This is a genomic window from Acidobacteriota bacterium (genome assembly GCA_039683095.1).
Classification (GTDB): domain Bacteria; phylum Acidobacteriota; class Aminicenantia; order Aminicenantales; family Saccharicenantaceae; genus RBG-16-66-30.
On the sequence record JBDKSB010000011.1, the window covers coordinates 1 to 57671 of the forward strand.

At 67.1% G+C, this 57671-nt stretch carries 45 protein-coding genes (1 of these 45 running past the window's edge); 27 read left to right on the forward strand and 18 right to left on the reverse strand.

Going from position 1 to position 57671, the window contains the following annotated elements; genetic code table 11:
- Both ABFD52_06845 and ABFD52_06850 read left to right on the forward strand, forming a co-directional pair.
- Positions 1 to 530: hypothetical protein (locus ABFD52_06845; protein MEN6560472.1), on the forward strand; the 530-nt coding region annotated here is incomplete at its 5' end.
- 119 nt (positions 531 to 649) lie between these two features.
- Entirely contained in the window at positions 650 to 2041 is a 1392-nt protein-coding gene (locus tag ABFD52_06850; GenBank protein ID MEN6560473.1) for a hypothetical protein, read from the forward strand.
- Positions 2042 to 2145: 104 nt separating this feature from the next.
- On the opposite strand, the gene ABFD52_06855 is transcribed toward ABFD52_06850, so the two are convergent.
- Entirely contained in the window at positions 2146 to 2463 is a 318-nt protein-coding gene (locus ABFD52_06855; protein ID MEN6560474.1) for a hypothetical protein, read from the reverse strand.
- Positions 2464 to 2773: 310 nt separating this feature from the next.
- Here ABFD52_06855 and ABFD52_06860 point away from each other — a divergent pair, with 310 nt between their 5' ends.
- From ABFD52_06860 to ABFD52_06875, 4 genes are all read left to right on the forward strand, one after another.
- A complete protein-coding gene (locus ABFD52_06860) occupies positions 2774 to 3448 on the forward strand; it encodes a helix-turn-helix domain-containing protein (GenBank protein ID MEN6560475.1) in 675 nt (224 codons plus the stop codon).
- A complete protein-coding gene (locus ABFD52_06865) occupies positions 3438 to 4700 on the forward strand; it encodes a site-specific integrase (protein MEN6560476.1) in 1263 nt (420 codons plus the stop codon). The genes ABFD52_06860 and ABFD52_06865 overlap by 11 nt, the downstream gene beginning before the upstream one ends.
- Positions 4701 to 4965: 265 nt before the next feature.
- Positions 4966 to 7380, forward strand: coding sequence for a serine/threonine-protein kinase (locus tag ABFD52_06870; GenBank protein ID MEN6560477.1), 2415 nt, complete (start codon positions 4966 to 4968; stop codon positions 7378 to 7380).
- Positions 7381 to 7452: 72 nt separating this feature from the next.
- Complete coding sequence (locus ABFD52_06875; GenBank protein ID MEN6560478.1) at positions 7453 to 9804, forward strand: hypothetical protein; 2352 nt, start codon at positions 7453 to 7455, stop codon at positions 9802 to 9804.
- 91 nt (positions 9805 to 9895) lie between these two features.
- Here ABFD52_06875 and ABFD52_06880 read toward each other — a convergent pair whose 3' ends face one another.
- Both ABFD52_06880 and ABFD52_06885 read right to left on the reverse strand, forming a co-directional pair.
- Positions 9896 to 12973 carry a TonB-dependent receptor gene (locus ABFD52_06880; protein ID MEN6560479.1) on the reverse strand — a complete coding sequence of 1026 codons (3078 nt, stop codon included), beginning with the start codon at positions 12971 to 12973 and terminating at the stop codon, positions 9896 to 9898.
- 193 nt (positions 12974 to 13166) lie between these two features.
- On the reverse strand, positions 13167 to 13337 hold the full coding sequence (locus ABFD52_06885; GenBank protein MEN6560480.1) for a hypothetical protein: 171 nt from the start codon (positions 13335 to 13337) through the stop codon (positions 13167 to 13169).
- A gap of 267 nt (positions 13338 to 13604) precedes the next feature.
- Here ABFD52_06885 and ABFD52_06890 point away from each other — a divergent pair, with 267 nt between their 5' ends.
- From ABFD52_06890 to ABFD52_06915, 6 genes are all read left to right on the forward strand, one after another.
- Positions 13605 to 15044: an OmpA family protein gene (locus tag ABFD52_06890; GenBank protein ID MEN6560481.1), complete on the forward strand. Its 1440-nt coding sequence runs from the start codon at positions 13605 to 13607 to the stop codon at positions 15042 to 15044.
- 120 nt (positions 15045 to 15164) lie between these two features.
- The gene (locus ABFD52_06895) at positions 15165 to 16244 is read left to right on the forward strand and encodes an efflux RND transporter periplasmic adaptor subunit (protein ID MEN6560482.1); all 1080 of its coding nucleotides are present in this window, start codon (positions 15165 to 15167) and stop codon (positions 16242 to 16244) included.
- Positions 16241 to 17491, forward strand: coding sequence for an ABC transporter permease (locus ABFD52_06900; protein ID MEN6560483.1), 1251 nt, complete (start codon positions 16241 to 16243; stop codon positions 17489 to 17491). Before ABFD52_06895 ends, ABFD52_06900 begins: the two co-directional genes overlap by 4 nt.
- 9 nt (positions 17492 to 17500) lie before the next feature.
- On the forward strand, positions 17501 to 18751 hold the full coding sequence (locus tag ABFD52_06905; GenBank protein MEN6560484.1) for an ABC transporter permease: 1251 nt from the start codon (positions 17501 to 17503) through the stop codon (positions 18749 to 18751).
- A 9-nt stretch (positions 18752 to 18760) separates the two neighbouring features.
- Positions 18761 to 19423 carry an ABC transporter ATP-binding protein gene (locus tag ABFD52_06910; GenBank protein ID MEN6560485.1) on the forward strand — a complete coding sequence of 221 codons (663 nt, stop codon included), beginning with the start codon at positions 18761 to 18763 and terminating at the stop codon, positions 19421 to 19423.
- An 87-nt stretch (positions 19424 to 19510) separates the two neighbouring features.
- Positions 19511 to 20410, forward strand: coding sequence for a class I SAM-dependent methyltransferase (locus tag ABFD52_06915; GenBank protein MEN6560486.1), 900 nt, complete (start codon positions 19511 to 19513; stop codon positions 20408 to 20410).
- Between the two features lie 16 nt (positions 20411 to 20426).
- Here ABFD52_06915 and ABFD52_06920 read toward each other — a convergent pair whose 3' ends face one another.
- The 9 genes from ABFD52_06920 to ABFD52_06960 form a co-directional block, all read right to left on the reverse strand.
- Entirely contained in the window at positions 20427 to 21743 is a 1317-nt protein-coding gene (locus ABFD52_06920) for a hypothetical protein (protein MEN6560487.1), read from the reverse strand.
- A gap of 116 nt (positions 21744 to 21859) precedes the next feature.
- On the reverse strand, positions 21860 to 22240 hold the full coding sequence (locus ABFD52_06925; protein MEN6560488.1) for a PilZ domain-containing protein: 381 nt from the start codon (positions 22238 to 22240) through the stop codon (positions 21860 to 21862).
- A gap of 130 nt (positions 22241 to 22370) precedes the next feature.
- Entirely contained in the window at positions 22371 to 23438 is a 1068-nt protein-coding gene (locus ABFD52_06930; protein ID MEN6560489.1) for a polyprenyl synthetase family protein, read from the reverse strand.
- The gene (ispH, locus tag ABFD52_06935) at positions 23435 to 24310 is read right to left on the reverse strand and encodes a 4-hydroxy-3-methylbut-2-enyl diphosphate reductase (protein ID MEN6560490.1); all 876 of its coding nucleotides are present in this window, start codon (positions 24308 to 24310) and stop codon (positions 23435 to 23437) included. The genes ABFD52_06930 and ispH overlap by 4 nt, the downstream gene beginning before the upstream one ends.
- A 71-nt stretch (positions 24311 to 24381) precedes the next feature.
- Complete coding sequence (locus ABFD52_06940; protein ID MEN6560491.1) at positions 24382 to 25380, reverse strand: NAD-dependent epimerase/dehydratase family protein; 999 nt, start codon at positions 25378 to 25380, stop codon at positions 24382 to 24384.
- On the reverse strand, positions 25377 to 26087 hold the full coding sequence (locus ABFD52_06945) for a CPBP family glutamic-type intramembrane protease (GenBank protein ID MEN6560492.1): 711 nt from the start codon (positions 26085 to 26087) through the stop codon (positions 25377 to 25379). Before ABFD52_06945 ends, ABFD52_06940 begins: the two co-directional genes overlap by 4 nt.
- A complete protein-coding gene (locus ABFD52_06950) occupies positions 26071 to 27072 on the reverse strand; it encodes an NAD-dependent epimerase/dehydratase family protein (GenBank protein MEN6560493.1) in 1002 nt (333 codons plus the stop codon). Before ABFD52_06950 ends, ABFD52_06945 begins: the two co-directional genes overlap by 17 nt.
- On the reverse strand, positions 27069 to 27983 hold the full coding sequence (locus ABFD52_06955) for a phosphatase PAP2 family protein (GenBank protein ID MEN6560494.1): 915 nt from the start codon (positions 27981 to 27983) through the stop codon (positions 27069 to 27071). Before ABFD52_06955 ends, ABFD52_06950 begins: the two co-directional genes overlap by 4 nt.
- Positions 27980 to 28999, reverse strand: a complete 1020-nt coding sequence (locus ABFD52_06960; protein ID MEN6560495.1) for an NAD-dependent epimerase/dehydratase family protein — start codon at positions 28997 to 28999, stop codon at positions 27980 to 27982. Before ABFD52_06960 ends, ABFD52_06955 begins: the two co-directional genes overlap by 4 nt.
- A 265-nt stretch (positions 29000 to 29264) precedes the next feature.
- On the opposite strand from ABFD52_06960, the gene ABFD52_06965 reads away from it, so the two are divergent.
- From ABFD52_06965 to ABFD52_06995, 7 genes are all read left to right on the forward strand, one after another.
- A complete protein-coding gene (locus tag ABFD52_06965; protein MEN6560496.1) occupies positions 29265 to 32030 on the forward strand; it encodes a TonB-dependent receptor in 2766 nt (921 codons plus the stop codon).
- Positions 32031 to 32175: 145 nt separating this feature from the next.
- The gene (locus tag ABFD52_06970; protein ID MEN6560497.1) at positions 32176 to 32481 is read left to right on the forward strand and encodes a hypothetical protein; all 306 of its coding nucleotides are present in this window, start codon (positions 32176 to 32178) and stop codon (positions 32479 to 32481) included.
- Positions 32482 to 32527: 46 nt separating this feature from the next.
- Positions 32528 to 33778: a TolC family protein gene (locus ABFD52_06975; GenBank protein ID MEN6560498.1), complete on the forward strand. Its 1251-nt coding sequence runs from the start codon at positions 32528 to 32530 to the stop codon at positions 33776 to 33778.
- Between the two features lie 11 nt (positions 33779 to 33789).
- Positions 33790 to 34911 (forward strand): efflux RND transporter periplasmic adaptor subunit, encoded by a 1122-nt coding sequence (locus tag ABFD52_06980; GenBank protein MEN6560499.1) that lies wholly within the window; start codon positions 33790 to 33792, stop codon positions 34909 to 34911.
- A gap of 1 nt (position 34912) precedes the next feature.
- Positions 34913 to 38020, forward strand: a complete 3108-nt coding sequence (locus ABFD52_06985; protein MEN6560500.1) for a CusA/CzcA family heavy metal efflux RND transporter — start codon at positions 34913 to 34915, stop codon at positions 38018 to 38020.
- A gap of 145 nt (positions 38021 to 38165) precedes the next feature.
- Positions 38166 to 39617, forward strand: coding sequence for an amino acid permease (locus ABFD52_06990; GenBank protein ID MEN6560501.1), 1452 nt, complete (start codon positions 38166 to 38168; stop codon positions 39615 to 39617).
- Positions 39614 to 41134 (forward strand): amino acid permease, encoded by a 1521-nt coding sequence (locus ABFD52_06995; GenBank protein ID MEN6560502.1) that lies wholly within the window; start codon positions 39614 to 39616, stop codon positions 41132 to 41134. The genes ABFD52_06990 and ABFD52_06995 overlap by 4 nt, the downstream gene beginning before the upstream one ends.
- 65 nt (positions 41135 to 41199) lie before the next feature.
- Here ABFD52_06995 and ABFD52_07000 read toward each other — a convergent pair whose 3' ends face one another.
- Positions 41200 to 41415, reverse strand: coding sequence for a 2-hydroxymuconate tautomerase (locus ABFD52_07000; protein ID MEN6560503.1), 216 nt, complete (start codon positions 41413 to 41415; stop codon positions 41200 to 41202).
- 120 nt (positions 41416 to 41535) lie between these two features.
- Here ABFD52_07000 and ABFD52_07005 point away from each other — a divergent pair, with 120 nt between their 5' ends.
- From ABFD52_07005 to ABFD52_07020, 4 genes are read left to right on the forward strand one after another with little or no spacing between them, the layout of a single operon-like run.
- Complete coding sequence (locus ABFD52_07005; protein ID MEN6560504.1) at positions 41536 to 41895, forward strand: STAS domain-containing protein; 360 nt, start codon at positions 41536 to 41538, stop codon at positions 41893 to 41895.
- Positions 41896 to 41923: 28 nt separating this feature from the next.
- Positions 41924 to 44479, forward strand: a complete 2556-nt coding sequence (locus tag ABFD52_07010) for an Npt1/Npt2 family nucleotide transporter (GenBank protein ID MEN6560505.1) — start codon at positions 41924 to 41926, stop codon at positions 44477 to 44479.
- Positions 44480 to 44518: 39 nt separating this feature from the next.
- Positions 44519 to 46198, forward strand: a complete 1680-nt coding sequence (locus ABFD52_07015) for a SpoIIE family protein phosphatase (protein ID MEN6560506.1) — start codon at positions 44519 to 44521, stop codon at positions 46196 to 46198.
- A gap of 23 nt (positions 46199 to 46221) precedes the next feature.
- A complete protein-coding gene (locus ABFD52_07020) occupies positions 46222 to 46641 on the forward strand; it encodes an ATP-binding protein (protein ID MEN6560507.1) in 420 nt (139 codons plus the stop codon).
- Here the strand turns inward: ABFD52_07020 and ABFD52_07025 are convergent, their stop codons facing one another.
- From ABFD52_07025 to ABFD52_07040, 4 genes are read right to left on the reverse strand one after another with little or no spacing between them, the layout of a single operon-like run.
- Positions 46642 to 47496, reverse strand: a complete 855-nt coding sequence (locus ABFD52_07025) for a hypothetical protein (GenBank protein MEN6560508.1) — start codon at positions 47494 to 47496, stop codon at positions 46642 to 46644.
- A complete protein-coding gene (locus ABFD52_07030; GenBank protein ID MEN6560509.1) occupies positions 47493 to 48326 on the reverse strand; it encodes a hypothetical protein in 834 nt (277 codons plus the stop codon). The genes ABFD52_07025 and ABFD52_07030 overlap by 4 nt, the downstream gene beginning before the upstream one ends.
- Entirely contained in the window at positions 48327 to 49823 is a 1497-nt protein-coding gene (locus ABFD52_07035) for an Npt1/Npt2 family nucleotide transporter (GenBank protein MEN6560510.1), read from the reverse strand. It lies immediately after the preceding gene.
- Between the two features lie 9 nt (positions 49824 to 49832).
- The gene (locus ABFD52_07040) at positions 49833 to 51689 is read right to left on the reverse strand and encodes a metallophosphoesterase (GenBank protein MEN6560511.1); all 1857 of its coding nucleotides are present in this window, start codon (positions 51687 to 51689) and stop codon (positions 49833 to 49835) included.
- 151 nt (positions 51690 to 51840) lie between these two features.
- Here ABFD52_07040 and ABFD52_07045 point away from each other — a divergent pair, with 151 nt between their 5' ends.
- From ABFD52_07045 to ABFD52_07055, 3 genes are all read left to right on the forward strand, one after another.
- Complete coding sequence (locus ABFD52_07045) at positions 51841 to 53184, forward strand: DUF1343 domain-containing protein (GenBank protein ID MEN6560512.1); 1344 nt, start codon at positions 51841 to 51843, stop codon at positions 53182 to 53184.
- A gap of 136 nt (positions 53185 to 53320) precedes the next feature.
- Positions 53321 to 54892, forward strand: coding sequence for a glutamine synthetase beta-grasp domain-containing protein (locus tag ABFD52_07050; protein ID MEN6560513.1), 1572 nt, complete (start codon positions 53321 to 53323; stop codon positions 54890 to 54892).
- Entirely contained in the window at positions 54889 to 55947 is a 1059-nt protein-coding gene (locus ABFD52_07055; GenBank protein ID MEN6560514.1) for a uroporphyrinogen decarboxylase family protein, read from the forward strand. The genes ABFD52_07050 and ABFD52_07055 overlap by 4 nt, the downstream gene beginning before the upstream one ends.
- 25 nt (positions 55948 to 55972) lie before the next feature.
- Here the strand turns inward: ABFD52_07055 and xylB are convergent, their stop codons facing one another.
- Positions 55973 to 57484, reverse strand: coding sequence for a xylulokinase (gene xylB, locus ABFD52_07060; protein MEN6560515.1), 1512 nt, complete (start codon positions 57482 to 57484; stop codon positions 55973 to 55975).
- Between the two features lie 130 nt (positions 57485 to 57614).
- Here xylB and ABFD52_07065 point away from each other — a divergent pair, with 130 nt between their 5' ends.
- Positions 57615 to 57671 carry the beginning of a hypothetical protein gene (locus ABFD52_07065; GenBank protein MEN6560516.1) on the forward strand. It continues 510 nt past the right edge of the window, so 57 of the gene's 567 nt are visible here — the first part of the coding sequence; its start codon is at positions 57615 to 57617; its stop codon lies off the right edge, out of view.

Sequence of the window (57671 nt, forward strand, 5' to 3'; positions counted from 1 at the left end):
TCGACCCGGAATTCATGACCCTGCCCTTCGGGGATAAGGTCGTTAAGATCCCTCGCGCCGTGGCGCTGTTGCTCGCGGACGGGCCACGGGTGGAGTCGGCTTTTGACGGAACTCTGGACCCCGGCGCCGCGTTCGCGGACATTCCCGAGCCGGTCTTGACGTTCGCTAAGCTGGTTCGACTTATAAAGCATGGCTTGCCGATCGAGCGTGCGGCGGACCTGGTGGGGCTACCTCGTGATCGGGTGAGGCCGTTCTATGGATATGGCATTAAGGTATTGATGCCGCTATCGGGAACCTCGGCGATCTTGTCGAGGCTAATGGCCGAGGATGAACTCCCCGTTTTCGAAGAGAACGCACGCGGTGACCGGGTACCCGCCGGCGTCAAGACGATCCTCATCTGCGACCTCCTGGGTGCCTTCAAGTCAGGCCATAGCGAGGACGAGCTGGCGCGGGTGTGGCATGTCGAACTCGATGCCCTCCGAGCGTACGTCGCTCGGAACACTTCGCTCATCGATGCCTTGAGACGATAGCCTGATCTCCTAGTCCGGCCGTTTCCTAATCGCGGCCCTCGGCGGGGCGCTAGACCGCGAGGGGCCTGGCTGGTCACCGGGTCCCTCCCTCGCTGAAAACATTTTACCAAAGAGGAATTATGGATATCGTACAGGCATTCGAAGACCCCAAGCTTTTTGGGTCCATGATAAAAGACCAGGCATCCTGGGCGAACTGGAAAATCTTTCTCCGCGCCCTTTTCGGTCTCGAGCTGTCGTCGGCGGACCTCATCGCGTTCGAAAGGTTCACGGGTCGGACGAAGCCGCCGGCGGGGCGCTTCAACCGGGCCCTGGCCCTCTGCGCAAGACGGGCTGGCAAGTCGCGGATGGCCGCCTTCATCGCCGTCTACTTGGCCCTGTTCTACGATTGGAAGCCGTACCTCGCGCCTGGAGAGACGGCCGTGATCGCTTGCGTCGCGGTGGATCGCGTCCAAGCCAAGGTGATCTTCCGTTATATCGCCGAGATCCTCAAGCTGCCGGCGTTCCGGTACGCTAAGGCGAAGGAGCTGTCTGATGAGATCCAACTCGCCAACGGCATCACCATCAGCGTCCGGACATGCGACTTCCGTTCGCTTCGTGGGCCGTCATACTGCGCGATAATCATGGATGAGGCCGCCTTCTTCCGTGTCGATGGCAGTAACCCGAGCGAGGAGATCCTGCGGAGCGTGGAGCCGGGCATGGCATCCCTGCCAGGGTCTCTCCTGCTTATCCTATCCTCCCCATACGGGAAGTTCGGTATCGTGTGGGAGGAGTACCGCCGATCGTTCGGAAACAACGACGCCGAGACACTCGTGTGGAAGGCCCCGACGCTCGACATGAATCCGACGATCGGCAAGGGCATCGTGGACAAGGCGCTGGCGACAGACTACGTCTCGGCCAGATCGGAGTACCTCGCGGAGTTCCGCGACGATATCGAGACGTTCCTGACGACGGAGTCTATCGAAGCCGTTATCGTCCCCGGCCGGAAGGCGCTGCCGAGACTCGACGGCGTCAGATACTTCGGCTTCTTGGATAGTTCGAGCGGGATGGCTGACGCGGCGGCGGCGGCAATCGCCCACCGCGAGACGGGCGGCAAGGTGATCCTTGATAGGCTGGAGGTTCGCCCGTCCCCGCACTCGCCGCTCGACGTGCTAAAGGGCTTTATGGGGATTTTCAAGGAGTACGGGATCTTCGAGGTCCGCGCCGACCGGTATGCGGTGGGATTCACGAGCCAGGCTATCGCGGAGTCCGGGCTAAAGTATGTCCCGTCCGACCTCGACAAGTCATCCATCTTTAGGGAGTTCGAGCCGCTTGTGACCACGGGCCAAGTAGAGCTCCTAGATCACAAACAGCTCTTCCAAGAACTGCGTGGACTCGAACGCCGGACGCGGTCAGGCGGCAAGGACATTGTCGACCACTTCCCCGGAGCCCACGACGATGCGGCCAACGCCGCGGCCGGCGCCTGTGTCCTGGCGCAGAAGCCGCCCATGCGCAGGGAGATCATATGGCTATGAGGCGGGGGAGGCGGCCTGGGCCGGAGCTCCCCGGTGGATTCGGAATGCCTTTGCGGCGGAAGATTAGCCTCTCTTGGATAGACGCTCGGAGCTGGCCCTCATTCTCACTTGGCCCGAAGCCGAAGGAGCGCCTCACGAGCGGCGACGTATTCTACCAGGACATCTTTGACGGCCCGCGCTTGGTTGAAGTCGAGGTAGAGTTCCATCGAAACGTCGTTCCCGTCGCGGAGACGGATTGCATAATTCCCGTAGACCGAGTCCTCAGGCTTGCCGCCGCGGCCGTCATGCTGTTCGTGCTCCAGGCGGAACTCCTTCGCGTCCGTGAAGAACAAGATCAGGTCCGCCCGGTGGACCTCCGTCGCCTTCTCGACCTCGATGCCGTTGCCGTTGCCGTTAAGAGCGATGCTGCCGGCGAGTTTCATAAGGGCCTCCTTAAAAAGATTTTCACCTATTCTATGAGTTAAAAATGCCCGGCCGTCAAGAGGTAAGTTGTTGCTGTATCAAGAGTTATGCAATATGACCAATATATGAAACAAAATGATTGAATCGTTGGTCTTGGCAGAATGGCGGACAATCAACACCCCGGCCCCGCCCGAGATCAAAAGCATGAGAATCAGAAACCCGCATGGATAAAAATGGTTATTTATAATCAGCGACTTATAGAAATTAGTTGACAAATAGTGATACTTCATGGTATAATTAAGATGTAAGATGAAACAAGGGGATAAAACCATGAAGGACGAATTCCTCCGGGTATCCGACATTATGAGGTTGCTGAAGGTAAGTCGGATTTCAGTCAACCGCTATTTCCAGCGCGGTCTCGTCTACCACAAGGTCGGGGGTTTGGTCCGGGTGAGTCGTGCGGACCTCTCTGCTTTCCTTGATGCCCGGCGAGTCTCGCGCCGCGGGGACAAGATCATCCATGTGGGCCGCGAGTTGGCCGAAGAGGAAAGGGCCGAGCTTGAAAGGCTCAAGAGATTCCGTACCGCCCTCGGGCATCAGATGGCCCTCCTCGCGCCGCCTGGGCCGCGTGGCGTCGACGCTCTTCGGTGGTGGATGGAGTTGCCGCTTGAGCAGTTCAAGCGCGTCATGGCGATCCAGGGCGAGGTCACCGAGGGCAAGGTTGGCAAGGAGCCCGTCACTATAGAAAATGCGGTTTATCTCGTCTATTTGGCGGAGCCTTCGATAATCTCGTTCTTCACCCGCAAACGCGACGGGCAACAATTCTTTTATTGCCGCGATTGTCCCGACCGTGAAACGAGTCCGACGATGGTCTCGGTCAAGCTCGTCGGGAGCGGGACGAAGGCGACGTGCAAACATTGCGGCACGACATGGGGTGTGTCGCGGGTCAATGGAGCGTTGTCAATCCTACGGTGGCCTCTAGAGGAGGGTAGCGATGGCAAATGAACATCTCGGGCGCGTGTATGCAAGGCCGGAAACGAAGACGGCCCTTGACCCGAAGACGCACAAGAAGACCAGGGTCCCCGTGCCGAAGGGGCGGACGTATTGGTACCTGGCCTATCGGGATCACACCGGAAAACTGATTCGGCGTCGGAGCGAGAACGCCCGGACTAAACTCGAGGCCCTGGCCGAGCTCCATGACGTTGAGACGGACATCCGGCGCGGCGTTCTGCGCTATCCCAAGAAGGTCAAGTTCGGTGCCTTCGCAGACCAGTACCTCAAGATCAAGGGGACCGAGGTCGAAGCCGGGAAGATCGAGGCATCGAGTCTCGACCGCATCAAGAGGTCGGTGGATTGGCTTCTGGTCTACTTCGCCGACTCCATGCTCCACTCTATTACACCGGCCGACATTGAAGACTACAGGACTGCCCGGCTACGCGGAAAGCTTGAGTTGCCTAAGGTCCCCGGACGCCGGCGGACCGACCACGGCGCGGTCGTTCCTCGGACGGTGAATAGGGAATTGGCTCAGATGAAAAACCTATTCAACGAGGCGGAGAAGCGGGGCGTCTTCACCGGCAAGAACCCAGTTTGCCGCGTAGATTTCGCGCCCGAGCCTCGCCGCGTCCCGCCGCCGATCGGCGTGTACCAATTCCAGCAGATCATCCAAGTCGCTCACCCCCGGCTCCGCCAACTGATAGTCGTCGCCGCCCACACCCTCAAGCGAAAGACGGAGGTCTTGACGCTTCGGTGGGAGAACGTGAACTGGGAAGAGGGCCGGATCTACATCCCGAAGACGAAGTCGGGCGAGGCCAACTGGGTCTCCATGAACGACGAGCTCCGGGCCGTCCTGTCGGAGATTCAGTCCGAGTCGCCGAAGACGAAGGACGGCAGCCTGCGGTCGCCGTGGGTTTTCTGGAGCCCGCTATCGGCCGATCGCCGCCTCAGAGGATTCACGGGTTGGATGGCCGACCTCAAGGCCAAGCTTCGCGAGGTCTCGACACCCGAGGACTACAAGCGGTATTACGAGCGCCTATGGTTCCATAACCTTCGCCACTTCGCGGCCAGTCTGTTAGAGAAGAACGGCGTCGATATACTGACTCTCTCGAAACTCCTCGGCCACAAGAGCACGCGCACGACGGAGATCTATCTGCACGGCGTGGACGAGGACCAGCGTAGGGCGACGGCCCGCCTGGGGCAACTCCTCGGGACAGGCACAAATGGCGCACACCAAGACGGGACAAGCGGCGCAAATAATTGATAAGCGAATAAATAGAACGATAGAAATCTGGACTCAAAATCCCGTGCCTAGCGATAGGCGTGTGGGTTCGATCCCCTCCACCGGCACTCTTTAATCTCTTTATAATTCAGCAATTTATGAGCAATCTTGGCGCAGCCTTCACGACTGAGCCCTTTCCCGGTTGACTTCCCGCCCCCGCGGCATTATCCATCTATTAGAGAGGGCCGCTCGAGGGAGATCCCGGCTCCTCGACAGCCCGGCCGCGATCCTCTCGGGGGGCGATCGCATGGAAAAGGACAAACCCGTCGACAGGACCAGAACCCTGACCGAGGCGGGAGCCGCCGCCCGGACCATCGGTCCCTACCATCTCTTCGAGAAGATCGGGGAGGGCGGGATGGGGGAGGTCTGGGTCGCCGAGCAGCTCAGGCCCATTCACCGGCGGGTGGCCCTGAAGCTCATCAAGCCGGGAATGGATACCAAGCGGGTCATCGCCCGGTTCGAGACCGAGCGCCAGGCCCTGGCCCTGATGGACCATCCGGCCATCGCCAAGGTCTACGACGCCGGGGAGACCGCGGACGGCCGGCCGTATTTCGTCATGGAGTACGTCCAGGGCATCCCGATCACGGCCCACTGCGACAAGAACCGCCTGACCACCCAGGAGCGCCTGGAGCTTTTCAAACAGGTCTGCGACGGCGTCCAGCACGCCCACCAGAAGGCCATCATCCATCGCGACCTCAAGCCGTCCAACATCCTCGTCGCCATCCGGGACGGCGCCGCCGTGCCCAAGATCATCGACTTCGGCGTGGCCAAGGCGACGGCCCAGAGCCTGACCGAGCGGACGCTGTACACCGAGCTCGGGATGATCATCGGCACGCCCGAGTACATGAGCCCGGAACAGGCCGAGATGTCCGGGCAGAACGTCGACACCCGGACCGACGTCTATTCGCTCGGCGCCATCCTCTACGAGCTCCTGGTCGGGGCCCTGCCCTTCGACCCCAAGGAGCTCCGCCGGGCCGGCTTCGAGGAGATCCGGCGCCGGATCCGCGAGGTGGACCCGCCCAAGCCGAGCACCAAGCTCAGCACGATGGGGGAGGCCTCGACGACCCAGGCCCTCAATCGCCGGACGGACCGCCCGGCCCTCATCCGCGCCCTCCGCGGCGATCTCGATTGGATCACGATGAAGGCGCTGGAGAAGGACCGGACGCGCCGCTACGGAACGCCGTCGGATCTCGCGGCCGACATCGATCGCTACCTCCATCACCAGCCGGTCATCGCCCGGCCCCCGAGCACCGTCTACAAGACCCGGAAGTTCGTCCGCCGGCACCGGTTCGGCGTCGGCGTGGCCTCGGCCGCCGCGCTCCTCCTCGTCGGCTTCTCCGTGACCACGGCGTTCCAGGCCCGGCGCATCGCCCGCGAGCGCGACCGGGCCAACCAGGAAGCCGAGGCCTCGCGCCGGGTCTCCGATTTCCTGACCGGGCTGTTCAAGGTCTCCGACCCGGGCGAAGCCCGGGGCAACAGCGTCACGGCCCGCGAGATCCTGGACAAGGGCGCGGCCAGGATCGCCGCCGACCTCCAGGGCCAGCCGCTCGTCCAGGGCAGGCTGATGAGCACGATGGGAACGGTCTACGACAGTCTCGGTCTCTATGCGCCCGCCCGGACCCTCTTGGAGCAGGCATTGGAGACGCGGCGGAAGGCCCTCGGGCCGGACGATCCGGACGTGGCCGGCACCTTGAGCCAGCTCGGCACCGTCCTCTGGCACAAGGGCGACTTCGCCAGGGCGGAGACCTTCATGAAGCAGGCCCTGGCCATCAACGAGAAGCGCTTCGGGCCGGGGGCCGTCGAGACCGCCGCCAGCCTCCACAACCTGGGGAATGTCTATTGGCGATGGGCGAGATACGACGACGCCCGCCGGGCCATCGAGCGCTCCCTGGCCATCCGCGAGAAAGTCCTCGGTCCTGATCACGCCGATGTCGCCGACACGCTCAACTCGCTGGGCGCGATTTTTTATAAGGAAGGCGATCTCGGCCGGGCCGGCGAGATCTGGGAACGGGCGCTGGCGATCCGGGAGAAGTCCCTCGGCCCGGACCACCCCTACCTGGCCCAGACGCTCAACAATATCGCCATCTGCTATACCTATACGGGGGACCCCCGGCGGGCCGTGCCCCTGCTCCGGCGCGTGATCCAGATCCAGGAAAAGGTGCTGGGTCCCAAGCACCCCGACTTGGCCGCGGGCCTGATGAACTTGGGCGACGCCCTTTATCGGACCGGCCGGACCGCCGAGGCCAGACCCTGCTACGAGCGGGCCATCGAGATCATGGAAGCCGCCAGCCCGGACAATCCGGAGCTGGGCCGCTTCCTCGACCGGAAAGCCGTCATCCTGCTCGAGGAAAACGATATCCCCGGGGCCCGGCGGCTTTATGAGCGGTCCCTGGCGCTTCGTCAAAAGGCCCTCGGCCCGAAGAATCCCGAGGTGGCGGAGAGCCTGGGCGGCTTGGCGAATTGCGACTTCCGGAGCGGGCGGATCCGGGAGGCGGAATCCCTGTATGAGCGGGGACTGGCCCTCGTCCGCAAGCCGGACGGGACGTACTTCCCCGGGGCGTACGATCTTCTCAAGGGATTCGCGGCGCTCCTCCGGGCCACGCACAGGGACGCCCGGGCCGCCGAGATGGAAGCCCGGGTCAAGGCTTTGGAATCGAGGTGACGCCTGGATTCCGTCGCCCTGGAGGTGATAACATAGGCTCGAACAGCGGGAAACCGGATAAAAAGCCGAACGATGGCGTCCGTGGTGGTCGGCCTATTCCTGGTGTCGTTCTCCCTTCTCTCGCTGGAGATCGTCTTTACCCGGGTCCTTTCGGTCCTGCTGTCGTACCATTATGTCTTCCTCGCCGTCTCTCTCGCTTTGATGGGATTGGGGCTGGGGGGCCTTTGGGCTCACTTCGCCAGGCCGCGGACGGCGGGCCAGGACGGAGGCCCGAGGTCCCTTTCTCTCCACGCCAGTCTCTATGCCTTCTGCGTCGCCGCCGCGCCGCTCCTGATCATCTTCGTCAGCCGGCAGGAGAGGATCCGGGACAATGTCCTAATATTCAGCCTGATCCTCTTCTTGCCCTTTCTTCTGGCCGGCCGGGTCCTGGCCGAGGTTTTCCGCGCCTTTTCCGCCATGAGCGCCCGGCTGTACGGAGCCGATCTGGCCGGGGCGGCCGCCGCCGCGGTCGGGGCCGTCCTGACCCTGAACGCGTTCGGCGGAATGACCGCCATTTTCTTTCTGGCCGTGATCGCTTCGGTGGCGGCCCTTCTCTTCGCCCTCGCCGGCCGTGACGGGAAGAACGGGCCCGTCTTGCCGCCCCTCGCGGCCCTGGCGCTCTCCGTCGTTCTCCTTGGCGCGGGCTTGACCGGCCGTTTGGCGGCCGGGCTGGCGGGCGGGGCCAACCCGGCCAAGGAGATCCATGACGTCCTCTCCAGGCCTGAGTTCAGGGGGAAGATCGTCGAGTCCAGGTGGAGCGCTTTCGGGCGGACCGATCTCGTCGAGTTCGAAGGCTACCCCGATCAGATGGAGATCTATCTGGACGGCACCGCCGGGACGCCGATGTACAGGTTCTCGGGGGCGGTGGATGATCCGGAGCCGGCGGTCCGCAGTCTCAGGACCTCGTTTTCGGGATACTTCCCCTTCCTTTTCCTGAAGGAGAACGAGCGGGATGACGCCCTGATCATCGGGCCGGGCGGCGGCCGGGATATCCTCGTGATGCTCCTGGGGGGAGTGAAAAGGATCACGGCCGTCGAGGTGAACAAGGATCTCGTGGATATCGTCCGCGGCCATGCCCGGTATAACGGCGGCATTTATTCCGGGTTCGCGAACGTCCGGATCGTCGTCGACGATGGAAGGAATTTCCTGAAGCGCCAGAAAAGCCGATACGACCTGATCATGCTGAGCCTTCCCGTCACCGCCACCAGCAGGAGCCTCGAAGGGTTCGCCCTGACCGAGAACTATCTCTTCACCGCGGATTCCATCAAGGACTATGTCGGCCATTTGACCGACGAAGGGCGCCTGATCGTCGTCTGCCACGGCGACGCCGAGGTCTCGCGGCTCCTGATCCTCTCGCTCTCCGCGCTCAAGGACATGGCGATCGGTCAGGCGGAAGCGATGACGCGCATCTGCGTCCTGGGCTCGGAAAAGTACCCCGTCTTCGTCCTGAAGAAGACGCCCTTCGACCCGGAGGTCGCGTCTTCCATGGCCGATTCCCTCGGGCATTTCGGGGTCCGCCCGGACGCGTCCTATTTTCCCTATGTCAGAAAAGGCGAGACGCGGAGATCCATGCTCACGGCCCTGGGCGACGGCCGGCTGAGCCCGGAGGGTTTCGAGCGGAGGATCCGGGCGCTCGGCTATGACGTCGGCCCCGTGTCGGACGACCGGCCTTTCTTCTACAAGCTCGAGCCGGGCCTGCCGAAAGCCGTCGCGCGGGGGCTCTGGATCTCCGCTCTCCTGGCGTTGATCGCTCTGGCCGCGCCTCTCCTGGACCGCGGGACACGGAAAGGCCCTTCGCCGCGGGATCCCCGGTTGATCGTCCTGTTCCCGCTGCTCGGCCTGGGGTTCATGCTGGTCGAGATCTCCCTGATCCAAAAGTTCGTGCTTTTTCTCGGGCAGCCCGTCCTCGCGATGTCGGTCATCCTGTTCTCGCTCCTGGCGGGCGCCGCGGGAGGCAGCCTGAGCAGCGGCAGGATCGCGACAGGCCGTTTGACCGGAAGCCTGGCCCGGGCGTCGCTCGCCGTCTTCGCGGTCGTCCTGGTCTACAGCGCCGTTCTGCCTCCGGCCCTCGGGCGCATCCTGGGCTTGAGCCCGCCCCTTCGCCTGATCATGGCCGGCATCCTTCTCGTCCCCCTGGGTTTCTTCATGGGTTTCCCCTTTCCCTTGGCCCTCAGGGCTCTGGATGCGAGGAAGGCCGGGGATCTCATCCCCTGGATGTGGGGATTGAACGGCGCCTGCTCCGTCCTCGGCTCGACGGCGGCCGTCGCCATCGGCATCCTTGCGGGATTCAGCCGGGCCTTCCTCGCCGGGGGATTCTGCTATCTCGCGGCCTTCGCGCTGTTCGTCGGATCCGGGCCGGCGCGCGCCCGACACGGCCGGGGGTGATATTCCTCGCCGCAGCGAGCGGGCTGCCCGGAGATCGGAGCAGGACAAAAAAGAGGGAGGGGCCGCCCCCTCCCTCGGTTCCCGGGCCGGTCTAGAAGCTGTAGCGGAAGGACAGCCGGATGCGCCGGGTTAGCTGGGTGATGCCGTAGATCTTCTTGTAAGTCCCGCTGATGGTGTACGTTCCCGTGCTGACGTTGTTATCCGTCGGCTGCCATGTTCCGGCAGGGTCCTGGTAGAGATCGTAGTAGTGATTGCCGAGCAGGTTGAAGACATCGGCGAAAAAGGCGATGGTGCCGTAGTGCTTCAGGGTGAACGTCTTCTCCAGCCGGACGTCCATGTTCTGCCAGGCGTAATATCTTCGGGCGCCGTTGACTTCGAGCGCGACGGTCTGCTCGCCTCCCGAGACGAGGACGTTGTTGGCCTCCGCCCAATCCGCGGGCGGCACGACGGTCACGCTCCTGGCCCAGGGGGTTCCGCTGGCGTACTGGTAGTTGAAGGAGGCCAGGATCCCCAGGGGGATGTCGAACGAGCCGAAGAGCTTGATGACCACCGGCCTGTCCTCGCCCGTCCGCCCGCCCCAATTGACGAACCAGTTGGCATTGTTCCCGACGGAGGTCGTCGCGTGGATATCCCCATAGCCGCCCTGGATGTTGCCCCACGTCTTGGATAGATTGAGGGAACCGCCCAGTTCCCAACCCTTGGCCCGGCGCTTCTCGAAGGTCAGCTCGACCCCGGAGTATTTCCTGAAGGCCTCGGGCACATTGGCGACCCGCAGGATCCAATTGCCGGGAGAATCGTTGCTCAGGAAGTACATGTTGACCGTCGTCGCCGGGAAGGTCGTCCCGACCGCGGGGACCGTGGTCGTGAAGGGGACCCAGTAGTTTTCGCCGGGCGACGTGGTCGGATTGTACCAGTACTTTCCGGTATCGAGGTCGTACAGGACGTCATCGATGATGTTCTTTTTGCATTTGTAGATGTAGTTCAGCCCGACCTTGAAGTCCTTGAACAGCTCGTGGTCGATCCCGGCGGAGAACTGGTTGTCATAAGGGGACTTGATACCCGGGGCGACGCCCGTGATCCAGCTGTCCCTCAGCATGCCTCCGGGATTGCCCCAACTCCAGTACATCTCATATTGGTCTCCGCCTTCGCCCGGGGCGCTGGGGAGCCTGTCCCCGTTGTCGTCCCACCAGGCGAAATAGTACGTATTCCAGCGAAGAGGGTGGATCCGCTCGAAGATGGACACCCAGATGTTGTCGCTGTACATCCCGTAATGCAGCTTGAGGGCCGTCTTCCCGTTGCCGAAAAGGTCGTAGGTCAGCCCGATCCTCGGCGTGAGGATGTCCCACTTGATGATGTTCTTGACGCCTTCCATGTCGAACGCGGCGTAGGGATTGAAGCCGTCCAGGTACGGCGCGATGTACGTCTCTCCGAGCGCATAGGCGATGCCGCCGGTCTGATCATGATGGATATCCGGGAGCCAGCCGCGGACGTTGTCATAGCGGGCCCCGAAATTGACGGTCAGCCTTTTCCTGATGGTGAAGGAATCCTGGATATAGCCCCCGACCCTCAGGAAATTCCCCTGCGCCATGTAGCCCTTCTTTTCGGGCGTGTACATGTTCACGCCGATGAAGCTGTCGCCCCATTCGTTCGTGCCGTACACCTCGTCATAATAATAGGGGCTGCCGTTGTACCAGTACATCTCGACCGGCTGGCTCTTCCAGACCGCCCAACTGTCGGCTCCGCCCTGGACTTCGATCCCCGCCTTGGCCTCGTGATCGCCGCCGAGGACATTGTCCAGGAAGCGGATCACATGGGCCGAGGCCTGCCACGAGGGCCGTCCGGTCCACTCGTTGGCCCCGCGGTAGCCGGTCCCGAAATATTCCCCCGTGTAATAATCGTAATTGTAATAGGAATTGGTCAGCTCCGGACGGGTCAGGAGGATCGTGGCGTCGACGTCCGTGTATCCCCCTCTCAATTCCAGGATCGTATTCTTGTCGATGAGCCAGTTCATCGCTCCCGTGAAGGCGTAGTTGGCCCAGGGGTCGTCCTTCTGGCTGACATCAAAGGGGATATTCCAGCCCAGGCTTCCGTTCGCTCCGGCGTTGTCGAAGGCCTTTTGGATGTTCCCCATCAGCGCGAACCGCAGGGATTTTGACAGCTGGAACGTGAGTTTCAGGAAGGTCGCCCAGTTCCAGTTCTTTTGATCGTAGGTATCATAGAACGTCCCGTAGGGGTCGGTGAAAGGGACGAATGCCGTGCCGTACTTGTTGCGGGCATAGCGGCCGCTGGCATAGAACCACAGCTTGTCCTTCAGGATCGGTCCGCCGAGGCCCAGGATGCCCTGCCAATCAAAGACCGGGGCGCTCGGTTTCGCCAGCCCCAACGCCGAGAGCTGATCCAGGGGCAGCACGGATCGGGTCATGTTCTTATCGGTATAGAAACCCTGGAAGATGCCGGAAAACGTGTTCCCGCCCGACTTGGTGATGACGTTGATGAAGCCTCCGGAGGTCGTGCCGACCTCGGCCGGCATCCCTCCGGTCATGATCTCCACTTCTTCCATCAGGTTGAATTCGATGGGGATGTTCAATTGCTGCTGGCAGGGGTCGTTGGCATTGAGGCCGTCGATCTGATAGGTGTTGCCGCCCGCGGTGGAGCCCTTCACATTGGTCGAGTCGACCGTGCCGGGCGTCAGGGCGATGATGCTCGCCAGGTTGCGGCCGATGGGCAGGTTCTGAAGCAGATCGGCCTTCATGATGACTTCCGTCTTGGAGGCCTTCACGTCCACGGCGGGCGACGCGCCCACGACCGTGACCTGTTCCTCGAGCCTGGTTTCGGGCAAGGTGAAGTTGAGGGTGACGGTCAGGCCCAGCCGGACGTCGATCTTTTCCTGCCGGATCGTCTGGAACCCCTTCAGCTCGGCCACCAGGGTATATTCCCCGGGAGGAAGGAGGACGAACCTGAACGCTCCGTCCTGCCTGGTCACATCCGTCGCTTTGCCCATCAGCGCCGGACTCGTCAGAGTGATGTTGACCCCCGGGATCGGGGCCTTCGCCTGGTCCGTCACGATGCCCCTGATCGAACCGGTTTCCCGGCTCGAGATCTGGGCCGTCGCCAGATAAGCCAAGGAGAAGAACAGGAGGACCGCCGCCGCAACCTTCAGACTTTTCATTTTTTCCCCCTAAACAAGGATTAAAAAATGACAGACTTGATCCGTTGATGCTGTTTGTGTCTGTTCCCCATGGTCCGTTCCCGGGACGCTTTAATCAAACTTATAGGGCCGATTTATTGTCCTGTCAACGTCTTTTTATGAGGACCGATGCCCGTCGCCCCGCCGGGCGGCCGGGCGACCGAACGGTCCTCTCTCAGGCTTTCAGCCTGGCCAGCAGGCCGCGGACGAGCGCTTCCCGCTCCTTGAGGCTCTCCTTGAAGTCGAGAGCCTGGGTATGGTGGAGCTCGGAGCGGACGTCGTCGAGCTCGGTCTGCAGGAGATCCACGAGGAATTCCTGTTCGGACTTGCTCAGGTCGATGGCCATGTTCCCCTCCCGTCGCCCGGGATTCCCTGATCAGAATATAGGGCGAAAAGCCCCGTTTTGCAATACGGCCCGCGCGCCGGCCACGCAGCCAGCGGCGCCCGGAGCGGAACCATTCCGCCGCCGGTCCGTTGACCGCCTCCTTCCCCGGTGATATCATTCCGTCTGTCCGGCCGGCAGGGGAGACGGGATAGAAGATCCCCCGACCATCAGACGGCCGGTCCGAGATCGCCGGCCATGCCGGCCAGGCCCGTTGTTCAAGGAGGTCCCATGTCCAAGCGCCATGCCGTCGTTCTGGCCGTCATGCTTCTCGCCGTCTCGTCCGCGCTCGCGGCGGCCGAGATCCCGCTGACGGCCCTGACCCTCCAGCCCGGCAAGACCTTCACGCTCACCTTCGCCAAAACCAACCGGGCCCCGTCCGGGGCGTCCATGCAGGCGACCATCGGCTATGACAAGGGGCAGGCCTCGGTCAAGCTGACCTATAAGAAGATGGAGCCGGCCGTCCTCTTCGCCGGCGACATCGCGGCCTACGTCCTCTGGGCCGTCACCCCCGACGGCACGACCGAGAACCTGGGCGAGGTGATCGCCGACAAGAAGAGCGCTTCCGGCCTCCTTCAGGCCTACACCGGCAAGCGGACGTTCGCCCTGATGGTGACGGCCGAGCCCTTCGCCACGGTCACCCGGCCGACCGAGCTGGCCCTGTTCCTCTCCGGCGAGGTCCAGGGCGTGGGCGCCGCCAACAACGCCTTCACCTATAAGGATTTCTCGACCGCCTACAAGCCGGCCATAGATTCGATCTCTGGCATCCAGTACAACGATCCCACCCCGGCGGCCGTCAAGCAGGCCCAGAAAGCCATGGAGATCGCCGGGCGGCTCAAGGCCGCCGAGGTCAATCCCAAGGCCATGGACGAAGCCCAGGTCGCTTTCGGCGCGGCCATGGCGGCGAAGGACAAGAAGGTCATGGCCGACCAGGCCCGGGTGGCCGTCCAGCTGGCTTCGCAGGCGATCAAGGACACGATCAAGGCCGCCGAGGCCAAGGCCGCCGCCGAGGCCGAGGCCAAGCGTCAGGCCGAGCGGGCCGCCCTCGAAGAGCGGGCGGCCACGGCCGAGAGCGAGGCGGACCGCATCGCCCGGGAGCTCGGCGAGGTCAAGGCCCAGCGCGAGGCCCTGGCCAGCGAATCGGCCAGCCTGGCCAAGCAGACCGAGACCCTGGCCGCGGAGCGCGACGCGCTCGCGGCGGAGCGGGACGCGCTGGCCAGGGACCGCGACGCCATCAAGAAGGAGCGCGACGAGCTGGCCGGCATGCTGAAGGGGGCCCTGTCCTCCGTCGCCGAGACGACCGAGACCGCCCGCGGCGTCATCGTCAGCCTCTCCGGCATCCTCTTCGACGTCGGCAAGGCCACGCTCAAGCCTGCCTCCCAGCTCACGGTGGCCAAGCTGGCCGGCATCCTCATGGTCTTCCCCCGCATGAACCTGAGCATCGAGGGCTACACCGACTCGACCGGGTCGGCCGAGCTCAACATGAAGCTGTCCGTGGACCGGGCCCGGGCGGTCTATGATTTCCTGCTGACCCAGGGCATCTCGAACGACCGGATGAAGTTCCAGGGCTTCGGCCCCGAGAACCCGGTCGCGCCCAACGACAGCGAGGCCAACCGGGCCCGGAACCGCCGGGTCGAGGTCGTCCTGACCCAGGCCGTCCGGAGGCCCTGACGTTCCATTTAACGATCACAAAAGAATAGCGATAGCGCCCAACGGTGACGCCGGGCGCGTCTCCGTGAACGTTTTGCCCTCCCAATTCGTCTATCCGGGTATAGACGCCTAGGAGCAACCATGAAACGATGGATCATCCGCGGTCTTTCGCTTGTCCTGCTCGTCACGTTCTTCTACTTCCTCTTCGCCTGCGGCCGGAAGAAGGCGGAGATCAAGCTGGTCGCCGCGACCCGGGGCGACATCGTCGAGAAGGCCCTCGCCGTGGGCACGATCGAGCCCGAGAAGGAGATCAGGGTCAAGTCGACCATTCCCGGCATCGTCGCCGAGGTCCTGTTCAAGGTCGGCGACCGGGTCAAGGAGGGGGCGGCCCTGTTCAAGATCTCCCCGAACCCGACCCCCCTCGAGTACGTGGAGGCCCGCCGGGCCATGGAGCTGGCCGAAGTGACCATGCTGAAGCTCAAGGGCGACTGGACCCGGCAGCTCGAGCTCTATAAGGGCAGTCTCGTCTCCAAGTCCGAGATGGAGGCCATCGAAGGGGGGTACCGGGAGGCCGAGCTGCGCTATCGCACTTCCGCCGAGCGCTTCGAGCTGCTCGAGAAGGGCCGCATCCGCATGTCCAACCGGGACATCAACTCCCTGATCAACGCGCCTATCAGCGGCGTCATCCTGTCCCAGAGTGTCTTCCAGGGCGACCCGGTCGTCCCGCTGACGAACTACCAGCCCGGCACGGAGATGTGCTCGCTGGCCGACATGGGCAGCCTGCTCTTCAAAGGCACGGTCGACGAGATCGACGTCGGCAAGATCTCCGACGGCCTGCCGGCCGAGATCCAGATCGGAGCCCTGCCCGACGCCAAGATCCCCGGCCGGGTGGACCGCATCTTCCCCAAGGCCAAGAAGGAGGGCAACGCCACCCTCTTCGACATTTGGGTCTTGATCGAGGACGCCGGCGGGGCGACTCTCCGGGCGGGCTTCTCGGCGACGGCCAGCATCCGCATCCATGAGCGGCGCGGCGTCGTCCTCCTCCCCGAGCGCCTGGTCCTGTTCGAGGACGGCAAGAAGTTCGTCGAGGTCCCCGACGGGGAGAAGACGAAGAAGGTCGAGGTCCGGACCGGGCTCTCCGACGGTCTCAACATCGAGGTCCTCGACGGGCTCAAGGAAAGCGACCAGGTCGTCGAGCGTCCGCCCCGGGAGATCAAGTGATCGCGACGTTCTTCCGCAACCTCTTCCGGGACCTGGTCCGCCAGCCCCTGCGGACCGCCCTGACCCTGTCGGGGGTCGTCTGGGGCACCTTTTCCGTCGTTCTGCTCCTGGCCTTCGGCGATTCCGTCTCCAAGGCCCAGATCAAGCGCTTCCACGGCATGGGCCAGGGCATCGTCCTCGTCTTTCCCTCGCGGACGACCCTGCCCTGGCAGGGCTTCCTCAGGGGCAAGGCCGTCCGCATCACCCCCGAGGAGGTCGAGGCCATCCCGGACAAGGTCCCCGGCATCGAGCTCATCAGCCCCGAGTTCGTCGGCAGCCGGCTCATCAGCTACGGGCGGGCCGAGTTCCGTAACACGGTCCGGGGCGTCAATCCCCAGTTCGAGCGCATGCGCAATACCATCGCCGAAAAGGGCCGCTTCATCGATCCCGAGGACATGGCCGCCCGGAAGCGGGTCTGCTTCATCGGCGACGTCCTGGCCACGGACCTCTTCGGGACCGATGAGCCCGTGGGCAAGGCCGTCTTCATCGACGGCGTCCCCTTCACCGTTATCGGCGTCATGCGGACGAAGCTCCAGAACTCCAACTACAACGGCCAGCGGGACGAGCGCTGCGCGTTCATCCCTTGGACGACCTACGCTTCGCTCTACGGCACGAAATTCGTCTCCAACATCATCTTCCGGCCGCTCGAACTGACCCGGAGCAAGGCGGTCACGGAGGATGTCAAGGTCCACCTGTCCAAGCTCATCGGCTTCTCGCCGGCCGACCCGGACGCCCTGGGCATCTGGGACACCCTGGACTTCGAGAAGCAGTTCACGACCTTTTTCCTGGCTTTCACCATCTTTCTCGGCGTCATCGGCTCGTTCACCCTTCTCGTCGGAGGGGTGGGCGTGGCCTCGATCATGCGCGTGGTCGTCGACGAGCGGACCCGCGAGATCGGGGTCAAGCTGGCCGTCGGGGCCCGCCGCCGGACCATCCTCTGGCAGTTCTTCAGCGAGTCGCTGGCCCTCATGGCCATCGGCGGTCTGGCCGGGTTCGGGCTCGCGGCCGGCGTCCTTACGGCGGTCAAGGTCTTTTCGCAGCGCGCCTCCGGGGACATGACCTTCGCCACCTTCATCGGCATCCCCGTTCTCAATCCGCTCGTCGTCGTTTCGACGGTCCTCATCCTGATCGCGATCGGCGTCATCTCCGGGATCATCCCGGCCCGGACCGCCGCCTCGACTGACCCCATTGAAGCCTTGAGGAAGTAGGGAAACGCCATGAACCCGACCCTGCCCCGCTTCTTCTGGAGCGAATACCGGAAGCGCCGCAAGCGGGCCGCCCTCATCACCTTCGCCCTGTTCTGGGGCACCCTCTCGATCCTCCTGCTCATGGCCTTCGGCCAGGGCATGAGCACCCAGTCCCGGGTCGCCTTCAGCGGGCTTGGCGAGACGCTGGTCATGGTCTACGGCGGGCAGACGTCGGTCGTCTTCGAGGGCCTGCCCAAGGGCCGCACGATCCGGCTCTATCCGGAGGACATCGACTACCTCCGGGACAGGATCCCCGAGATCCGGCGCATCGTCCCCGAATCGTACAACGGCTGGCCGGTCTCGGCGGAGGGCAAGGAGATCAACCGGACCGTCCACGGCACGACGGCCGATTTCGGGGTCATGCGGACCCAGGTGCCGCAGATGGGCGGCCGCTTCATCAACGCCGACGACGACCGGCAGGGCCGGAAGGTCGCCTTCATCGGCTGGAAGGTCGCCAGCGACCTGTTCGGGACGAAGGACGCCGTCGGCCGGACGATCGTCGTCAACCGCGTCCCGTTCACCGTGGTCGGGGTCCTGAAGAAGAAGATCCAGGACTCGATGTACAACGGGCCGGACGCCGACCAGGTTTACCTGCCTTTCCTGGCCTTCCGCCAGATCGACAACCAGCGCTATCTCGACCAGATCCACATACAGCCGTGCGAGGCCTCGCAGGCGGCCCTCATCGAAGACCGCGTCAAGGCCCTCCTGGGACGCAAGTACCGCTTCGACCCGGCCGACCGGTACGCCGCGAGCTTCTGGAACACCATCGAGAACAACAAGCAGGGCGAGGCCATCTTCAAGGGCATCGAGGTCTTCCTCGGGATCATGGGCGCCCTGACGCTGCTCATCGGCGCGGTCGGCGTGACCAATCTCATGTACGCGGCGGCCAAGGAGCGGACCAAGGAGATCGGGATCAAGCTGGCCATCGGGGCCCGGCGGCGGACGATCGTCGGGCAGTTCCTGCTGGAGACCCTGTTCGTCTTCGCCAAGGGCACGTTCTGGGGCTTCATCCTGGCCTTCGACGTCGTCAATCTCGTCCGCCTGGCACCGATCAACTACGACTCCTTCGGCATCGAGGCCTACCTGCTGCGTCCGGAGTTCTCGCTGCGGACCTTCGTCATCTATATGACCGTGCTGGGCGTCCTGTGCTTCCTGTCGGGCATCTTCCCGGCCCTCCGGGCGTCGCGGGCCAACCCGATCGAATCACTGCGCTATGAATAGGTACCGACCATGATCGATCTCAAAGGCATCACCAAGGTCTACCGGACGGGCAGCCAGTCGCTGGAGGCGCTCCGGGGCGTCTCGCTCGCGATCGGCCGGGGGGAGTTCGTCTCCATCATGGGGCCGTCCGGGTCGGGCAAGTCGACGCTCATGAACATCATCGGCTGCCTGGACACCCCGAGCGCCGGCGACTACGTCCTCGACGGCGAGACGGTGGCCGGGCTGACGTTCGACGAGCTGGCCGCCGTGCGCAACCGCAAGATCGGCTTCGTTTTCCAGAACTTCAACCTGCTGCCCTACGCCACGACCTGGGAGAACGTCGAGCTGCCCCTGCTCTTCGACGGCAAGAACGCCAGGAAGAGGCGCGAGCGGGTGGCCGAGCTCCTCCGCGCGGTCGGCCTATACGACTGGCGCGACCATCGGCCGACGGAGCTCTCGGGCGGCCAGCAGCAGCGCATCGCCCTGGCCCGGGCCCTGGCCAACGATCCGCCCATCCTGCTCGCCGACGAGCCGACGGGCAACCTCGATTCGAAGAGCGGCGAGGAGATAATGGCCATCCTGAGCGGCCTCTGGCGCAGCGGCCGGACGATCGTCATGGTCACCCACAACGATCACATCGCGGCCCGGTCGGGACGGACGATCCGGCTCTTCGACGGCCAGGTCGTGTCCTGACGGTTTGACTCACCCCCGGGGCAGGGTTATCATGGGGCCATCGCCGGGCGCCCGCCCGGCCCCCTTTCTATCGCGAGGAGGGACGCGATGAAAAAAGCCCCGCTGCTCGTCACCCTGGCCCTGGCCTGGTCCCTGGGAGGGATGCCGTCCGCGTCTGCCCAGGAGCTGACCTGGGCGAGCTTCCAGGGCTACGACGTGCCGTTCGTGCCGACGCCGCCCGAGGTCGTGGACGAGATGCTCCGCCTGGCCGGCGTCAAGGCCGGCGACGTCCTCTACGACCTCGGCTGCGGCGACGGCCGGATCGTCATCGAGGCCGCCAGGCGCTACGGCGTCAGGGCGGTCGGCATCGACATCGATCCGATCCGCATCCGCGAGAGCAACGACAACGCCGCCGGGGCCGGGCTGGCCGCCAAGGTACGCTTCATCCAGCAGAACCTCTTCGAGGCGGATTTCCGTGACGCCACGGTCGTCACCATGTACCTGCTGACGTCGGTCAACCTGCGCCTGCGCCCCAAGCTCCTGGCCGAGCTCAAGCCGGGGACGCGGCTGGTCTCCCATAGCTTCGGCATGGACGAGTGGCGGCCGGACAAGACATCCGTCGTCGCGACCAGCTTCGGCGACGAGCGCGGCGTTTACTTCTGGATCGTGCCGGCCAACGTCAGCGGGCGCTGGGAATGGGACCTGGGCGCCGGCGCGGGCCGGAGACACTGCGTCCTCGAGGCCTCCCAGCAGTTCCAGGACGTGACCATCTCGGCCCGCGAAGGAACGCGGCTCCTGGCCGCGGACGACGTCCGGCTGGCCGGCGACCTGATCGGCTTCCGGCTCGAGGCGGCGGCGCAGGGCCGGGCGCCGTTCGATGTCTATGAGGGCCGGGTCGCCGGCGACACCATCACCGGCACGGTCCGGCCGGCCGGAGCGGACAAAAGCGCCGCCGTCCCCTGGATAGCGAAGCGGGACCACAGGACCATCGAGAGCATCGCCAAGTAGGCCGGACGGCCCGGCCTCAATCGAGCGAGAAGGCCCGCGACGACAGGGCCATGAGGGCAACCAGGCCGGGGTCGAGATCCGCCAGCCGGCCGCAGCCCTCGGGCAGCGTCGCTCCGAGGCGCCGGCGGAGCTTCCGGAGATAGGAGAAGCGCACCGGGAACGAGCGCCTGGCCCGGCGGACGAAGGCGCGGCGGAAATATCCCGGCTGCTTGCCGGCCGATTCGCGGAACATCAACGTCAGGCCGGAGCCGATGGCGTCGCAAAGGGCCGAACGGGAGGGCGCCGCGCCCAGCCGGGACCGTTCCAGAACGGCGGCCAGGTAGGCCTCGAGCCGGAGCGCTGTCGCATCGAGCGGGCCGGCCTCGATCCCCCGGGAGAACAGGGTCCGGTGGCCGCAGGCCGAGTCCTTGGCCGTGTCCTGGAGATCGTCCGCGAGCTGCAGGAAGGTGCCGAAGCCGAAGCAGAATTCCTGATCCGCGGGACGGAGCGCGCCGGCCACCAGATAGCCGTCGGCCAGGACCGAGGCGCCTCCCTTTTCCAAGCTGATCGCCAGGATCTCCTCCGCCGACGAGGCGGCGCCGGGCCGCTGCTGGAGCAGGCTCCGGACCTGGGCGTTGTAGATGGCCAGGAGAGACCTGTGGACGTCCGGGAAACGGTCGCGGGGGAACTGCCGCTCGAGGAGCCGGACGAGCGAGAGCAGCTTCTCTTCGACGGGCGTCTGCGCCGGAGCCGCCGCGCCCTCGAGCCAGCCGCGCAGACGGGCCGCGGCGGCCAGCTTTCCGGCTTCGGAGGTCCCGGCGTCGTCGAGCGCGTTGTCGAGGTAGGGGTAGACCATGCTGTAGGCGAAGACGGCGTCTGTGTGCTCGACCGGGAGCCCGAGGTCGAACTGCAGGGAGTTCATGATCCAGACGTTGCGCAGGGCCTGGTAGGCTGAGGCCAGGCCGAGTGCCGGGTCGAAGTCCCGGGCGGCCTGGATGAACCGCCGGGTCGAGTTGAGGAAGCGGGCGTCATAGACCTTATCGAGGGGAAGGCCGGTGAGCCGCAGGAGGCGCCTGAACGACGGCCGCAGGGCGGCGCCGATGGCCTCGAGATGGGCCGCCTCGAGCCGGCCTTCGAGGAAGGCCTTCCTCATGGATTCGGAGGACAGGCCGGCGACGATCCGCGAAAGCTCGCCCTCCGCGGCCAGCTTGTCCGCGCGGGCGCAGCGCCGCCCGGGAGGCAGGGCTTCGACCGGGGCGGCGTGCCAGAGGCGAACGTGGTCCCGGACGAGCTCCGCGACGCGGTCCCCGAGGGCGCCGGTCCGGGTCGACAGGAACGAAGCGAGGTCGGTCATGGGCCTCCGCGACTCCAGATTATAGGTCAAAAGCCCGCGGACGGGAACCGCGCCTCGACGTCGTCTTTGTTTGGATCGAAGGACCGGGGGGGGACCCGGCGGGAGCGCGGTCCGGGTCAGCGCGAAATGGCGGTCGGGATGCCGCCGCCGTTCTTCTCGGCATAGAGGTGCTTGATCAGGGAGAGCAGCGTCTGGGAGATGCTGTGGAGGAACTCGACGCCGCTCTCGAAGAGATCGTCGTCCTCCTCGCTCTTCTTCGTCCACTTGACCTCGCCGTCCACCTTGACGGACTGATGGGTCCGCTCGAGGTCGATGACGATGCGGACGACGCTGCCGACGGGGAAATAGTGCGGCGTGCAGATCCGGGCCCCGGACAGGGACAGGTCGTGGGTGTGGGCGTTGATGCCGCGGCCGCTGAAAGCCTCGGCCCCTTCGGAGGTCGACTTGATGAAAACGGTGTTGCGCTCCATGAACCGCTTGTCTTTACGGTTGTCCATCGTCCACGTCCTTCCAGAGGTTCTCGGATCGTTGCAGCCCCATCCTCGCCTGGGGGGGCCGCAAGGGTCAATCACCCCTAAGGGTGATTCATGAGGTGATATCTCACCCCCCGCGGGCCGGGCCGGCCGTTCAGCGCCGGCGGCTCATGATATAGGCATGGAGGCCGCGGAGGATGTCCCGATGCGCCGGCCGGACCGGCAGGGCCGCGATCTCGACGAGGACCCGGCGGCCGAAGCGGTCCATGGCCTTCCCGGCCTCCGCGCGGACGCCGAGCCGCTCGGCCAGGCCCTGGACGAAGCGGATGTCGGCGTCGGTCGCGGCGGGGCAGCCGAAAAGGCGGGACAGCCGCTCCGCGTCCGGCCCGGCGGCCCGTTCGAGCAGGCCCGTCGCATAGAGTGTCTTCTTCCCTTCGCGGATGTCGGAGCCCACCGGCTTTCCCGTCGCCGAGGGAAGGCCGAACAGGCCCAGCTCGTCGTCCTTGATCTGGAAGACGAGCCCCAGGTCCTGGCCGAGCCGTTCGAAGGCTGGCAGGGCCGCGCGCCGCCCTCCGCCGAGGAGCCAGCCCGCGGCCAGGGGCAGGTAGAACGAGTAACGGGCGGTCTTGACCCTGTAGATCTCGAGGATGCGGCGGCGGGGGACGGGCCGCCGCGACGCTCCGGCCTCGATGTCGAGCATCTGGCCGAGCCCGACCAGCCCGAATTCCGAGGCGAAAAGCCTGTCGACGGCCGCCGTCCGCCCGGCCGGGCCCGGCAGCCCGGCGATGGCCTCGAAGGCCAGGAAGATGGCGATCTCGCCGGCGCAGATGGCCAGGCTCGTCCCGAAGTGAGCCGCCTCGGGCCCGGCGGGGAACGGGGCCAGGCGGGCATATTGCTCGTGGACAGAGGGGCCGCCGCGGCGCCGGGGGTCCCGGTCCATGATGTCGTCGTGGATGAGCAGACCGGACTGGATGAGCTCGAAGGCGGCGCCGGCCCGGACGGCGGCGGGGGCGGCGGCCCGCCCCCCGGCCATCTCGCAGCCGAGCGCGACCAGGCCGCCCCGGATCGCCTTGCCCTTGCGGGTGAACCTTTCCAGGCGCCGCAGGACGTCGGGCCCCCACGGCCGGAGGCGGGCCGCTTCGGCGCGCTTGGCCGCCAGGAAAACGGACAGGTCCGCTCTCAGGCGCCGGCCCGCGGTCTCGAAAAAGGCCTCGAAGGTCATGGCGCCCCGTCCCTCCCATGCCCGTTCTTCCCGCGGGCCTCGAGGCGCCGGACAACCTCGGCGACGAGCTCCATGGGCGTCGAGGCGCCCGAGGCGATGAAGACAGTGGCGCCGGCCGGGATGGCGATGCCTTCGACGCTCTCGGGCCGGTCGATCAGGCGGGTGGCCGGATTGATGGCCCGGGCGATGTCGTAGAGGTGCATGGTGTTGGCGCTGTGGCGCGAGCCGATGATGATGACGCAGTCGGCTCCGCGGGTATGCCCGGCGACCTCGCGCTGCCGGATCTTGGTCGGCCGGCAGATCGTGTCGTGGTAGACGACGTCGGGGACGAGGGCCCGGAGGCGCTCGACGATCCGCCGGGCGTCCTCCTCGACGAACGTGGACTGGGCGACCACCCCGGCCCGGAGGACGCCGGCGAAGAGCTCGGGAGTCACATCGCCGGGCGACCCGACGACGACCGCCCGGGCGACCTGGCCGACGATGCCCCGGACCTCCTCGTGCCCGGCCTGGCCGATGACCACGGGCAGGCGTCCCTCGGCTTCGACCTCGCGGAGGCGGTCGTGGATGATGCGGACCATGGGGCAGGTGGCGTCGACGAACTCGAGGCCGCGGGCGGCCAGCTCGTCGTAGCGCTTCCGGGTCGAGCCGTGGCTCTGGAGGATGACGACCCCGCCCGGCGGGACCTCGTCGAGGCTCTGGACGATGCGCAGGCCCTGGGCCTTCAGGGCCTCGACGACGTGCTCGTTGTGGACGATCTCGCCGAGCATGTAATAGGTCCGGCCCCGCCCGTCAGCCAGGAGGCGCTTGGTCAGATCGAGGGTCTGGCGCACGCCGACGCAATAGCTGAGGGTCTCCGACAGAAGGATCTTCACCTGGGTTTTCCCGACGCGGGCATTCTATGCGCGGGCCGCGGCCCTGTCAACGCGCCCGACCCCCTCCGGTCTCAGGATCTGAAGTGGTCGCGGAAATAGGAGCAGCCGTCGGCGATGGTCCTGTCGGCGTCGATGTAGGCGTGGTCGAACTCGCGCCGGCTCTTGGCGTTGTCATAGTAGGCCGTCCAGCCGCTCAGCCGGCCGTAGGCGGCGGTGATGAGCGGCCTTTTTCCGGTCAGGCGGGCCGCCAGCTCCAGGACGAAGCCGGCCGCCGTGACGAGCGGGCCGGGGATGCGGAACGGATAGGCCTTGCGGCCGCAGGCCCGGCTGATGCGCCGGACGACCTCGGGGTAGGGGAGGTTGGCCCCGACCACGAGATAGCTCTCCCCGTCCCGGCCGCGGCCTTCGAGGGCCTTGACGATGATGGCGACGAGATCGCGGACGTCGACGATGGCCAGGCCGCCGGCGAACGATCCGATCTGCGTGCCGCCGCAGATCATCCCGTAGAGCCGGTTGTGGGGCGTCTCCGGGTTATGGTCGCCCGGGCCCATGATCGAAGCCGGATTGAGGATGACCGCCCGGAGCCCCCGCTCGCGGACGGCCTGCTCGACGATGTCCTGGCCCCGGCGCTTGGACGTCATATAGAGGATGTCCGCCGGCCAGTTGTAGGCCGCCGTCTCGCCGGCCGGCGTCCCGTCCTCGTGGAAACCAACCGCGCCGACGGAGGAGACATGGATGAGCCGCTCGACCCCGGCCGCGAGGCAGGCCTCGACGACCGACCGGACGCCGTCCTCGTTGACCTTCTTCAGCTTCGCCTCGTCGCCCCGCCAGTAGGAGATAAGGCCGGCCATGTGGACGACCCGGTCATGCCCGCGGACGGCGGCCGCGACCGAGGCCGGGTCGGCGATGTCCCCGGGGAAGAGCCGGACGCCCGCGTCCCTCCAGGACGCCGGGACGTTGTCGCCGGGGAGGATGAAGGCGTCGACGGCCCCGGCCCCGCAGCGCCGGATCAGCTCGGGCATGAGGACCGCGCCGACGAAGCCCGTCGCGCCGGTGACCAGGATCCTCACGGCCGGACCTTTTTCCGGCCGAGGAAGATGAAGGTGTCGGTGGCTATCCCCGTCGCCGCGTGGAGGACGAGGGTGTAGAGGAACGATCCGGTGAAGAACGCGACCAGCCCGAAGGCCAGGCCGGCTGCGGCCGCCGCGAAGACCTCCGAATCGGGATGGCCGATGTGGAGGAGCGTCGAAACGAGGGCCTGGACGGCCAGGGCCGGGACGAGCCCGATGACCGGGACAAGGGGCAGGAACAGGACACCGCGGAAAACGGATTCCCAGGGCAGGTAATAAAGGACAAGATACAGGATCTGGTAGCGGACGAAAGCCCCGGCGTCGGCGCAGGCGGCCTTGGCGAACGGGTACATCTTCTTGAGGCCCGGGTCCCTGGAAGCGATGGAGCCGGCCAGCACGGCGAGCGGCAGCCCGGCCGCGACGAGTCCCGCTCCCAGGCCGGCCCGGCCGAAGGTCCAGCCGAACGAGGCCAGCCGCTCCAGCGGCCGGCCGTCGGTCGCGGCGACGATGACGCCGGGAACGGCGAGCATCAGGACGAAGAAGGCCAGGAAGTAGAGGCGCACGGCCGCGAGCTCCTCCCGGCGCTCCTTCAGGCGGCGGAAATGGAGCACGGTCGCGAGCAGGGCCATGGCCGCAAGCAGCTCGAGATAGATCAGGGCCAGGGTCAGGCCGCCCGGCCCGACGGCGCGCTCAAACCAGCCAGCCACAGGCCTTCTCCTTCCGGTACCAGGCGATGATGGCGGCGAACTGCTTCTCGAGATCGTCGTCCGGCGCGTAGCCCAGGTCGGCGATCGTCCGCGAGATGTCGTAGGTCGTCTCGGTCGTGACGCGGCGGATCCGGTAGGGGTTGAGCCCGGCCTTGAGGCCCGGGAAAACCGCCGCGGCGGCGCGAAGGGCGCCGGAGAGCAGCCGGGCCGCGAAGACCGGGACATAGAGCCTCTGTTTTTTGCCCATGCCGGCCTGCAGGGCGTGGAAAAAATCGCCCCAGTTGGGGAGCACGCGGTTCGTCACCGTGTAGGCCCGGCCCTCGATCCCAGGCACGGTCAGGGCCAGTTCGACGGCTCGGCAGAGATTGTCGACGTAGCAGTAGCCGAAGCGCCATTGGCCGCGCCCGGCGACGAGCGGCATGCCCTTTTCACAGCCCCGGAGGAGCCTGGCGCAGGTGATCCGGTCGTTCGGCCCGAACACGTCGCCGGGGCGCAGGATGACCGCGGGGAAGCCGCGGCTCGCCTGCCAGTCCCGGAGCTCGTTCTCCGCCCTGACCTTATGGCGCACATAGGGCACGAACAGCGCCGACCGGCCCGGCCGCTCCTCCGAGATGTCCCGTCCGTCCTGGCCGAGCGTCAGCGCCGTGGAGATGTAGACGAAGCGCCGCAGGGGCGCCCCGGCCGAGCGGAGCCGCCGGACCAGGCCGAGCGTGGCGTCGAAGATGTTCCGGCTGCACTCGTCGTCGCCGGCCGTGTCGGAGACGAGGGCCGCGGCGTGGACGACGTGGGTCGTCCCGGACGGCAGGTCGATCAGGTCGGCCCGGCGGAGATCCCCCCGGACGAGCCGCACGTCGAGGCCCTCGAGGAAGTGGAGATCTGAAGAGGTCCGGACCAGGGCGTCGACCTGCCAGTCCCGCGCGAGGAACCAGCGGCAGAGGTTGGAGCCGACGAAGCCGTTCGCGCCGGTGACGAAGACCCTGTTCACGGCGCTTCTCCCGGGGCCCCGGCCGGCGGCCGGTCCCAGGCCCGCTCGATCGCCGGCGCCACGCCGATGACCAGGAGCCCGGCGGCGATGCCGACGACCGCGTCGGTCAGGTAGTGGAAGCGGAGGTAGACCGTCGAGACGTAAAGCGAGAGGATGACGGGCGCGAGCCACAGGGCGGCGCGCCTGGTGTACTTCCGGGACATGAACCACATGACCGTGGCCACGGCGCAGTGGGGGCTGGGGATGGAGCCGCCCGGCGTGTGCACATCGCTCCGGATCCACTCGCCGATCGCGCCGAAGAGGCGCCCCGTCAGCGGCTCCGTCAGCTGCGTCCGGATCTTGTCCCAATGCATCGGGCTGGCCACCGGGAAGAGGACGAAGCCGATGCTGCAAACGAGGTTGACCAGGCCCAGTTGATACAGGTAATCCTCGTTGGCGTCCTCGCCCCGCTTGAAGAAGATGACGGCCCCGAGGGCCGGATAGATCAGGATGTAGAAAACATAGACGAAGAACATCCATTCGTCGAGGACCGGGGTATAGAGCTTCTGAATGGCCACCAGCGGCTGGACGCCGAACAGGGCCCGCTCCCAGGCGAGAACGCGGTCGTCCTGCCAGGGGAAGAAGAGAAGCTGGACCCGGCACGCGGCGCTGTAAACCTGGAGGAAGGTCAGCTGGACCATCGCCGTCCGGACGAGGAAGCGGAGCCACGGCCGGCGGAGCCGCGGCAGAACGGCCAGCGCGGCCAGGTAGACGCCGATCCAGGCCAGACCGCCGGCGATGGCCGCGGCCGGCCGTTCGAGGCGGCCGCCGAAGACGGCGCCCAGCAGCGTGAAGGCGAGGAACCCGCCGAGGGCGACGATATCGGTCAGCCCGAGCGCCAGGCCGGCCAGGCGGACGCGTCTCGCGGTCATCGTCCGCCGGCCCCCTGTCCGGGAGCCGCCGCCGGGCTGGCCGGACGTCCGGCCCGGGAGGCCTCGACTGTCCGGCGGACCGCGTCGCGCATGGGGAAACGGGGCAGGAAGCCCAGCTCCCGGACGATCTTCGACCCGTCGTAGATCCAGAAGTACTCCCGGCCGGACCTGACGATCTCCCGGGTCAGGGCGGGCGGCCGTCTCGTCAGCCGGGCGGCGGACTCGGCCAGGGCCGCGGCGGCGATCTGGGCCCGGTAGGGGACGCGGAGCCTGAGCCGCCCCAGGCCGAGCTCCTCGGCCAGCGCCGCCGTGATCTCGGGCCAGGCATAGGCCCGGCCGTCGGTGACATAGTAGGTTTGTCCGGCGGCGCGGGCGTCGGTGGCCGCCAGGATGAGCGCCTCGACGAGGTCGTCGACGTCGATGAGGCTCGTCCGCGGCCGGTCGTCGCCGAGGACGGGCACGATCCTCCTGCGCAAGAGCCCGATGGCCTGTTCCAGCTCTTTCGAGCCCGGCCCGATCACGTTCGGCGGCCGTATGATCGTCGCCGGGAGCCGGCCGGCCGCGCCGAGGACGATGCGCTCGGCCTCGAGCTTGCTGCGGCCGTAGGCCGAGACGGGCCGGGGTTCGTCGGCCTCGGTCGCCGGACGGTCCGGGCCGCTCGGCCCGCCGGCGGCGATGCTGGAGACGAGCACGAAGCGGGCCAGGCGCGGGGCCGAGCGGAGGCAGGCTTCGACGAGATGGCGGGTCCCCCGGGCGTTGCCCGCCTCGAACTCCCGGTCGTCGACCGCCTGGACGACGCCCGCCAGGTGGAAAACGACATCCCGCCCCGCGACCGCCGCGTCGAGGGAGCCCGGATCGCGGAGATCGCCGACCGCGAGCTTGACAGGCAGGCGGGCCAGAGCGCCGGTCCGGCTCGTCCGGCGGACGAGGCCGACGACATCGTGGCCCCGCCTGGCGAGCTCGGCCGCCAAACGGCCCCCGATGAAGCCGCTGGACCCCGTGACCAAAGCTTTCATCACGCTAGCCCTGTCTTTTTCCCTGGGATTTCTTCGGACGTTCGATTCTAGCAAAATCCCCCGGGGGAATCCAGGGAAGCCGGCCCTTCCGCCGGCGCCGCCCGCCCCGGCCGGCGGCTTGTTGACATTCGCTTTTGTCCGGTGATAGGCTAATCGACAGAATACGGCGGATAGGGGTTCGCCCGGTGATGCGCGTGACGGCGCCATATCGTCGATCATGGGGGATAGCCCTGCCTGCTGGATTCAATCCAATTGGAGGTAGGGAATGAGTCCCAAGAACAAGTTCGTGCCGTGGAGTCTGGTTCTCTGTCTCCTTCTTGGCGCCGCCTCTCTCGCGGCCCAGGAACGGGGGTCCGTCCGGGGCGTCGTCAAGGCTCCAGCGGGCGGCGCGCTGGAGGGCGCCAAGGTGTCGATCACGGGCTCCTTCCTCCCGCAGGGCCGGGAATTCCTGACCAGCAGGGATGGCGTCTTCCTGTTCCAGGCGGTGCCGCCCGGCAAGTACACGCTTCTGGTCACCCATCCGGAGATGATGGATTACGCCGCCGAGGTCCTGGTCAACGTCGACCGCCAGACCACGGTCAACGTCACCATGTCCGAGGTCGGCCGCGTCTCCGAAGAGGTGACGGTCCAGGCCATCTCGCCCGTCGTCGACCTGAAGTCGACGGAGATTTCGGCCAGCTGGCAGAAGGACCTGGTCGAGAAGCTGCCCATGGGCCGGTCCTACTCCTCGCTCTTCCAGCTGGCCCCCGGCGTCGCCGACAACCGCGATTTCGCCCCGAACGCCGGCGGCAACAAGCAGGACAACGTCTACCTCTACGACGGCTCGAACATCACCAACCCGCTCTTTGGCTACCTGGGCGCCAATTTCTCGGAGATGGACGTCCAGGAGGTCAATATCAAGAGAGGCGGCATCAGCGCCGAGTTCGGCCGGGCCGCCGGGATGGTGACCAACGCCATCACCAAGTCGGGGTCCAATTCCTTCGCCGGCTCGCTCCGGTTCATCTTCGAGCCGTCGGGCTTCACCTGGGGCTCCAAGGACCCGACCCTGGTCACGAAGTACAACCAGAGCTCCCCGTCGTTCGGCCTCGGCGGGCCCATCATCAAGGACCGCGTCTTCTTCTACGCGTCCGGGAACCTGCCCTATTCCAAGACGACGGGCCGGATCAACAACATCGGGGCCGTCCCCGACGCCAAGTCGACCTCGTCGGAGTTCTTCGGCAAGATTACGGCCAATCCCTTCAAGGCCCACCTCTTATCCGTGAGCTTCCGCAACAACGACTACACGGACAAGAACGCCGGGATCGGCGTCAACGACGCGCCGAGCGCGGCCATGAACGGCAACGGCGTGTCGCGGATCATCTACGGGTCCTGGGTCTGGACGATCTCGCAATCGACCCTCCTCGAGGCCCGCTACGATCACGTCAACGAGAACTATGCCAGCGTGCCCATCACCGACCTGGGCTATCAGCCGGCCTTCGACATCAACAACCTGCCGGCCATGGGCTACTTCCGCACGGCCTCCGGCTATATCTTCCCGCCGGCGACGCTCAGCGGCCAGTACGTCGGCGGGTATTCCGAGTTCAACACCCAGAACTTCTTCCGCGACGAGGCCCGCCTCGTCCTCAGCCAGTACCTGGATTTCCGCGGCCATTCCCATGTCATCAAGGTCGGCGCCTCCTACGACGACGGCGGCGAGCACCTCGAGCGGCTGGGCAACGGCTGGGGCTCGATCACCACCACCACGTACAGCGGCACCCCGGCCTTCCGCGCCCGGACCTACACCCGGCAGGACCCGCAGGACTCCCGCGGCCGGACCTATTCGATCTTCGCCCAGGACAACGTGACCATCGCCGAGCGGCTGACCCTGACCCTGGGCGTCCTGCTCAACCGGGACGAGTTCAGCGCCAAGACCGCCGGCGAGAAGAACACCTTCCTCAAGTTCGATTTCGGCAAGGAGATCCAGCCCCGGCTGGGCTTCACCTTCACGCTCTTCCCCAAGGTGGGGGACAAGATCTACGCCAACTGGGGCCGTTACAACAACATGGACAACCGCAGCCTGGCCCGCGCGGCGGCCCCTATCCGGATCTACCGGACCGACTTCTACTTCAGCCGGGCCGACGGTACGCTGCTGGCCACGGTCATCCAGGCCGGCGAGACCGGCAAGGTCATCCTGCCCCAGGCGAGCGTCACGCCGGAGAGCTCGAACTATCTCAAGCCGACCTATACGGACGAATTCGTCGCCGGGTACAGCCGGCCGATCGCCCGCAACTGGACCGTCGAGGTCTGGGGCCAGTACCGGAACGTCAAGCACGTCATCGAGGACTTCCCGACCGTCGCCCGCGATACCTCCCCGGGGACCTATGTCTACGGCAACCTCGACGGCCAGACGATGTCCTTTGCCGGCAATCCTTCGTTCACGGTCGGCAAGGCCAAGCGGGTCTACGAGGCCGCGAACATCGAGGTCAAGAAACAGTATTCCGACGACTGGTCCCTCACCGTGATGTACACCTGGAGCAAGCTCTTCGGGAACTGGGACCTCGACTACGCGGCCGGCACGTCCCTGTTCTACTCCTCCTCCTACATCGAGGACGCTCCCGGGCTTTACATCGGCGACCCAGGCGACCCGAACAACCTGCGGGAAGGCATCATGACCGGCAGCCGCGCCCACGTCCTGAAGGTCTTCGGCACCTGGCAGTTCTTCAAGAACGCCACCCTGGGCTGGTTCGGCCGCCTCCAGAGCGGCCGGCCCTGGGAAGCCCGCATCCAGGATTATTACGGCAACTACTACAACTACGCCGAAAAGGCCGGTTCGAGGACGCTCAAGACCTGGATCAACCTGGACCTCCAGCTCTCCTACGTCATCCCCCTCGGCCACAGGATCACCGGCACGCTAGAGGCCCGCATGATGAACATCTTCGATACCCAGACGGTCCTGAACATCGACGTCCGCTCCGACCAGCCGACGTTCACGAATCCGACCTCGTACGCGCCGCCCCGGAAGTTCGCGCTGTCTTTCTACCTCAACTTCTAGCCGGGCCTGTTCGAAGCTTTTTCGAGGGGGGACGGCCGCCGGCCGCCCCCCCCCTTTTTTCTTCCGCGGGGGGAGATCGGCCTTTCGTCCGGCCGGCATCGTTACGGTTGACGCGCCGGGTCCGTTCTGGGATAATCGCACTCTTATGAAACAGGCTGTGGCCCTCGCGCTCGCGGCTCTCTTCATCGCCGGCCTGATCCATTTCTACTACGCCGAGGATCACTGCCCCGTCCATTGCCCGTCCCGGGGCGGGCAATTCGGCCATGTCCATCCCCATCATCTCGGCGGGTCGGTCTGCCTCTGTTTCTGGTCCTCGCTCATGGGACCGGAGGCGGACGACGCCCCGCCGCTCGACGCCTTCCTGACGTTCCTAGTTCTGCCCTCCGCCGACGATGTCCTCGGCCGGGCGGCCGCCGACATCACTCCGCCTCCCCGATCCCTCTTCGTCTGAGCACCGTCCCGGTCGCGTCCCGACGTCCCAGACAAGGAGGATCGCTATGCCGGTCAGAAGACCGTTCGTCCTGATCTTGATCGCCGCCGCGGCGGCCCTGGCCCTCGCGCCGCCGCTTTCCGCCCAAGGGGAAGGTTTGACCCTTGAGAAGGCGGTGGAGACCGCCCTGGCCCGGAACCCCGATGTCCTGGCCGCCCAGGCCTGGGTCGATGCCGCCCGAGGCCGGACGCTCCAACTCCGGGCCCGTCCCGAGCCGGAAGTGACCGCCAGCGTCGAGGGGGTGCCCATCCCCGGGTTGAAGAAGGGAGGCGACGAGGCCGAGATCCACCTCGGCCTCGAACAGGCCTTCGAGTACCCGGGGAAACGCCGCCTGCGGTCCGAGATCGGCCGCCGGGGGGAAGACGTCGCCCGGGCCGAGCTCGACCGGGTCCGGCTCCTGCTTGGGGCCAGGGTCAAGAGGGCCTACTGGGCCGCTGTCTTCGCCGGGAGCGCCGCCGCGGCCCTGGAGCGCTCCTCGGCCCGGCTCGACGCCCTGATCGAGGACCTCCAGGCCAAGTACCGTACCGGCGCGGCTGCCTACGCCGACCTCCTGCGGGCCCGGGCGGAGAAGGCCCGGCTGAAGAACCAGATCCTCGACCAGGCCAGGGAGAAGCGCGCGGCCGAGCTGGCCCTCGACGAGCTTCTCGGCCGCCCGGCGGAAGAGCCGCTGACGCTGGCCACGCCCCTGTCCTTCGCTCCGCTTCGGGCCGAGGCCGCGGCCCTCGTCGAGCGGGCCCGGACGAGCCTTCCGTCCTTCCGCATCGCGGCGCTCCGGGCGGCGCAGGCGGACTCGGCCGTCAAGCTGGCCGGGCTCGGCCGCCGGCCCGACCTCCTGGCCGGCTTCCTCCTGCCGAGCATACGGCCCAATGGCTGGGGCGTCTCGTTGGGGCTGACCCTGCCTTTCCTGCGCCCCGGCCGGGCCAAGGGGCAGGTCCTGGAGGCGACCGCGGAGGCCGAGGCCGGCCGATGGGCCGCCGCGGCCCTCGACCGGCGGGTCCGCACAGCCGTAGAAAGCGCCTACGCCGCCGCCAAGTCGGCCGAAGAGCAGGTCCTGGTCTATGAAAAGAGCCTGCTCAAGGAGCTCGAGGACGAGCTGGCGATCGAGATCGAATACTTCCGCTATGGCAAGACCGAAGCTCTCGGGCTCCTCGACCTGCACCGGACCTTCGTCCTGGCCCAGGTCGAGCATCTGCGCGCCCTGTTCCTCTACAACCTCGCCCTGGCCGACCTCGAGGCGGCCGGCGAATCCGCCGACTGATGGAGAAACCCATGAAGACACCGTCCCGATACATCGTCCTGGCCGCTCTCGCGGCGCTCGCGGTCCTGGCCGGATGCCGGTCCGGACGCCCGGCCGACCCCGCCGCGGCGCCGGCCGAAACCGCGGCTCCCGATGCCGCCCCGGCCTCCGTGACGCTGACGGCCGAGGCCGTGACCGCGGCCGACCTCAAGACCGTGAGCGCCGTCGCGCGCCTCGTCGAGCGGCGGATCGCGGCCGCTGGCGAGCTCGAGTGGAACCCCCGACGCGTGGTCCATCTCACGGCCAGGACGCCGGGCCGGCTCGAGCGCGTGCTGGCCGTCCGCGGCGACCGGGTCCGCGATGGCCAGCTCCTGGCCGAGATCTACAGCCCCGATTTTCTGACCCTTCAGGCGGAGTTCCTGCAGGCCGCCGCCAGGGCCAGGCGCCAGGCCGGAGACCCCGCGGAGGCGGCCGCGGCTCTCGCCGTCCTGAACGGCGCCCGCGAGCGGCTGGCTCTTCTTGGCCTGGCGGCCTCGGAGATCGAGGCCCTCGCGGCCGCGGGCGAGCCGCGGCCGCTGCTGGCCGTCCGCGCCCCGCTCTCCGGGACGGTGACCGAGAGCGGCGCGGTCGCCGGCGACGCCGTCGAGCTCGGCGCGAGCCTGTTCCGGCTGGCCGACCCGTCGGTCCTCTGGGCCTGCCTGCACATCCAGGAGAAGGACCTCGGCGCGCTGAAGGCCGGGGCCGAAGTCGTCCTGAAGACCCAGGCCTATCCGGGCGAGGAGTTCCGCGGCCGGCTGGCCCTCGTCGGCGACGTCGTCGAGGCCGGGACCAGGACGGTCGAAGGCCGGGTCGAGGTCGCCAATCCCGCCGGCCGGCTGAAGGCGGGCATGTACGTCGAATCGTCGACGCCGGCGGGAGGCGAGCGGCGGGCGCTGGTCGTGCCCGAGGAGTGCGTCCAGGACGACGAGGGACGGTCCATCGTCTTCGTCAAGACGGGGGAGAGGACCTTCACCCGGCGCCCCGTCGAGACCGGCGAGCGTTTTGCCGGCCTGGTCGAGATCGCGAAGGGGCTGGCGGACGGCGAATCCGTGGTCGCGTCCGGCAGCTTCCTCCTGAAATCCGAGCTCCACAAGGGCGCCCTGGGGGAGGATTAGCATGGGTTTCGTCGACCGGATCGTCGAATCGTCTCTCAAGAAGCGGGCCCTGGTCGTGTTCGGGGTCCTGGTCCTCGTGGGACTCGGCGTCTGGGCCATCCTGCGCATCCCCATCGACGCTTTCCCGGACGTGACCAACATCCAGGTGGAGGTCCTGTCCACGGCGCCGGGGATGTCGCCGCCCGAAGTCGAGCGCTTCGTCACCTTCCCGGTCGAGATGGCCATGCGCGGCCTGCCCCGGCTCGAGCAGGTCCGCTCCGTGTCCAAGGCCGGCCTTTCGGTGGTGACGCTCATCTTCGAGGACGGGGTCGACGTCTATTTTGCCCGGGACCGAGTCCTCGAGCGGCTGATCGAGGCCCGGGAGCGCGTCCCCGCCGGCACCGAGATCGCCATGGGGCCGGTCTCGACGGCCATGGGCGAGATCTACCAGTACACGCTGGCGGGCGCGCCGCCGCCCGGGATGAGCCAGGTCGAGTACCTGACCCAGGTCCGGACGGTCCAGGACTGGGTCCTGTCGCCGCTCATCAAGTCCATCCCCGGCGTCAACGAGATCAACTCTTTCGGCGGCTACATCCGGCAATTCCACGTCACCGTGGACCCGGACAGGCTCCTGGCCTACGACCTGACGCTGGGCGACGTCGGCGAAGCCCTGCGCCGGAACAATCTCAACGTCGGCGGCAACATCCTCGAACGGGGCGAACAGCAGTACCTCGTCCGGGGCATCGGCCTCGTCCAGTCCGTCGACGACATCGCCAGCGTGGCCCTGAAGACGGAGCGGGGGACCCCCGTCCTCGTCCGCGACGTCGCCGAGGTCAGGGCCGGCCAGGCCGTCCGCCAGGGCGGGGCCATCAAGGACGGCCGCGGCGAGGTCGTCGGCGGCGTGGCCATGATGCTCCGCGGCGCCAACGGCCGCGAGGTCGTCCGGGCCATCCAGGGCCGGGTGGCCGAGATCAACGGCTCCGGCGTCCTGCCGCTGGGCCTGCGGATCGAGCCCTATTATCAGAGGTCGGACATCATCCACCGGGCCATCGGCACGGTCACCGAGGCCCTGCTCATCGGCTGCGTCCTCGTCGTCCTCATCCTCCTCGCCTTCCTGCGCAGCTTCCGCGGGGCCTTCATCGTCGTCCTGGCCCTGCCGCTCTCGATCCTGTTCACCTTCGTCATGATGCGCGTCTTCGGGCTCTCGGCCAACCTCATGTCGCTCGGCGGCCTGGCCATCTCCCTGGGCATGATCATCGACGCGACCATCATCCAGGTGGAGAACGTCCAGAGGCACCTCTCGGAGAAAGGGGCGGAGGGGCGCCGCTTCCCGACCGTGCTCAAGGCCATCCTCGAGGTCCGCAAGCCGTCGATCTACGGCGAGCTCATCATCGCCCTGACCTTCATCCCGATCCTGGCCCTCCAGGGGATGGAAGGCAAGATGTTCATGCCCCTGGCCTTCACCCACATCATCGCCCTGTTCGCCTCGCTGATCCTTTCGCTCGTGGCCATCCCGGCCTTCTGTTCCATGGTCCTGAAGCCCCAGGGCGACAAAAAGAGCTTCCTCGTCGAGGGGGCCAAAAAGGCCTACCTGCCGGTCCTGAGGTGGAGCCTTCGGCGCAAGGCCATCGTAATCGCGGCCGCGGTCGCGCTCCTGGCCGGGACGGCCGCCCTCATCCCCCGACTCGGCACCGAGTTCATGCCCATCATGGACGAAGGCGCCCTGGACACGGACGTCCAGTTCCTGCCCGGCATCTCCCTGGCCGAGTCCCTGGAGATGAGCCGCAAGGTCGAGGCCCGGCTGATGGAGTTCCCGGAGCTGGTGACGATCATCGGCAAGACCGGTCAGACGGGGGTCGCCCTGGAGGCCCGGGGCGTGGAGAAGACCGGCTACGTCGGCGTGCTCAAGCCGCGGCGCGAATGGACCTCGGCCAGGACGCGGGAAGAGCTGACCGACAAGATGCGGGCGGCCATGGAGGAGTTCCCGGGCATGGCCTTCTCCTTCAGCCAGCCCATCTCCTGCCGCATCGACGAGCTCGTCGCCGGGACCCGGGCCCAGCTCATCATCAAGCTCTTCGGCGAGGACCTCGGCGTCCTCAAGGCCAAGGCCGACGCGATCGCCGCGGTCCTCGGCCGGATCGAGGGGGCCGAGGACATCAACGTCGAGCGCGTGGCCGGGCAGCCGTACATCACCGTGCGGCCCGACCGGGCCCGCATCGCCCGGCTCGGCCTCAACGTCGAGGACGTCCAGGCGGTCGTCGAGGCGGCGGTCGGCGGCAAGACCGTGACCCAGGTCTATGAAGGGGACCGCTACTTCGATCTGCAGATCCGCTACCCCGAGGCGCGAAGGAACTCCGTCGAGACGATCGGGGCCATCCTCGTCCGGACGCCGGGCGGGGCCCGGGTGCCCCTGAGCCAGACGGCCGACATCGCCGTGCTCGAGGGCCCCAGCCAGATCAGCCGCGAGTCCGGCCAGCGCCGCATCGGCATCGAATGCAACATCAGCGGCCGCGACCTGGGCGGCTTCGTGGCCGAGGCCCGGCGGGCGATCGGCCGCGAGGTCGGCCTGCCGGCCGGATACTTCCTGACCTGGGGCGGTCAGTTCGAGAACCAGCAGCGGGCCATGCAGCGGCTGGCCTTCATCCTGCCGGCCACGATCGGGCTCATCATCCTGCTGCTCTTCCTGACGTTCGGCTCGCTGCGGCTGTCGCTGCTGGTCCTGCTCGACCTGCCCTTCGCCCTGATCGGCGGCGTGCTGGCGCTCTGGCTCTCCGGGCTCTACCTGTCCGTGCCGGCCTCGGTCGGCTTCATCGCCCTGTTCGGCATCGCCGTCCTCAACGGCATCGTCCTGCTCTCCTACATCACCCAGCTCGAGGAGGAGGGGATGGCGACGGGGCCGGCCATCGTCCAGGGCTGCCTCAACCGGTTGCGGCCGGTCCTGATGACGGCGACCATCACCGTACTCAGCCTGGTGCCGCTGCTCTTCGCCCAGGGCCCGGGATCGGAGATCCAGCGCCCGCTGGCCGTGGTCGTGGTCGGCGGCCTGATCTCCTCGACCGCCCTGACGCTCCTGGTGCTGCCGGTGCTGTACAGCTGGATCGGGCGCGCCAAGCGTCCGGCCGGCGATTAAGGAAGAGGGGTCAAACCCACGGCGGGGAGCGAAGTCATCGGAGCGGACCTGCAGAATCGGGCTGGACGCCCGAAGACCGATTCCGCGAGATATCTGAGGCGAGGGTTTGACCCCTTCTTTATTCCTGTGGTATAAGTTCGCCCTCATGAAAAGCCCCCTGTTAGCCACCAAGTCGATCGAGCAGCTGACCCAGGAGGCCGCCTCCGAAACCTCCGGGCTCAAACGTGTCCTCGGCCCCTGGCATCTCATCTTCCTCGGCGTCGGGGCCATTGTCGGCGCCGGGATCTTCGTCATCACCGGCCACGCCGCCGCCCAATACGCCGGGCCGGCCGTCACGCTCTCGTTCATGCTGGCCGGCTTGACCTGCGCCTTCGCCGGCCTGTGCTACGCCGAGTTCGCCTCCCTCATCCCGATCGCCGGCAGCGCCTACACCTATGCCTACTCGACCCTGGGCGAGATCTTCGCCTGGATCATCGGCTGGGACCTCATCCTGGAGTATTCGCTGGGCGCCACCACCGTGGCCATCGGCTGGTCAGGCTACGTCGTCAGCTTCCTCAAGGGCATCGGCGTCGACTTCCCGGCTTTCCTGGCCGAGGCGCCGTTCGCCTTCGACCCGCGGACCGGCGCCTGGACCAGGACGGGAGCCCTGATGAACCTGCCGGCCCTCCTCGTCATCGCCCTGATCACGCTCATCCTCGTCCGGGGCATCAAGGAATCGGCCACGGTCAATTCCATCATCGTCTTCCTCAAGATCGCCATCATCCTCGTCTTCATCGGGGCGGGCATCTTCTTCATCAAGCCCTCCCTGTGGAAGCCGTTCATCCCGCCGAACCAGGGTCAGTTCGGCTTCTTCGGGCTGAGCGGCATCCTGCGCGGCGCCGGGGTCATGTTCTTCGCCTACCTCGGCTTCGACGCCGTCTCGACGGCCGCCCAGGAAGCCAAGAACCCGAAGCGGGACATGCCCGTCGGCATCCTGGGCTCGCTGGTCGCCTGCACGCTCATCTACATCGTCTTCTCCCTGGTCCTGACCGGCGTCGTGCCCTACACCCAGCTCAACGTCCCGGCCCCGGTGGCCGTGGCCATCGACGCCATGAAGCTGTTCTGGCTGTCGCCGCTGGTCAAGATCGCGGCCATCGTCGGCCTGATGTCGGTGATGATGGTCCAGCTGATGGGCCAGCCCCGGATCTTCTTCACCATGGCCAAGGACGGCCTCCTGCCGCCCGCGGCGGCCAAGATCCACCCGAAGTACGGCACGCCGCACGTCACGACGATCGCCACCGGCCTGGTCGTCGCCGTGGCCGCCTCGCTCCTGCCCATGGGCATAGTGGGCGAGCTGGTCAGCATCGGCACGCTCTTCGCCTTCGTCATCGTCTGCGGCGGCGTCCTCGTCCTCCGCTACACCCGTCCCGACATCCCCCGGCCGTTCAAGACCCCGTTCGTTCCCTTCGTCCCGATCATGGGCATCCTGTGCTGCATCTACCTGATGTCCGGCCTGCCCGCGGGCACCTGGATCCGCCTCCTGGCCTGGATGGCGATCGGGCTGGTCATCTATTTCACCTACGGCATCCGCCGGAGCAAGCTCAGGAACAAGCCATGAACGAGCCAGTCACGCCGTCCGCCCCCGCCTCCGCGACCGGCGCGCACGTCTTCAAGCGCGAGATGTCCCTTTTCGACGCGATGATGATCGTCATCGGGGCGATGATCGGCTCCGGCATCTTCATCGTCAGCGCCGACATCGCCCGCACGGTCGGGTCGCCCGGCCTGCTGATCCTGGTCTGGGTGATCACGGGCCTGGTCACGGTCATCGGGGCCCTGAGCTACGGCGAGCTGGCCGGTATGATGCCTCACGCCGGCGGCCTGTACGTCTACCTCCGCGAGGCCTACAGCCCGCTCATCGGCTTCCTCTACGGCTGGACGACCTTCCTGGTCATCCAGACCGGTACCATCGCCGCGGTCGGGGTCGCCTTCGCCAAGTTCACAGGCCTCCTCGTCCCCTGGTTCAGCGAGAAGCACATCCTGGCGACGGTCCTGGGCCTCCGGATCTCGGCGGCCCAGGTCCTGGCCATCGCCAGCATCGTCGTCCTGACCTGGCTCAACATGCGGGGCGTCCGGACGGGCAAGACCATCCAGGGCGTCTTCACCGTGACCAAGACCGCGGCCCTGGCCGGGCTCATCCTGCTCGGCTTCTTCGTCGGGGCCAACGCCGCGGCCATCAAGGCCAATTTCGGCGCCTTCTGGAAGGCCAGCTGGACCCACATGGCCGGGGGCCAGATCGCGTCCGTCGAGCCGCTCACTGGCCTGATGCTCCTGGCCGCCATCGGCGCGGCCATGGTCGGTTCGCTCTTCGCCTCCGATGCCTGGTACACGGTCACCTACATCGCCGGCGAGGTCAAGAACCCCAAGCGCAACATCCCCCTGAGCCTGGTCCTCGGGGCCGGGACCGTCGTCCTGCTCTACGTCCTGGCCAACATCGCCTACGTCCTCATCCTGCCCGTCCACGGCAGCCCGGACGCGGCCGGCGTCATGGGCCGGGGCATCCAGTTCGCGTCGTTCGACCGGGTGGGAACGGCGACCGCCGAGATGATCTTCGGCCCGGCCGCGGCCGTCATCATGGCCGTGCTGATCATGATCGCCACGTTCGGCTGCAACAACGGCCTGATCCTGTCCGGCGCGCGCGTTTACTACGCCATGGCCCGGGACGGCCTGTTCTTCACCGCGACCGGCCGGCTGAACCGCAAGGCCGTCCCCGGAACGGCCCTGGTCGTGCAGTGCGTCTGGGCCTCGCTCCTGTGCCTGAGCGGGACCTACAGCGACCTCCTGGACTACGTCGTCTTCGCGGTGCTGATCTTCTTCGTCCTGGTCGTCTCGGGCATCTTCATCCTGCGGAAGAAGCGGCCCGAGTGGGAGCGCCCGTACAAGGCCTGGGGCTATCCCGTCGTGCCCGCCCTATACGTCCTCCTGTCGGCGGCCATCGCCGTCGACCTGCTCATCTTCAAGAGCAAGTACACCCTCCCCGGGCTGCTGATCGTCCTGCTGGGCATCCCCGTCTATCTTGTGCGCCAGCGGTTCGCCAAGCCGGCGGCGGCCGCGGCCGACGAGACCTCGACGGATTAGGCGCGAGCCCGGATCCCGGCTCGACTGAGGCGTTTCCCGGGAACGACGCTCCGGGCCGCCCCGCCTCACTTCCGATCGTCGCTTCGAGGGCTTCGCTCCCTGTCGGCGGCCAGCACTCCGGCGATCATGAATTCCTTCGGGGAGAACTCCTGGACCCAGACCCGGATCGAATCGAGGGGGGCGCCGATCGAGCCGTGAACAGCCGCGGTCACCGCCGTGAGCAGGGCCTTCTTCTGGTCGTCCGTGCGGCCTTCGAGCAGGTGAATCTCAACGAGGGGCATGGCAGTCTCCTTTCGCGCCCATTTTAGCAGGACGGCGGAGGGGAGCAACCGTTCCGCGCCCGCCGCGGGCGGCCCGGTTGGTTTGACTTTGCGGGGGGCTCCTGATATACAAGTCCTGAAATGGCGATACCCCTGGTGATAAAAACGCGCGAAGTCTCGAGCATCGTCGTCTTCGACATCGAAGGCGAGATCGCCCGTCAGGACACTCCCCAGGTCACGCTGTCCAGCCTGGTCCAGGGAGAGCTCGACCGGGGCCGCCGCAACGTCCTGTTCGATCTCTCCGGCGTGGGTTTCATCGACAGCTTCGGCGTCGGCGAGATCCTGGCCAGCTATAAATCGATCCAGAACCTGGGGGGGCAGCTCAAGCTCTGCCGCATCTCGCCCAAGCTCCTCCTGATCTTCAAGATCACCGGCCTCGACCGGGTCCTCGACATCCGGGAAGATTGCGGCCGGGCCCTGGAGAGCTTCGAACGGCCCTGAACTTCGGGGCGCCTGAGAGGGGAGCCGCTTGACCGACGGCCGGCTCGAACGGTTGCTGCGGGGCTTCGGCGACGTCCGCGGCCGCGAGGCCCGGACGGCCCTGGCCCTGTCGGCCTACTTCTTCCTGATCACCGCCGCTTTTTACATCATCAAGCCGGTCAAGGAGAGCCTCCTCATCGGCATCCACCCGGCCTGGTGGTCGTACGCCGACCTGGCCACGGCCCTGCTGATCGGCTTCGTCGTGGCCCTCAACGCCCGGCTCCTCGACCGCCTGCCGCGGCGGACCTACCTCACGGCCTCGCTCCTGTTCTTCATCGCCTGCTCGCTCGTCTTCTGGTTCGTCTTCGACGTGATCCGGACGAGCCAGATCCAAACGCCCGTGGCCGACTCCTCGGGGATCCTCTTCCTCCTCTGGGCCCAGACGGTCATCCTGGGGTCCAAGATCGTCCCAGTCTTCGTCTTCTGCTTCTGGGTCGACGTCTTCATCGCCATGGCCGTGACCCAATTCTGGATCGCCGTCAACGACGTCCTCCATCCGCACCAGGCCAAGCGGCTCGTCGGCCTGTTCGTCGCGGGCGGCCTCTTCGGCGGCATCGCCGGCTCGGCCATCGCCTTCGGGGCGACCTCCCTCAGGGTCGTCCGGGCCGAGGACCTGCTGCTCGTCTGCCCGGTCCTGCTCGTCCTGGCCCTGGCGACGGTGAACCTCGTCTACGCGGAGCGGCAGAGGGTCGATGCCGGCGCGGGCGACGCCCGTCTCGCGCCCTCGTCCAAGGTCGGCTACCTGAAGAGCTTCCGCACGGTCCTGCAGAACCGCTATCTCAAGCTCCTGGCGGGGATGCTCGCCTCGGCCATCGTCGCCGGCACCCTGATCAACTATCAGTTCAAGACGGTCGTCAAGACCGCCTACCCCGGCGAGCAGGCCCGGACCTCGTACATCGCCGTCTTCTTCCTCGTCATCCTGGCCGTTTCCACGGTCTTTCACCTGCTCACGACCGACCGGTTCCTCAAGACCTACGGCATCCGCTGGGCCATCTCGCTCGCGCCGCTGGTCCTGCTCCTCGGGTCCTCGGCGGTCTTCGTCATCCCGGCCGCCCTGATGCTGCCGTGGGCCTCGGTCGTCCGGGGCGCCGACAAGGGCTTCGACAACACTCTCAGCCAGTCCGTCCGCGAGCTCCTCTATATCCCGGTCGCGGCCGACATCAAGTACAAGGCCAAGATCTTCATCGACATGTTCGTCAGCAAGTTCGCGACCGGCTTCGGGGCCGCGCTCTTCCTGGCCCTGCGCGCCGTCCGCCATTTCGATTATCGCGAGGGCCAGGACCTGGCCATCATCCGCGAGATCGGGGTCCTGACGCTCGCTTTCATCCTGGGCTGGCTTGTCCTGACCAGGCTCGTCTACCGGGAATACCCGGCCGTCCTGAAGCCGGCCATCCGGAAGAGGTGGCGCCGGGGCGACGAGGTCCTGGCGGAGCACGTCGACGAGGACCTGACCCTCAAGATCTTCAACACCATCCAGAGCCGGGAGCGGAGCACCACCCTCTACCTCATGAACGTCTTCGACCTCGTCCGCCGCAAGGACCTGACACCGGAGCTCAAGTCCATCCTCGGCTTCAAGCGGGACGAGATCCGGGCCCGGGGCATGGATGCCCTCTTCGACGTCGGCGGCACGGGCTTCTTTCCGGGCCTCGAGGAAGCCATCGAGGATCCGGCCTTCCAGCGGGAGATCGACCTGGTTTTCCTCCTGCCGGTCTACCAGGAGATCATGACCCGGCGGCTCGGCGAGATCGCGGCCTCGCCCTTGGATCTCGACCGGGTCGAGGTGGCCAAGCTCATCGGCCGCATGGTCCCGAACCCGCCCACGCTCGGGGCCCTGGGCCGGCTCCTGCGGGACCCCTCGTCCGAGGTCGCCCTCTACGCCCTCGAGAGCGCCGCGATACACCGCCATCCCGGCCACGTCCCCCTGATCCTGGCCCTGCTGGCCAATCCCATGCTCCGGGCCGAGGCCCAGGCGGCGCTGGCCGCCTACGGGCCGGGCCTCGAGGCCCTGGTCGCCCCGACGCTCCGCTCGGCCGACGCGCCCCTCGAGGTCCGCCGGGCCGTCCCCGAGGTCCTGGCCCGGGTCGGCACCCAGACCGCCGCCGATCTCCTGCTCGGAGAGCTGGCCCGCCGCGAGGAGGCCATGGAACAGGCCCTCGTCGACGCGCTCTGCAAGATCCGCCGCGGCCGGCCCGAGGTCCGGTTTCCCCGGAAGGCCGTCCGGCCGGAGATCCTGCGCCTCGTCCGGAAGGCCTGCGACATGGTCCTCGAGCCGCCGCCCGGACGGCCGGCCGAGGCCAAGGCCCTGCTCGAGATCCGGATCAAGATCGTCTTCGACCTCCTGACCCTGGTGCATCCGCCGGAGGACATCGTCAAGGCCTACCAGAACATCCTGAGGGGAACGGCCCAGTCGACCGACTACTCGCTCGAGCATCTCGACACGCTCCTCGACCGGGAGCTCAAGGGCCTCCTCCTGCCGCTTGTCGACGAGGGGCTCTCGCCGGAGCAGCGGGCCCAGCGCGTCCGGAAAGCCCTGAGGTTGAAATGACCGGCCGCGTCATCTAGAATGGCCCCGGAGAGCGCGCTCATGGCCACGTTGTACATCTACCCGAAATCGGGGGAGCCCTCGACCTACCCACTGGCCGGGAGCCGGGTCACGGTCGGCCGGTCGTCGGCCAACGACATCGTCCTGTCCGACCAGTTCAGCTCGGGCATCCACGCCGTCATCGCCCCGACCGAGCGGGGCTACGCCCTGATCGACCAGGGCAGCAAGAACGGCACCTTCGTCAACGGCCGCCGGGTCACCGGCGAGATCGACCTGGCCCGGGGCGACGAGATCCTGATCGGCTCGACCCGCTTCTACTTCGACAAGGACTTCCAGCCGCCCGTCGAGACCGTCGAAGGGACGACCTTCACCCACAGCTCGAACACGATCATCCAGGTCAGCGACATCCTCAAGAAGCCGCCCGGCACCGGCGTCGTGATGAAGACCCCCGGTGGCGGGCTGGACCTCGAGCGCCTGCAGAAGGACCAGAAGACGAGCTCGATCCTGAGCGCCGTCAGCCAGGCCCTGATCTACCACATGCCGCTGGAGAAGCTCCTCGGCCACGTCATGGACGTCCTCATCCAGCACCTGCCGATGGACCGCGGCGTCATGATGCTCAAGAACGAGGAGACCCAGGCCCTCGAGCCCAAGGTCGTCCGCATCCAGAACGGGGCCCTGCGGAACCAGAGCATCTTCGTCAGCCAGACCATCGTCCGGACGGCCCTGGAGCGCAACTCGGCCATCCTCGTCTCCGACATCCAGGCCGACGAAGGCCTGCGCGAGCAGTTCAGCGTCATCCAGGCCCAGATCCACTCGGCCATGTGCGTGCCCCTGTGGAACAACCAGGACATCATCGGCCTGATCTACTGCGACCGGGCCTCGCTCCTCGAGCAGTTCAGCGAGGACGACCTGCGGCTCCTGACTCTACTGGGCAACCTGGCCGCGGTCAAGATCGAGAACGCCCGCCTCTACGAGCTGTCGCTGAAGAAGGCCCAGCTCGACCGGGAGCTGGCCCTGGCCGTCCAGATCCAGAAGAACTTCCTGCCCCAGGCCGATCCGGACTTCGCGCCCTACGAGATCAACGGCAGCGCCCGGGCCTGCCGCCACGTCGGGGGAGACTACTTCGATTACATCGCCGTCGACAAGGACCGCCTGGCCGTGGTCATCGCCGACGTCTCGGGCGTCGGCGTCAGCGCCTCCCTGCTCATGGCCTCGCTTCGCGGCGGGTTGCACGAGCGGTTCCCCGGGGCCATCAACGTCAGCGAGCTGGCGTCCCGGCTCAACGACTTCGTTTACGCCAGCTCGGACAGCCACGTGTTCATCTCGTTCTTCCTGGCCATCATCGACCGGTCCCGGGACGAGGTCCGCTACGTCAACGCCGGCCACAACCCGCCGCTCGTCGTCGGCCGCAAGGGCCCGGCCCGGGCCCTCGGAACGACCGGCCTCTGCCTGGGGATGTTCCCCGACCAAGCCTACGGCGAAGAGACCGTCAGGCTCGCTCCCGGCGACGTCCTCTGCCTCTATACGGACGGCATCGTCGAGAGCCGCCAAACGGACGGCGAGGAATACGGCGAGGAGCGCCTGACGGAAAAGGTCCGGGAGCTCCGGGCCAGGCCGGCCCGGGAGATCCTCGACCGGGTCTTCGAGGACGTCTTCGCCTTCGGCGGCTCGACCGAGGCGTGCGACGACATGACCCTGGTCGTCGTCAAGCGGAATCCATGAGGGACGGGGCGGGAGGGAGCGCCGTGGCCGAACAGGACCCCAAGGAGCTCCGCGTCCAGGCCGACCTCAAGGAGATCGATCGCGTCCGGGCCTTCCTCCGGGAGGCCATCGCCGGCCTGCCCCTCGACGACGAAGCCCGGCTCAAGGTCGAGCTGGCCCTGCACGAGATCTGCGTCAACATCGCCCGCTACGCCTATCCCCGGGGCCGGCCCGGCGAGATGGCCGTCCGCATCTGGCGGGAGGGGGATTCGCTCTTCATCGAGGTCCGGGACCGCGGCATCCCCTTCAATCCCGTCCGGAAGAAGAACCCTGACCTGATGGTCAAGCTGCGGCGCGGAGTGCCCGGCGGCCTGGGCGTCTACTTCTTCAAGACGCTCATGGACGGCCTGTCCTACCGGCGGGCGGGCGGCCAGAACATCCTGACCGTGCGCAAGGCCATCTGATCAATAGAGGACCTTGTCCTTCCCGTTGACCTCGATCAGCCGGTCGATCTCCGCCAGGACGAGGTCCCGCCGGACGATGACGGCGCGGACCTCCTCGTCGGTCAGATAGTCGCCGACGGCCGCCCGGATGGCGGCGGCGTCGAGGGCCCTGACCTTGGCCACCACGTCCCGGGGCAGCTCGCTCATGAGCCTCGGCCCCTCCGGCGACTTGGCCGAATAGATGAGGCTCCTGACGAAGCGGCCCGAGGTCCGGAACGAGCGCGAGTGGTCGATCAGGACCATCCGCCAGTCGCTGGTGATCAGGATCTGGTTCATGTGGCGGTCCTCGTTGGCGATGAGGTTGTCGAGGAGTCGCTGGAGGTAGGTCGCCCGGTTCCAGCCCAGGACCTTCCGCGGCGGGATCTTGAGGCCCTTGTCCTCCTTGTCCCGCACCGAGATGCAGTCGTCGACCCAGTACTGGCAGGAGCCCCGGTCATCGCGGAAGCGGCGCTCGACCGTGGGCGGCACGAGTCCCAGGCCGAGGAGCTTGTCCAGGCGGTAGGCGGCGATCTCGTACTGCCAGCCCTCCCAGTAGCCGCCCATGCGGCCCTCGGCATTCTTCCACAGCCCGCGGTGCTTGACGCCGTCGAGCTCGAGCATCAGGACCCAGGGCGAGGTCACGGCTTCGGACCCCGTCATCTGCCGGCTCTCGCTCTCGATGACCGCGGCCCCGGACAGGAAGGCCTCCCAGCGGCCGCGCTGGGCCAGCTCCTCGGCCGGGAATTGCCGGGCCGCGGCCGGGTCCTCGCACCCGGCCGGCAGGGCCGCGGCCAGCGCCGCGACCAGGGCCAGGACGGCGGCGGCCCGCGGGCTCAATAGAGCACTCCCTGACCCTGCTCCCGGACCATCAGGTCGATCTCCCGGAGCAGCAGGTCCCGGCGGGCCAGGATGCCCCGGACCTCCTTGTCCGTCAGTGTCTTTCCGGCGGCGGCGCGGACGTTGTCGAAGGTCAGGGCCTTGATCCGGTCGACGAACGAGCGGGGCAGCTTGCGGAAGAGGAAAGGCGCTCCCGATTCGCCCGTCTTGATGCCGTTGCGGCCGAACATCAGCCTCTCGTCGAATTCGCCGCCGCTGCGGAAGGCCCGGGAGTGGTCGAAGAGGATGACCCGCCAGTCCTTGGTGTATAGGATGTTCTGCTGGGTCCGGTCCTCGTTGGCGATCAGGCTGTCCCAGGCCCGGGCCAGGTACTTCATCTTCTCCGTGTGGTCCTGGGCCTCGTCGGGGATGCGGATGCCCTGTTCGACGATCGTGAGCAGGCTGTACTTGTTCTCGACCCAGAGGACCAGGGCGCCGGCCTGGCCCTTGAAGCGGCGCTCGACGGCCGGCGGGACCATGTTCAGCCCCAGGAGCTTGTCCAGGCGGTAGGCGGCGATCTCGTACTGCCAGCCCTCCAGGAAGCCGTTCAGGTAGCCGCGGGGATTTTTCCAGGCGGCCTTGCGCTCGAGGCCGTCCTTTTCGAGATAGAGGCGCCAGGGATTGGTCACGCCCTCGCCGATCTGCTCGAACTTGACGATGCGGGCCGTCCGGAGGAACTCCTCCAGGGCCGGGCGCTGGGCGATCTCCTCGGCCAGGAACTGGGCCCGGGCGGCCGCCGGTCCGGCCGCCGCCGCCAAGGCCAGGGACAGGAGGACGACGGATCGTTTCATTCAGACCTCCCCGGCGGCCGCGTCCAGGGCCGCCTTCCGCTTTTTGTAGGCGGGAATGATCCTGAGGCAGATGCCCAGGAGCGCGATGACGACGACGACGTTGAGGAGGGCGAAGCGCTCGATCGGCAGGCCCATGAGCCGGGTGCCGGCCAGGACGGCCAGGGCCGAGAGCGTGTCCCCGCCGCGGACGAAGAAGGTGTCGATGGCCGCCTTGGCCTTGTACTTCTCCTCGCGCTTCGTGACCAGGAAAAGGGCCGCCTTGGTCGTGTTCTGAAGGGAGTAGTCCGTGCCGTTCTCCAGGGCCTTGACCCAGCGGACGAGGACCAGGACGGCGCCGAAGGAGATCAGGGCGTAGCCGCCCAGGGCGATCAGGGGCAGGAAGAGGAGGGCCCCGCTGACCCCGATCCATTTGAAAACGCGCGAGACGACGAAGAGCTGGATGATCAGGGCGATCAGGTTGGTCAGCAGCTGGTAGTCCATGAAAGCGTCGTGGATGGCCTTCTCCCCGGTCCGGGCCGGCAGGTCCTGGACCGCGGCCCGCGGGCCCTCCGTCGCCGCCGCCTCCGCCGGAGCCGGCGCCGGGGCCGCGGCGGCGATCGACCGGTCGACGGTGACCTTGGTGATGATGAACTCTCCGGTCGCGTTGACGAAGTTGTAGAGCCCGATCATCAGGGCGATGAGCAGGAGATAGCGGCTCCGGAAGACGAGCCGGAAGCCGCCGCCGGCCTTCAGCGGCTGCTCCTGGAGCCTGGCCCGCGCCTCGGCTCCGGCCTGGCCGCTCTCCCGGGCCTCGCGGGCGGTCCGGACCTCGCGGCGGTGGATCGAACGGGCCAGGAGGATGCAGGCGAAGAGGATGCCCCCGGCGAGGAGCATGAGCTTGAATTCCCAGTGGCTGCCCAGGAGGTCCCGCAGCTTCTTCATGAACGGCAGGGTGGCGACGAGGCCGCCCGAGGTCGCGCCCAGGGCCACGAGGGGAAAGGTCCGTTTGCCGACCTCGTCGGAATAGAGGTCGTTGGCGAAGCCCCAGAACTGGGCGATGACGAAGTAGTTGAAGATGCCGATCCAGATGAAGAACAGGATGCCCATGGGCTTGTCGGCCAGGCCCCCGAGGTCCAGAAAATAGAAGATAACCAGGTTGGAGATGAAGAATGACGTCGTCCAGGTGATCAGGACGTGGCGGGGGACCCTGGAAGACAGGCGGCTGAAGGCCTTGACGACGAAGACGAAGAGGACGGCCTGGGCCCCGCTCAGGCAGCTCTTGACGACGGCCGAGTCCTTGTCGACGAGGAGGAGGGCCTCGCGCAGCGGCTTGAGGATGTAATAGGCGAGGAGCAGGAGGAAGACGTTCAGGGCCAGGAGCAGCGCCTTGGCCGCTTCGCCGGGCCGGATGTCGGCGAAGATCCGCAGGAACCGGTAGCCCAGGCTGTAGCGCGGCGCCGCCTCTGAAGCGGCGGCCGGGGCGGCCGTCTGCGGGGGATCGGGCAGCGGGGTTCCCATGTGGCGCGGTCAGAACAGGACCCGGGCCTCGCCCGCGGTCCTGATCAGGAAGCGGATCTGCCGGATGAGGAGGTCCTTCCGGGAGTTGAGGGCTTCGATCTCCTCCCGGCCGAGGTAGCGGCCCATGTAACGGGCGACGGCCCGGTCGTCCCAGGCCAGGAGCCGGCCGAAGAGGAGCCGCGAACAGCGGCTCAGCTGGCAGCCCGAGCCGGCGCCCCTGTCCGGGGCGAAGGCCTCGGAGAAGTCGACGCGGAAGACGCTGTCGTCGTCGTCGCGGACGAGCGTGTCGTTCTCCTTGCGGCAGTCGTCATTGACCAGGGCCTGGAAGACGACGAGGTCCGCCCGGGCCCGGTCGTAGGCCTCGGGGTCCCTCGGCGCGATCCGCATGTCCCGGCGCTCGGCCGGCGTCCGGGCCCCGGAGACAAAGGCCTGCACGGCCCCCGGAACGCCCTCGACGGTCCGCTCGACGATCGGCGGGACGACCTCGAGACCGAGATACTTGCTCAGGGCATAAGCGGCCAGGTCGTAGCGCCAGCTGTCGGCCAGCGGATCGGGCCGCGGCCGGTCGATGTACTTGAACACGGCCGGCAGGCTGATCCCCTGTCCCTCGAGGCTCAGCTTCCAGGCGTCCGTGCGGCCGCCGATGCCGGGGCCGCGCTTGACGACGGCGGCGGAACGCAGGAAGGCCTCCATCTCCCGCGGGGAAAGGGGCTTCGGCGGGGGCGGCCGGATGCCGCTTCGGGCGGCCACTTCCTCGGTCTCTCCCCAGACCTTGAACTCGCCGCGGTCGTAGATGAGGGCCGAGGGGATGCCGCCGTAGCTGCCGGAGATGCCGGTGTCCATGATCCAGACCTTGCCCTGGAAGCGGACGACGCTCGTCCGTTCGACGGTCGCGCTGGGCCCGGCGTTGAAGCGGAAGTAATTATGGCCGACGACCATGGCCCTGGCGCCGAGGTTGGCCAGGGTCCGGTCGATCTCGGCCTGGGCCGAGGCCTCGTTCTTCGTGGCCAGCCCCCGGAACCAGAGCGGGCTGTCCGGGTCGTAGACCAGCCGGGGATGGAAGGGCCGGGCGTATTCCTGCGGGTTGCGCATGCCCCCCTGGAAGAACTCGAGCTCGCTGCGAATGACGCGGTTGATCTCCCGGATCGGCCACCTGGAGATGGCCTCGCTGAGGCCGCCGTGGGCGTAGACGACGTCGTTGATCTTGATGACCGCGTTCTGCCGGACGAGCCAGCCGCCGCAGGTCGCGTTGAAGCCGAGGACGTAGGCCCGCCGGGCCTCGGCGTCCCTGGAGGCCATGACCTTGCTCCAGAACTCGGCCAGCCCCTCGTCGCTCTGGATGTCGAGGCCCTCGATCTCGGCCCGCTGCCGTTCGCCGGGGGAGAGGGTCTTGAGATACTTTTCCTCCCGCTGCCGGCGGAAATCCTCGGGCAGGAAGGCGACGAACTGCTCGACGGGGACATAGCCCGGGTAGTCGAGGGCGATGCCCGTGATGTTCATCTCTTCGTGGTTGCCGAGGATCATGTGGACCGCGCCGCCGGCCTCGGCCGCTTCTTTCTCGAGACGCCGGAGGAGGTTGAAGATCTCCCTGGCCCGCGGCCCCCGGTCCATGACGTCGCCGAGCTGGACGAGGTGCGTCCGGCCGCCGGTCCAGTGGAGATCGTTGTCGACGAGCCCGATCTGGGGGTGGGCCAGGATGAAGACGAAGCGGTCGTAGTCGCCGTGGAGGTCGGCGACGGCCACAACCCGCTCGACGCCTTTCCATTCGTAGGGGATCTCGTCGGCGTGGGAGAGGAGAGGCAGGAGGGCGAGGGACAGCCCCAGGAGGAGCGAACGGAACCCCGGGCGGCCTTTCCTGCTGATCACCATCTTTCTTATAGCCGCTTTCCGGGAGGGAATCAAGGCCCGGCCGGGGTTTGACTCGCCGGAGGCGGTCCTGTTATCCTTCCCCTCCCGGACACGGGACCCGAGATCACGGCCGCGGGCGACCGGATCACGAGCGAAAGGACGGACGATCATGAGACAACGAACGGATCTCGCCGCGAACGCCCTGGCCGTCATCCTGGCCGCGGGCCTGGGACTGGCCCTCGCGGCCTGTGCCGGCCGGGAGAAACCGTCCGGGCCGCCGGCGGCCGCCTCCGTCAGCCGGGTCAAGCCCGGGCTCGAGGTCTTCCTCGAGAAGCATCTCGACCTGGTCAGGGGCAAGCGGGTCGGGTTGATCACGAACCAGACGGGCACGGACGCGGGCCTGCGCTCGACCGTGGAGCTCTTCCAGGCCAACCCGGCCATCCGGCTGGTGGCCCTCTACGGCCCCGAACACGGCGTCCGGGGCAACGCCCAGGCGGGCGAGTACGTGCCCTTCTATTACGACGAGGCCTACAAGCTGCCGGTCTTCAGCCTCTACGGGCAGTCCTTCAAGCCCGATCCGGGCATGCTGAAGAACATCGACGAGTACATGCGCTCCTTCGACACCCGGGAGGCGGGCAAGGTGCCGGAAGCGGCCATGGTCCAGGGGGTGGACGTCCTCGTCTACGACATCCAGGACGTCGGGACGCGCGTCTATACCTATATCGCGACCATGGCCTATGCCATGCAGGCCGCGGCCGAGGCGGGCATCGACTTCATCGTCCTCGACCGGCCCGCGCCCATCGACGGCGAGGACATGGAAGGGGCGGTCCTCGAGTGCCCGAGGTTCAGCTCGTTCGTCGGGCTGTACCCGATCCCCCTGCGTTTCGGCCTGACGATGGGCGAGATGGCGCGCCTGTTCAACGACAAGTTCCAGTCCCGCCCGGCCCGGCTGACGGTCATCCCGATGGAAGGCTGGTCGCGGTCGATGTGGTTCGACGAGACCGGGCTGCCGTGGGTCATCCCGTCGCCGAACATGCCGACCCTGGGCACGGCGACCGTGTATCCGGGGCTGGTGGCGCTCGAGGGGACCAACCTGTCCGAGGGCCGGGGCACGACCCGGCCGTTCGAATACTTCGGAGCGCCCTGGATAGACGGCCACGCGCTGGCCGCGCGGCTGAACGCCCTCAACCTGGCCGGGGTCCGCTTCCGGGAGGCCTGGTTCACGCCGTACTTCTCGAAGTTCCAGGGCCAGCTCTGCGGCGGCTGCCAGATCCACGTGACCGACCGGAAGACCTTCCGCCCGGTCGCCGTGGCCCTGCACATCCTCAAGGCGGCGCGGGAGATGGCCCCGGACAAGTTCGCCTTTCACGCCGACTACTTCGACAAGGTCATGGGCACGGCCTCGGTGCGCCTGGCCCTCGAGGCGGGGACGGACGTGGCCGCCATCCTGGAGAGCATGCGGCCGGGGCTCGAGGCCTTCGCTTCGCTCCGCAAAGAATATTTGCTTTATTAAATCAACAAGAGGGTTAAGAAGGGGTCAAACCTGCTTTTGCCCAAAACCGAGTAAAAAGTAGGTTTGGCCTTCTCTTTTTGCTAAAATAGGAATCTTCCCCTTCACGGGACGATCATCCGGCAAGGAGACCGACGCGATGGCGATGAAGACTCCCCGATACGCCCTGGCCAACCCCATGTCCCTGATCCTCGACAAGCCGGCCGCGGATTTCACCCGGGCCGACCTGCTAGAGGTCATCGGATCGAAAGAGATCGAGCGGGTCACGTTCCACTACACGGCGATCGACGGCAAGCTCAAGGAGCTGACCATCCCGGTCACCGACCGCTATCACGTCGAGTCCATCCTGGCCGAGGGCGAGCGCGTCGACGGCTCGTCCCTGTTCAAGGGCATGGTCGACATGGGGCTCTCGGACCTCTACGTCGTGCCCGTCTACCGCTCGGCTTTCTTCAACCCCTTCGACGAAGGCAGCCTCGACCTCGTCTGCCGCTACCTGACCAAGGACGGCGCGCCCGCGCCCTTCACCTATGACGGCATCCTGGCCCGGGCCGCGTCCCTCTTCCGCAAGGTCTCCGGCCTGGAGCTGCGGGCCATGGGCGAGCTCGAGTTCTTCCTGCTGACCTCGCCGGCCGACCGGTCCTTCCCGATCGAGAACCAGCGGAACTACCACGGCTCGGCGCCGTTCGCCAAGAGCGGCCCCATCCTCCACGAGATGATCCGGCATATCGCCCGGGCGACCGGGGCGGTCAAGTACGCCCATTGCGAGAACGGCGTCATCGACGCCGTCCGCAGCGACGTCCCGGAGATCGCCGGGCGCCTGGCCGAGCAGCTCGAGATCGAGTTCGTGCCCCGCCCGATCGAGGAGGCGGCCGACGACCTCGTCCTCGGCCGCTGGATCATCCGCAACACGGCCTTCCACCACGGCGCCGTGGCCACCTTCACCCCCAAGCTCGAGGAAGGCGTGGCCGGCAGCGGGCTCCATTTCCACCTCGAGCTGGCCAAGGACGGCCGCAGCGTCATGCGCGGCCCGGACGGCAAGCTCTCGGTCGAGGCCCGCAAGATCATCGGCGGCCTGTGCGAATACGCCGACTCCCTGACCGCGTTCGGCAACACGGTCTCGTCGGCCTACCTCCGCCTGGTGCCGAACCAGGAGGCGCCGACGCGCATCTGCTGGAGCGACCTCAACCGCAGCGCCCTGATCCGCGTCCCGCTCGGCTTCGCCGACGCCGGCGACATGGCCCGCACGGTCAACCCGGCCGAGCCCGGCGGCTACCGGGACGAGCGCGGCGGCCGCCAGACCGTCGAGATCCGCAGCCCCGACGGCAGCGCCCTCATCCACCTGATGCTGGCCGGCATCGCCATGGCCGCCAACTGGGCCTTCGGCGGCGACAAGTCGCTGTTCCGGGACATCGGGCCCCTCGACCTGGCCGAGATGTACTATGTCAAGGGCAACATCTTCACCGACAAGGACCTGCTCAAGCGGCTGCCGGCGCTGCCGGCGAGCTGCGTCGAATCGAGCCGGGTCCTGCTCGCCAAGCGCGGCCTCTACGAGCGCGACGGCGTCTTCCCGCCGGGCGTCATCGACTACGCGGCCCGGATGCTCGAGGCCGAGGATGACGAGTTCATGAACAAGCGGCTGGCCGACCTGCCGGCCCATGACCGCCTGCACCAGATCCGCCAGATCATGCACAAGGATCTGCACAAGCATTGAGCCGCGACGCCATGACCTCCCGCGAGCGCTGGCAGGCCGTCCTGGCCCGCCGGACGCCCGACCGCGTGCCGCTCGACTACTGGGCCACGCCGGAGTTCGACGCCAAGCTCGAGAGGCATCTCGGCTGCCGCACCCGGCGCCAGGCCCTCGACCGGCTCGGGATCGACTACGAGGTCCTGCTCCGGCCCGCCTACGCCGGACCGCGCCTGCCCCGGATGCAGGACGAGTTCGGCCGCCGCTTCCGCAGCGTCGGCTACGGCCCGGGCGCCTACCGCGAGTGCGTCCACAACCCCCTGGCCGGGTTCGCGTCCGTGGCCGAGATCGAGAAGGCCTACGTCTGGCCGACGGCCGACTGGTGGGACTTCAGCGGCATCGCGGCCCAGACCCGCCGGAACGAGAGCCATCCCCTCCGCGGCGGCGGTTCGGAGCCCTTCCTCATCTACAAGGAGCTGCGGGGCATGGAGCAGGCCTACGTCGACCTGGTCGAGAACCCGGAGATCGCCCATTACTGCCTGGACAAGCTCTTCGGCCTGGCCTACGAGTGCGCCGCCCGCATCTACGAGGCCGCGCCCGGCCGGGTCGACATCTCCTACATCGCCGAGGACATGGGCGGCCAGGCCGACCTCATGATCTCGGTCCGCCACATCCGCGAGTTCCTGCTGCCGGGCATGAAGCGGATGATCGGCCTGGCCCACCAGGCCGGGGCTTACGCCTTCCACCACAACGACGGCAGCTGCTGGCGCATCATCCCCGACATGATCGGCCTGGGCATCGACCTCCTCAATCCCCTCCAGTGGCGCTGCCCGGGCATGGAGCGGGAGCGGCTCAAGAAGGAGTTCGGGCCGCACGTCGTCCTCCACGGCGGCATGGACAACCAGTATACCCTGCCCTTCGGAACGGTCGACGAGGTCCGGCGCGAGGTCGCGGACAACCTGGGGATCCTGGGCCGGGGCGGCGGCTACATCCTGGCGCCCTGCCACAACATCCAGGCCATCACGCCGGTGGAGAACGTGCTGGCCATGTACGAAACCGCCCGCGAGCTCGGGCCTTCGTGAAAAAGCCGGCCCCGGGCGAGGCCGGTCAGGCGCTGCGGCGGGCCTCGAAATCCGGGACGAGACGCCTCCAGAGATCGTTGAACCGGGCCTGGAGGTCCGCGTAGAGAGCTGCGTTCCGGCGGTCCGGCTCCGCCGCGAGCCGGCCCGGGGCCACCCACTTCGCGGCGATGTCCGCGATGGCCGCCTTCTCGCCCGCCGCCCGACGCCAGTTCCAGACCGATTGGAGGGCCGCCCCGTAGGCCGCCGCCTCCGGTTCCTTCAAGGTCGTGACCGGCGTTCCGAAGACGTCGGCCGCGATCTGGAGCCAGAGCCGGCTCCCGGCCCCGCCGCCGGTGGCCCGGAACACGGACGGCCTCAGGCCGAGGCCCTTCATCCGGGCCAGGCCGTAGCCCAGGTTCAGGATCGCGCCTTCCATGACCGCCCGGGCGATGTGGCCGGCGTCGAAGGTGCCGCGGTCGAGCCCGAACAGGACGGCGCTCGAGAAGGGCAGAACCGGCACCCGCTCGCCGTCGACGAAGGGGAGAAAGAGCAGCCCGCCGGCGCCCGGCCCGCCCCGCCGGCCCAGGCGCTCGAGCCCGGCGTTGTCGAGGCCGAGGAGCGACTTGACGATCTCGGTCGTGTTGGTCACGTTCATCGTGCAGAGCAGCGGCAGCCAGCCGCCGGTGCTGTCGCAGAAGGCGGCGATCTCGCCTTCGGGGTCGACGAAGGGCCGGGCGAAATATGCGAAGATCGTGCCGGACGTGCCCAGGCTGAGCGTGCAGACGCCGGGCGCGACGTTGCCCGTGCCGATCGCGCCCATCATGTTGTCGCCGCCGCCGGCCGCGACGAGGACCCGGCCGAAGCCGAACCGCGAGGCGACCTCCTTCCTCATCTCGCCGACGGGCTCGGACGGCGGACGGAGCGCCGGCAGCTTGCCGGCGAGGCCCGGGTCGACGGCCGCGACGGCCGCCTCGTCCCAGCGGCGCTTCCGGATGTCCATCAGGCCGGTGCCCGAGGCGTCGCCGTATTCCATGCCGGCCCGGCCGGTCAGCCAGAAGTTCAGGTAGTTGTGGGGGAGGAGCACGGTCGCCAGCCGGGCGAAGCGGCCGGGCTCGTGCCGCTTGAGCCAGAGGACCTTCGAGATCGTGAAGCCGACGGCCGGGGCCAGGCCGAGGCGGGCGATGGCCCGGGCTTTGCCGCCGAGCGCGGCGACGATCTGGCCGGTTTCCGCGATGGTCGAGGTGTCGTTCCAGAGCTTGGCCGGACGGATGACCCGGCCCCGGGCGTCGAGCGGGACGAAGCCGTGCTGCTGGCCGGAGACGCCCAGGGCGACGACCTTGCCGGGATCGACGCTCGCCTCCCTGAGGGCGGCGGCCAGGGCCTTTCCGGCGGCGCCGGTCCAGACGGCCGGGTCCTGCTCGCTGGCGCCCGGCCCCAGCCCCCGGATCATCGCGTGTGACGCCCGGCCCCGGCCGAGGACGCGCCCGGACGCGGCGTCCACGATCAGCGCTTTCGTGCCTTGGGTCCCGGAATCGATGCCGACGGCGTATTGGGGCATGACGAACCTCTTTCTTTCCCGCCGATTCTATGGGAGAGGAGTCGGGCGAGTCAATCCTTTTTCCGCCCCGGCGGGAGTTCGCCGGCGCTTGATGACAGAGGGCCGCGAAATGCGATAAAATAGATGAACCATGAGAAAAGCCATCTCAGCCGCCGCCACCCTTTTCCTGGCTCTGGCCGGGCTCTGC

What these genes read in the sequence shown, in the direction of transcription:
- ABFD52_06850 (MEN6560473.1), top strand. Translation starts at nt 650, where the DNA reads ATGGATATCGTACAGGCATTCGAAGACCCCAAGCTTTTTGGGTCCATG.
- ABFD52_06855 (MEN6560474.1), bottom strand. Translation starts at nt 2,463, where the DNA reads ATGAAACTCGCCGGCAGCATCGCTCTTAACGGCAACGGCAACGGCATC.
- ABFD52_06860 (MEN6560475.1), top strand. Translation starts at nt 2,774, where the DNA reads ATGAAGGACGAATTCCTCCGGGTATCCGACATTATGAGGTTGCTGAAG.
- ABFD52_06865 (MEN6560476.1), top strand. Translation starts at nt 3,438, where the DNA reads ATGGCAAATGAACATCTCGGGCGCGTGTATGCAAGGCCGGAAACGAAG.
- ABFD52_06870 (MEN6560477.1), top strand. Translation starts at nt 4,966, where the DNA reads ATGGAAAAGGACAAACCCGTCGACAGGACCAGAACCCTGACCGAGGCG.
- ABFD52_06875 (MEN6560478.1), top strand. Translation starts at nt 7,453, where the DNA reads ATGGCGTCCGTGGTGGTCGGCCTATTCCTGGTGTCGTTCTCCCTTCTC.
- ABFD52_06880 (MEN6560479.1), bottom strand. Translation starts at nt 12,973, where the DNA reads ATGAAAAGTCTGAAGGTTGCGGCGGCGGTCCTCCTGTTCTTCTCCTTG.
- ABFD52_06885 (MEN6560480.1), bottom strand. Translation starts at nt 13,337, where the DNA reads ATGGCCATCGACCTGAGCAAGTCCGAACAGGAATTCCTCGTGGATCTC.
- ABFD52_06890 (MEN6560481.1), top strand. Translation starts at nt 13,605, where the DNA reads ATGTCCAAGCGCCATGCCGTCGTTCTGGCCGTCATGCTTCTCGCCGTC.
- ABFD52_06895 (MEN6560482.1), top strand. Translation starts at nt 15,165, where the DNA reads ATGAAACGATGGATCATCCGCGGTCTTTCGCTTGTCCTGCTCGTCACG.
- ABFD52_06905 (MEN6560484.1), top strand. Translation starts at nt 17,501, where the DNA reads ATGAACCCGACCCTGCCCCGCTTCTTCTGGAGCGAATACCGGAAGCGC.
- ABFD52_06910 (MEN6560485.1), top strand. Translation starts at nt 18,761, where the DNA reads ATGATCGATCTCAAAGGCATCACCAAGGTCTACCGGACGGGCAGCCAG.
- ABFD52_06915 (MEN6560486.1), top strand. Translation starts at nt 19,511, where the DNA reads ATGAAAAAAGCCCCGCTGCTCGTCACCCTGGCCCTGGCCTGGTCCCTG.
- ABFD52_06920 (MEN6560487.1), bottom strand. Translation starts at nt 21,743, where the DNA reads ATGACCGACCTCGCTTCGTTCCTGTCGACCCGGACCGGCGCCCTCGGG.
- ABFD52_06925 (MEN6560488.1), bottom strand. Translation starts at nt 22,240, where the DNA reads ATGGACAACCGTAAAGACAAGCGGTTCATGGAGCGCAACACCGTTTTC.
- ABFD52_06930 (MEN6560489.1), bottom strand. Translation starts at nt 23,438, where the DNA reads ATGACCTTCGAGGCCTTTTTCGAGACCGCGGGCCGGCGCCTGAGAGCG.
- ABFD52_06955 (MEN6560494.1), bottom strand. Translation starts at nt 27,983, where the DNA reads ATGACCGCGAGACGCGTCCGCCTGGCCGGCCTGGCGCTCGGGCTGACC.
- ABFD52_06960 (MEN6560495.1), bottom strand. Translation starts at nt 28,999, where the DNA reads ATGAAAGCTTTGGTCACGGGGTCCAGCGGCTTCATCGGGGGCCGTTTG.
- ABFD52_06965 (MEN6560496.1), top strand. Translation starts at nt 29,265, where the DNA reads ATGAGTCCCAAGAACAAGTTCGTGCCGTGGAGTCTGGTTCTCTGTCTC.
- ABFD52_06970 (MEN6560497.1), top strand. Translation starts at nt 32,176, where the DNA reads ATGAAACAGGCTGTGGCCCTCGCGCTCGCGGCTCTCTTCATCGCCGGC.
- ABFD52_06975 (MEN6560498.1), top strand. Translation starts at nt 32,528, where the DNA reads ATGCCGGTCAGAAGACCGTTCGTCCTGATCTTGATCGCCGCCGCGGCG.
- ABFD52_06980 (MEN6560499.1), top strand. Translation starts at nt 33,790, where the DNA reads ATGAAGACACCGTCCCGATACATCGTCCTGGCCGCTCTCGCGGCGCTC.
- ABFD52_06985 (MEN6560500.1), top strand. Translation starts at nt 34,913, where the DNA reads ATGGGTTTCGTCGACCGGATCGTCGAATCGTCTCTCAAGAAGCGGGCC.
- ABFD52_06990 (MEN6560501.1), top strand. Translation starts at nt 38,166, where the DNA reads ATGAAAAGCCCCCTGTTAGCCACCAAGTCGATCGAGCAGCTGACCCAG.
- ABFD52_06995 (MEN6560502.1), top strand. Translation starts at nt 39,614, where the DNA reads ATGAACGAGCCAGTCACGCCGTCCGCCCCCGCCTCCGCGACCGGCGCG.
- ABFD52_07000 (MEN6560503.1), bottom strand. Translation starts at nt 41,415, where the DNA reads ATGCCCCTCGTTGAGATTCACCTGCTCGAAGGCCGCACGGACGACCAG.
- ABFD52_07005 (MEN6560504.1), top strand. Translation starts at nt 41,536, where the DNA reads ATGGCGATACCCCTGGTGATAAAAACGCGCGAAGTCTCGAGCATCGTC.
- ABFD52_07015 (MEN6560506.1), top strand. Translation starts at nt 44,519, where the DNA reads ATGGCCACGTTGTACATCTACCCGAAATCGGGGGAGCCCTCGACCTAC.
- ABFD52_07030 (MEN6560509.1), bottom strand. Translation starts at nt 48,326, where the DNA reads ATGAAACGATCCGTCGTCCTCCTGTCCCTGGCCTTGGCGGCGGCGGCC.
- ABFD52_07035 (MEN6560510.1), bottom strand. Translation starts at nt 49,823, where the DNA reads ATGGGAACCCCGCTGCCCGATCCCCCGCAGACGGCCGCCCCGGCCGCC.
- ABFD52_07045 (MEN6560512.1), top strand. Translation starts at nt 51,841, where the DNA reads ATGAGACAACGAACGGATCTCGCCGCGAACGCCCTGGCCGTCATCCTG.
- ABFD52_07050 (MEN6560513.1), top strand. Translation starts at nt 53,321, where the DNA reads ATGGCGATGAAGACTCCCCGATACGCCCTGGCCAACCCCATGTCCCTG.
- xylB (MEN6560515.1), bottom strand. Translation starts at nt 57,484, where the DNA reads ATGCCCCAATACGCCGTCGGCATCGATTCCGGGACCCAAGGCACGAAA.